The organism is Photobacterium panuliri (assembly GCF_059920555.1).
On the sequence record NZ_CP197192.1, the window covers coordinates 2,301,079 to 2,358,749 of the forward strand.

General features: G+C 43.0%; 58 protein-coding genes and 4 pseudogenes (1 of these 62 running past the window's edge). 17 read left to right on the top strand and 45 right to left on the bottom strand.

Annotation, left to right across the window (positions count from 1 at the left end; translation table 11 throughout):
• Both ACSF8X_RS10665 and ACSF8X_RS10670 read left to right on the top strand, forming a co-directional pair.
• On the top strand, window positions 1–264 hold the 3' portion of the coding sequence (locus ACSF8X_RS10665) for a hypothetical protein (protein WP_047879214.1). Its footprint begins 666 nt before the window's first position; only the last 264 of its 930 coding nucleotides appear in the window; the start codon falls outside the window, past its left edge; it ends in the stop codon at window positions 262–264.
• Between the two features lie 128 nt (window positions 265–392).
• Window positions 393–1,313, top strand: coding sequence for a hypothetical protein (locus tag ACSF8X_RS10670; RefSeq protein WP_500849902.1), 921 nt, complete (start codon window positions 393–395; stop codon window positions 1,311–1,313).
• Window positions 1,314–1,396: 83 nt separating this feature from the next.
• Here the strand turns inward: ACSF8X_RS10670 and yddG are convergent, their stop codons facing one another.
• Window positions 1,397–2,296 (bottom strand): aromatic amino acid DMT transporter YddG, encoded by a 900-nt coding sequence (yddG, locus tag ACSF8X_RS10675; protein ID WP_047879212.1) that lies wholly within the window; start codon window positions 2,294–2,296, stop codon window positions 1,397–1,399.
• 187 nt (window positions 2,297–2,483) lie between these two features.
• On the opposite strand from yddG, the gene ACSF8X_RS10680 reads away from it, so the two are divergent.
• From ACSF8X_RS10680 to ACSF8X_RS10700, 5 genes are all read left to right on the top strand, one after another.
• Window positions 2,484–3,401, top strand: a complete 918-nt coding sequence (locus ACSF8X_RS10680; RefSeq protein ID WP_500849903.1) for a hypothetical protein — start codon at window positions 2,484–2,486, stop codon at window positions 3,399–3,401.
• Between the two features lie 266 nt (window positions 3,402–3,667).
• Window positions 3,668–4,654, top strand: coding sequence for a permease (locus ACSF8X_RS10685; RefSeq protein ID WP_500849904.1), 987 nt, complete (start codon window positions 3,668–3,670; stop codon window positions 4,652–4,654).
• A gap of 11 nt (window positions 4,655–4,665) precedes the next feature.
• Window positions 4,666–4,902, top strand: a complete 237-nt coding sequence (locus ACSF8X_RS10690) for a thioredoxin family protein (protein ID WP_500849905.1) — start codon at window positions 4,666–4,668, stop codon at window positions 4,900–4,902.
• A gap of 118 nt (window positions 4,903–5,020) precedes the next feature.
• Window positions 5,021–5,554: a sigma-70 family RNA polymerase sigma factor gene (locus ACSF8X_RS10695; RefSeq protein ID WP_047879208.1), complete on the top strand. Its 534-nt coding sequence runs from the start codon at window positions 5,021–5,023 to the stop codon at window positions 5,552–5,554.
• Entirely contained in the window at window positions 5,520–6,503 is a 984-nt protein-coding gene (locus ACSF8X_RS10700) for a diacylglycerol/lipid kinase family protein (RefSeq protein WP_500849906.1), read from the top strand. The genes ACSF8X_RS10695 and ACSF8X_RS10700 overlap by 35 nt, the downstream gene beginning before the upstream one ends.
• A gap of 132 nt (window positions 6,504–6,635) precedes the next feature.
• Here the strand turns inward: ACSF8X_RS10700 and ACSF8X_RS10705 are convergent, their stop codons facing one another.
• From ACSF8X_RS10705 to ACSF8X_RS10730, 6 genes are all read right to left on the bottom strand, one after another.
• Window positions 6,636–9,881, bottom strand: coding sequence for a M66 family metalloprotease (locus ACSF8X_RS10705; RefSeq protein WP_500849907.1), 3,246 nt, complete (start codon window positions 9,879–9,881; stop codon window positions 6,636–6,638).
• Window positions 9,882–10,187: 306 nt separating this feature from the next.
• Window positions 10,188–13,589 (bottom strand): Ig-like domain-containing protein, encoded by a 3,402-nt coding sequence (locus ACSF8X_RS10710; protein ID WP_500849908.1) that lies wholly within the window; start codon window positions 13,587–13,589, stop codon window positions 10,188–10,190.
• Window positions 13,590–14,519: 930 nt separating this feature from the next.
• The gene (locus ACSF8X_RS10715) at window positions 14,520–14,810 is read right to left on the bottom strand and encodes a hypothetical protein (protein WP_500849909.1); all 291 of its coding nucleotides are present in this window, start codon (window positions 14,808–14,810) and stop codon (window positions 14,520–14,522) included.
• 213 nt (window positions 14,811–15,023) lie between these two features.
• A complete protein-coding gene (locus tag ACSF8X_RS10720; RefSeq protein ID WP_500849910.1) occupies window positions 15,024–17,615 on the bottom strand; it encodes a beta-N-acetylhexosaminidase in 2,592 nt (863 codons plus the stop codon).
• A 244-nt stretch (window positions 17,616–17,859) separates the two neighbouring features.
• A complete protein-coding gene (locus tag ACSF8X_RS10725; protein ID WP_500849911.1) occupies window positions 17,860–18,366 on the bottom strand; it encodes a hypothetical protein in 507 nt (168 codons plus the stop codon).
• 64 nt (window positions 18,367–18,430) lie between these two features.
• Window positions 18,431–19,435 carry a hypothetical protein gene (locus ACSF8X_RS10730; RefSeq protein ID WP_500849912.1) on the bottom strand — a complete coding sequence of 335 codons (1,005 nt, stop codon included), beginning with the start codon at window positions 19,433–19,435 and terminating at the stop codon, window positions 18,431–18,433.
• Window positions 19,436–19,651: 216 nt separating this feature from the next.
• On the opposite strand from ACSF8X_RS10730, the gene ACSF8X_RS10735 reads away from it, so the two are divergent.
• Window positions 19,652–20,242, top strand: a complete 591-nt coding sequence (locus ACSF8X_RS10735) for a hypothetical protein (RefSeq protein WP_047879201.1) — start codon at window positions 19,652–19,654, stop codon at window positions 20,240–20,242.
• Window positions 20,243–20,343: 101 nt separating this feature from the next.
• On the opposite strand, the gene ACSF8X_RS10740 is transcribed toward ACSF8X_RS10735, so the two are convergent.
• Together ACSF8X_RS10740 and ACSF8X_RS10745 are read right to left on the bottom strand one after the other, a co-directional pair.
• The gene (locus ACSF8X_RS10740; RefSeq protein ID WP_047879200.1) at window positions 20,344–20,760 is read right to left on the bottom strand and encodes a hypothetical protein; all 417 of its coding nucleotides are present in this window, start codon (window positions 20,758–20,760) and stop codon (window positions 20,344–20,346) included.
• Between the two features lie 48 nt (window positions 20,761–20,808).
• Window positions 20,809–21,336, bottom strand: a complete 528-nt coding sequence (locus ACSF8X_RS10745) for a phosphoribosyltransferase (protein ID WP_500849913.1) — start codon at window positions 21,334–21,336, stop codon at window positions 20,809–20,811.
• Between the two features lie 523 nt (window positions 21,337–21,859).
• Here ACSF8X_RS10745 and ACSF8X_RS10750 point away from each other — a divergent pair.
• Window positions 21,860–22,141: a hypothetical protein gene (locus ACSF8X_RS10750; protein ID WP_500849914.1), complete on the top strand. Its 282-nt coding sequence runs from the start codon at window positions 21,860–21,862 to the stop codon at window positions 22,139–22,141.
• Between the two features lie 107 nt (window positions 22,142–22,248).
• On the opposite strand, the gene ACSF8X_RS10755 is transcribed toward ACSF8X_RS10750, so the two are convergent.
• The 18 genes from ACSF8X_RS10755 to ACSF8X_RS10840 form a co-directional block, all read right to left on the bottom strand.
• The gene (locus tag ACSF8X_RS10755) at window positions 22,249–23,493 is read right to left on the bottom strand and encodes an AAA family ATPase (protein WP_500849915.1); all 1,245 of its coding nucleotides are present in this window, start codon (window positions 23,491–23,493) and stop codon (window positions 22,249–22,251) included.
• Window positions 23,490–24,131: an RNA ligase family protein gene (locus ACSF8X_RS10760; RefSeq protein ID WP_500849916.1), complete on the bottom strand. Its 642-nt coding sequence runs from the start codon at window positions 24,129–24,131 to the stop codon at window positions 23,490–23,492. The genes ACSF8X_RS10755 and ACSF8X_RS10760 overlap by 4 nt, the downstream gene beginning before the upstream one ends.
• Window positions 24,132–24,311: 180 nt before the next feature.
• Window positions 24,312–24,794: a hypothetical protein gene (locus tag ACSF8X_RS10765; RefSeq protein WP_500849917.1), complete on the bottom strand. Its 483-nt coding sequence runs from the start codon at window positions 24,792–24,794 to the stop codon at window positions 24,312–24,314.
• Window positions 24,795–24,911: 117 nt separating this feature from the next.
• Window positions 24,912–25,367 carry a GNAT family N-acetyltransferase gene (locus ACSF8X_RS10770; protein ID WP_500849918.1) on the bottom strand — a complete coding sequence of 152 codons (456 nt, stop codon included), beginning with the start codon at window positions 25,365–25,367 and terminating at the stop codon, window positions 24,912–24,914.
• A 101-nt stretch (window positions 25,368–25,468) separates the two neighbouring features.
• On the bottom strand, window positions 25,469–25,756 hold the full coding sequence (locus ACSF8X_RS10775) for a hypothetical protein (protein ID WP_500849919.1): 288 nt from the start codon (window positions 25,754–25,756) through the stop codon (window positions 25,469–25,471).
• A 31-nt stretch (window positions 25,757–25,787) separates the two neighbouring features.
• Window positions 25,788–26,684 (bottom strand): helix-turn-helix transcriptional regulator, encoded by an 897-nt coding sequence (locus tag ACSF8X_RS10780; protein WP_500849920.1) that lies wholly within the window; start codon window positions 26,682–26,684, stop codon window positions 25,788–25,790.
• Window positions 26,685–26,794: 110 nt separating this feature from the next.
• On the bottom strand, window positions 26,795–29,887 hold the full coding sequence (locus ACSF8X_RS10785) for an efflux RND transporter permease subunit (protein ID WP_500849921.1): 3,093 nt from the start codon (window positions 29,885–29,887) through the stop codon (window positions 26,795–26,797).
• Window positions 29,884–31,026 carry an efflux RND transporter periplasmic adaptor subunit gene (locus ACSF8X_RS10790; RefSeq protein WP_500849922.1) on the bottom strand — a complete coding sequence of 381 codons (1,143 nt, stop codon included), beginning with the start codon at window positions 31,024–31,026 and terminating at the stop codon, window positions 29,884–29,886. Before ACSF8X_RS10790 ends, ACSF8X_RS10785 begins: the two co-directional genes overlap by 4 nt.
• The gene (locus tag ACSF8X_RS10795) at window positions 31,016–31,903 is read right to left on the bottom strand and encodes an ABC transporter six-transmembrane domain-containing protein (RefSeq protein ID WP_500849923.1); all 888 of its coding nucleotides are present in this window, start codon (window positions 31,901–31,903) and stop codon (window positions 31,016–31,018) included. Before ACSF8X_RS10795 ends, ACSF8X_RS10790 begins: the two co-directional genes overlap by 11 nt.
• A gap of 200 nt (window positions 31,904–32,103) precedes the next feature.
• Window positions 32,104–32,634, bottom strand: coding sequence for a GNAT family N-acetyltransferase (locus tag ACSF8X_RS10800; protein WP_500849924.1), 531 nt, complete (start codon window positions 32,632–32,634; stop codon window positions 32,104–32,106).
• Between the two features lie 100 nt (window positions 32,635–32,734).
• A complete protein-coding gene (locus tag ACSF8X_RS10805; RefSeq protein WP_500849925.1) occupies window positions 32,735–33,079 on the bottom strand; it encodes a hypothetical protein in 345 nt (114 codons plus the stop codon).
• Between the two features lie 110 nt (window positions 33,080–33,189).
• Window positions 33,190–33,543: a hypothetical protein gene (locus ACSF8X_RS10810; protein WP_047879188.1), complete on the bottom strand. Its 354-nt coding sequence runs from the start codon at window positions 33,541–33,543 to the stop codon at window positions 33,190–33,192.
• Window positions 33,544–33,586: 43 nt separating this feature from the next.
• Window positions 33,587–34,141 carry a riboflavin biosynthesis intermediates N-glycosidase gene (gene ybiA / locus ACSF8X_RS10815; protein WP_500849926.1) on the bottom strand — a complete coding sequence of 185 codons (555 nt, stop codon included), beginning with the start codon at window positions 34,139–34,141 and terminating at the stop codon, window positions 33,587–33,589.
• 452 nt (window positions 34,142–34,593) lie between these two features.
• Window positions 34,594–35,082, bottom strand: a complete 489-nt coding sequence (locus ACSF8X_RS10820; RefSeq protein WP_047879187.1) for a GNAT family N-acetyltransferase — start codon at window positions 35,080–35,082, stop codon at window positions 34,594–34,596.
• A gap of 698 nt (window positions 35,083–35,780) precedes the next feature.
• Window positions 35,781–36,299 (bottom strand): DUF4303 domain-containing protein, encoded by a 519-nt coding sequence (locus tag ACSF8X_RS10825; protein WP_500849927.1) that lies wholly within the window; start codon window positions 36,297–36,299, stop codon window positions 35,781–35,783.
• A gap of 44 nt (window positions 36,300–36,343) precedes the next feature.
• Complete coding sequence (locus ACSF8X_RS10830) at window positions 36,344–36,739, bottom strand: OsmC family protein (RefSeq protein WP_047879184.1); 396 nt, start codon at window positions 36,737–36,739, stop codon at window positions 36,344–36,346.
• A 104-nt stretch (window positions 36,740–36,843) separates the two neighbouring features.
• Window positions 36,844–37,932: a calcium/sodium antiporter gene (locus ACSF8X_RS10835; protein ID WP_500849928.1), complete on the bottom strand. Its 1,089-nt coding sequence runs from the start codon at window positions 37,930–37,932 to the stop codon at window positions 36,844–36,846.
• 246 nt (window positions 37,933–38,178) lie between these two features.
• A complete protein-coding gene (locus ACSF8X_RS10840) occupies window positions 38,179–38,655 on the bottom strand; it encodes a hypothetical protein (protein ID WP_500849929.1) in 477 nt (158 codons plus the stop codon).
• Between the two features lie 213 nt (window positions 38,656–38,868).
• Between ACSF8X_RS10840 and ACSF8X_RS10845 the strand changes: the two are divergent.
• Window positions 38,869–38,992, top strand: a pseudogene (locus ACSF8X_RS10845) (transposase); the annotation flags it as partial.
• Between the two features lie 51 nt (window positions 38,993–39,043).
• On the opposite strand, the gene ACSF8X_RS10850 reads toward ACSF8X_RS10845, so the two are convergent.
• Window positions 39,044–39,352: a hypothetical protein gene (locus ACSF8X_RS10850; protein ID WP_500851199.1), complete on the bottom strand. Its 309-nt coding sequence runs from the start codon at window positions 39,350–39,352 to the stop codon at window positions 39,044–39,046.
• A gap of 156 nt (window positions 39,353–39,508) precedes the next feature.
• Entirely contained in the window at window positions 39,509–39,925 is a 417-nt protein-coding gene (locus ACSF8X_RS10855) for a hypothetical protein (protein WP_500849930.1), read from the bottom strand.
• A 120-nt stretch (window positions 39,926–40,045) separates the two neighbouring features.
• On the opposite strand from ACSF8X_RS10855, the gene ACSF8X_RS10860 reads away from it, so the two are divergent.
• Window positions 40,046–40,201, top strand: coding sequence for a hypothetical protein (locus ACSF8X_RS10860; RefSeq protein ID WP_500849931.1), 156 nt, complete (start codon window positions 40,046–40,048; stop codon window positions 40,199–40,201).
• A gap of 224 nt (window positions 40,202–40,425) precedes the next feature.
• Here ACSF8X_RS10860 and ACSF8X_RS10865 read toward each other — a convergent pair whose 3' ends face one another.
• The 3 genes from ACSF8X_RS10865 to ACSF8X_RS10875 form a co-directional block, all read right to left on the bottom strand.
• Window positions 40,426–40,860, bottom strand: a complete 435-nt coding sequence (locus tag ACSF8X_RS10865) for a hypothetical protein (protein WP_500849932.1) — start codon at window positions 40,858–40,860, stop codon at window positions 40,426–40,428.
• A gap of 258 nt (window positions 40,861–41,118) precedes the next feature.
• Window positions 41,119–42,084, bottom strand: coding sequence for a transposase (locus tag ACSF8X_RS10870; RefSeq protein ID WP_500849933.1), 966 nt, complete (start codon window positions 42,082–42,084; stop codon window positions 41,119–41,121).
• Between the two features lie 132 nt (window positions 42,085–42,216).
• The gene (locus ACSF8X_RS10875; protein ID WP_500849934.1) at window positions 42,217–42,600 is read right to left on the bottom strand and encodes a DUF7674 family protein; all 384 of its coding nucleotides are present in this window, start codon (window positions 42,598–42,600) and stop codon (window positions 42,217–42,219) included.
• A 98-nt stretch (window positions 42,601–42,698) separates the two neighbouring features.
• Here ACSF8X_RS10875 and ACSF8X_RS10880 point away from each other — a divergent pair, with 98 nt between their 5' ends.
• Window positions 42,699–43,271 (top strand): IS110 family RNA-guided transposase, encoded by a 573-nt coding sequence (locus ACSF8X_RS10880; RefSeq protein ID WP_500849935.1) that lies wholly within the window; start codon window positions 42,699–42,701, stop codon window positions 43,269–43,271.
• A 68-nt stretch (window positions 43,272–43,339) separates the two neighbouring features.
• On the opposite strand, the gene ACSF8X_RS10885 is transcribed toward ACSF8X_RS10880, so the two are convergent.
• From ACSF8X_RS10885 to ACSF8X_RS10905, 5 genes and pseudogenes are all read right to left on the bottom strand, one after another.
• Complete coding sequence (locus ACSF8X_RS10885; protein WP_500849936.1) at window positions 43,340–43,852, bottom strand: hypothetical protein; 513 nt, start codon at window positions 43,850–43,852, stop codon at window positions 43,340–43,342.
• A gap of 266 nt (window positions 43,853–44,118) precedes the next feature.
• Window positions 44,119–44,472: a hypothetical protein gene (locus ACSF8X_RS10890; RefSeq protein WP_500849937.1), complete on the bottom strand. Its 354-nt coding sequence runs from the start codon at window positions 44,470–44,472 to the stop codon at window positions 44,119–44,121.
• Between the two features lie 451 nt (window positions 44,473–44,923).
• Window positions 44,924–45,289: a T6SS amidase immunity protein Tai4 family protein gene (locus ACSF8X_RS10895; RefSeq protein WP_500849938.1), complete on the bottom strand. Its 366-nt coding sequence runs from the start codon at window positions 45,287–45,289 to the stop codon at window positions 44,924–44,926.
• Window positions 45,271–45,723 (bottom strand): annotated as a pseudogene (locus ACSF8X_RS10900) (type VI secretion system amidase effector protein Tae4). Before ACSF8X_RS10900 ends, ACSF8X_RS10895 begins: the two are co-directional and overlap by 19 nt.
• 383 nt (window positions 45,724–46,106) lie before the next feature.
• Window positions 46,107–46,865 carry a transposase gene (locus ACSF8X_RS10905; protein WP_500851200.1) on the bottom strand — a complete coding sequence of 253 codons (759 nt, stop codon included), beginning with the start codon at window positions 46,863–46,865 and terminating at the stop codon, window positions 46,107–46,109.
• Window positions 46,866–46,911: 46 nt separating this feature from the next.
• On the opposite strand from ACSF8X_RS10905, the pseudogene ACSF8X_RS10910 reads away from it, so the two are divergent.
• Window positions 46,912–47,385: pseudogene (locus tag ACSF8X_RS10910) on the top strand (transposase); the annotation flags it as partial.
• Window positions 47,386–47,415: 30 nt separating this feature from the next.
• On the opposite strand, the gene ACSF8X_RS10915 reads toward ACSF8X_RS10910, so the two are convergent.
• Window positions 47,416–48,285, bottom strand: a complete 870-nt coding sequence (locus tag ACSF8X_RS10915; protein ID WP_500849939.1) for a hypothetical protein — start codon at window positions 48,283–48,285, stop codon at window positions 47,416–47,418.
• 105 nt (window positions 48,286–48,390) lie between these two features.
• Here ACSF8X_RS10915 and ACSF8X_RS10920 point away from each other — a divergent pair, with 105 nt between their 5' ends.
• Together ACSF8X_RS10920 and ACSF8X_RS10925 are read left to right on the top strand one after the other, a co-directional pair.
• Entirely contained in the window at window positions 48,391–48,951 is a 561-nt protein-coding gene (locus tag ACSF8X_RS10920; protein WP_500849940.1) for an IS110 family RNA-guided transposase, read from the top strand.
• A gap of 259 nt (window positions 48,952–49,210) precedes the next feature.
• The gene (locus ACSF8X_RS10925) at window positions 49,211–50,167 is read left to right on the top strand and encodes an IS110 family RNA-guided transposase (protein WP_500849941.1); all 957 of its coding nucleotides are present in this window, start codon (window positions 49,211–49,213) and stop codon (window positions 50,165–50,167) included.
• Window positions 50,168–50,202: 35 nt separating this feature from the next.
• On the opposite strand, the gene ACSF8X_RS10930 is transcribed toward ACSF8X_RS10925, so the two are convergent.
• From ACSF8X_RS10930 to ACSF8X_RS10945, 4 genes are all read right to left on the bottom strand, one after another.
• Window positions 50,203–50,898, bottom strand: coding sequence for a hypothetical protein (locus tag ACSF8X_RS10930; RefSeq protein WP_500849942.1), 696 nt, complete (start codon window positions 50,896–50,898; stop codon window positions 50,203–50,205).
• A 177-nt stretch (window positions 50,899–51,075) separates the two neighbouring features.
• Entirely contained in the window at window positions 51,076–51,588 is a 513-nt protein-coding gene (locus ACSF8X_RS10935; protein WP_500849943.1) for an ankyrin repeat domain-containing protein, read from the bottom strand.
• Between the two features lie 292 nt (window positions 51,589–51,880).
• On the bottom strand, window positions 51,881–52,720 hold the full coding sequence (locus tag ACSF8X_RS10940) for a hypothetical protein (protein WP_500849944.1): 840 nt from the start codon (window positions 52,718–52,720) through the stop codon (window positions 51,881–51,883).
• Between the two features lie 291 nt (window positions 52,721–53,011).
• Window positions 53,012–53,230, bottom strand: a complete 219-nt coding sequence (locus ACSF8X_RS10945) for a hypothetical protein (RefSeq protein ID WP_500849945.1) — start codon at window positions 53,228–53,230, stop codon at window positions 53,012–53,014.
• 107 nt (window positions 53,231–53,337) lie between these two features.
• Here ACSF8X_RS10945 and ACSF8X_RS10950 point away from each other — a divergent pair.
• Window positions 53,338–53,784, top strand: a pseudogene (locus tag ACSF8X_RS10950) (IS110 family RNA-guided transposase); the annotation flags it as partial.
• Window positions 53,785–53,816: 32 nt separating this feature from the next.
• Here the strand turns inward: ACSF8X_RS10950 and ACSF8X_RS10955 are convergent.
• The 3 genes from ACSF8X_RS10955 to ACSF8X_RS10965 form a co-directional block, all read right to left on the bottom strand.
• A complete protein-coding gene (locus ACSF8X_RS10955; protein ID WP_084722244.1) occupies window positions 53,817–54,143 on the bottom strand; it encodes a hypothetical protein in 327 nt (108 codons plus the stop codon).
• A 1-nt stretch (window position 54,144) separates the two neighbouring features.
• Entirely contained in the window at window positions 54,145–54,645 is a 501-nt protein-coding gene (locus tag ACSF8X_RS10960; protein ID WP_047879254.1) for a hypothetical protein, read from the bottom strand.
• Window positions 54,646–55,047: 402 nt separating this feature from the next.
• On the bottom strand, window positions 55,048–56,037 hold the full coding sequence (locus tag ACSF8X_RS10965; RefSeq protein WP_500849946.1) for a transposase: 990 nt from the start codon (window positions 56,035–56,037) through the stop codon (window positions 55,048–55,050).
• A 260-nt stretch (window positions 56,038–56,297) separates the two neighbouring features.
• On the opposite strand from ACSF8X_RS10965, the gene ACSF8X_RS10970 reads away from it, so the two are divergent.
• Complete coding sequence (locus ACSF8X_RS10970) at window positions 56,298–57,341, top strand: IS110 family RNA-guided transposase (RefSeq protein WP_500849947.1); 1,044 nt, start codon at window positions 56,298–56,300, stop codon at window positions 57,339–57,341.
• Window positions 57,342–57,671 lie beyond the last annotated feature (330 nt).

The following is a 57,671-nucleotide window of genomic DNA, read 5'->3' on the forward strand; positions in this document are numbered from 1 at the left end:
CCACGCTATCAAGCCCTGCGCGAGCTTTATGACCCGATCCATTATCATCAAAATCGACAAGCCTCAAAAATCGTCCATGATGATTATCTCATCGCGCTCGGAGGGATGGTTCATGGAATGGCCAACCTTGTTCGCTATGATATTACCTCCGTCAAACTCGTCGATAGCATTAACCAGATCAATAGCGCCGAATTTGACTCTGCTTATCTCTGCGATCGCGAGCGTCTAAAAAAAATCACCGCGATAAATCTTGACGGAATATGATTTATCACCACAAATATTTATTCCCATCGGGATATCAAATCTCCATGGGAATAAATTCAGTTAATTTTCAACACCATTGTTAATATTTTTGTTAACATAAGACATTCTTCATTCGCATTGGAAAGACAATGAATATACGAACACTGTCAGGAGCTTTCTGTGTCCTCCTATCCACGTTTACATCTGGAATATCAGCTCAACCACAGACAGAGGGTGCTTATACACTCAAGGATATTTATGGTGGCTTTCTCCTGAATAAAGAAGTCGCTGCCACACTCATGCTCTGCAAAGCGAATGATAATGAAAAATGTTATTATGTCACCCTCAACCACTCTGCATTACTGGATGTCGTAAGTGGTATAGATATAACTAACATCAAGGGCAATAACAAAAATTTTGTTGCTAGTAGTTATCTTCAAAACAAAAGCTATACGCTCTCAAAAGATAACGACTCTGCATTGAAGATCGCCGTGATTGAACAAAGCCTCGATAGTTTGAAAATCGAGGTGTCGGCAAAATTAGCGGCATCTAAAAAGGATACCAACGATACCGTTAACTACATTCAACTTTCGCCCAATATCATCACCCTTCCCCAAAAAGATCTTCATCATTTAAAGTCTCTTCTTGGGATATCATTAAATGGTGGTGAAAATAAGTACCAGGAGCTCAGTGACTGCGATTTTGCCAGCAAACTATATGATGAAGTTCAACCTCTCATGCATACGGCTGGTTTCATTGCCACATTCAGTGTCGGACCAGGTACCTATTATGATTGGCGAAAGAAAACGTTCAAACCGAAATACAAAGCTCTTAGAGGCATTTATGATCCGATTAACTATCAACATAATCGAACAATTTCACGATTAGTCTATAACGATTACCTTGTTGCATTAGGTACGTTGGTAAGCGGATTAGAAAATAAGGCCAAATACGACATTAATTCAACATACGATATAGAGGCAACAATCAAAAAAGCCGAAAAGAAATACACGTCAGTATGCAATAGCAACAAAGAGCTGACGCTGTCTAAATTTGATGACATCTACTAGGAACGGCAGCATCAACGCACAGAATTCCAAGCATGCTGCCCAGCCTAAAAGAGATGCCACTTCGATAGTGGCATCATTACCATTTAATCTTGGCGAGCCTTCTTCTCACGCGTCAACCACCAACAGACCAGCGAGGCAAAAGTCACCATCGTCACCCCCTGCCAAAACTGTGCGGTAAGCGTAATATCCAAAATAAACGCCGAAAAAAAGGTAGAAAGCAACGGTGTAAAATACGACAACGTTGCCAGTAACATCATGTTGCCGCCAATGATCCCTATATTCCACAATGCGTAACCACTGCCGATCACAACACCTGCCAACAAGCAGTCCTTAACCGCCTGCGAAGTAAAGACCAAAGCCGACTCGCTGCTAATGCCATACTTGACCCAAAGAGCTATCGCCGTTGCGATAAAAAACCAGGTAATCGCGTTCTTACCGTCGGCCAATCTCTTAGTAATATTGCAATAGAAAGCCCAAATAAATGCCCCGACAAACGCCATGATGTAGCTGGCCGGATTATCCGCGACATTTACTGCCATTTGCGTCAGCGACAAGCCCCCATCACCGCTCACTGTCCATGCTACGCCAAAAAACGATAAGGCAATCGCCGGATAGACCAACTTACTGACAGGCTTGCTGCTTGTAACCACTGCCATTAAAACCGTCAATGATGGCCACAGGTAGTTTATCAACCCCATTTCCACCGCCTGAGTCCGACTATTTGCCATCCCCAGAGCCAAGGAAAGGCATATCTCATAACTCACGAACAAACCGCCACCAACCAACAAGTAGCGTAAAGGAAACACTTTTGGTCGTGGCACACCAACAAAAATCACCAAGAATACCGCACTGATACTGTAAATCATGGCGGCCCCACCAATTGGCCCCAATTGCTCAGCAACACTTCTCACCAACCCGACAATAGCGCTCCACAGCAAAATTGCCATCGCCCCTGCGATCGTAAATTTATAAGTACCAACCAATTGTTAACCTTTCCAAACTGGGAAATAAAAAGGCCGGCATTATATCCGACAACAAGGTACCTTGATAAGTGAACTGCACACTCGGCCAAATTGCACGTCAACATAACCTATTGGCATAAAGTGTATTTTTTCAATTGGATTACTGACAAATTTGTTTAAAATAGCCTTTTTTACAAGTGGAAAAACAATGAATCTTCGATCCTTACTAGGAACTGTCTGTGTTCTGTCCGCATTTTCATCTCTAGCGCATGCTCAACCCATCGATAACACGACCTATAAACTAAAAGATATCTATGGGGGATTTCTCCTTAATAAGGAAACTGCTGCTACTTTCCAGCTATGTAAAGAAAATGACAATGACCAGTGCTTGTTCATGACCCTAAACCACTCAGCATTTCGTGACATCGCAAGTGGAATAGACATCGCTAACATCAAAAACAATAATCCGAACTTTACCGGAAGTCTTTACGATCAAAAGAATCGCTTTACCCTTTCAAAAGACAGTGATTCTCGGCTTCATCTTTTCATTCTTGAGCAAGATTCAAATCACATGAAAGTGATGCTATCGGCACAGCTGGCAGCACCAAAAACAGATGATGCCAAAGCTGTAAATTATATTAAAATATCAAGTACTACCATTGACTTGACCCAAAAAGACCTAGACAAAATAAAGTCTCTGGTCGGTATCTCATTAGACGGCAAGCTCAAAAAATTCCGAAATCTTAGCGATTGCGAGGTGGCCGGAAAGATGTATTATGAAATCCAACCACTTATTTATGCAGTTGGTGTCACATACAAATATAACGTCACTGAAAGGGCATTCAATAATTGGAAGCAGAGCCAATTCACCCCATCTTATACAGCTCTACGAGATACTTACGATCCGATTAACTATAACCATAGTGACCGTAAAATTTCCAAGCATCTCTATGATAACTACCTCGTCACACTATATCATTTAGTCAAAGAGCTAGAGAGCGATGTTAAATCCAATTATGTAATGGACAGAAAGTACGCAGATAAAATGGAACTAGCTGAAACCAAATATACGTCAGCATGTGGTTATATTAAAGGTCCATCGTTAACGAGTTTGACAGAATACTAACGACATTAAGATAACGACTCTCAATGTATCCCAAATACATTGAGAGTCGTTCAAAGCCTATCTTGCACTGACTCCTCCCCTCCATACGACAAACAACCCGCAGGCTCAGCCTCCTGCGGGATTTTTCTTCTGCAACAAGCATTACGCCCATCATCCCCACCAAGGCTAACTTTCGCCATGTAGCCATAAAACTCAAAAAAAAATGCATCTTTTCCGCCGCTGTTACGTGTTAGGTAACAGTCACCATTTTTATAGCGAAAAGCACCATGCTCGATAGTTTCACCCACCTTGCCGATTGGCTGGTATACAAACAGCTCGGACTTTCTCCCGACTCCCCGTTAGGGACTGGCCTTCATTTTTTTATTGAAGATACCACCAAAATACTGGTACTACTTGCCGTATTAATTTACTTCATAGCCTTTATACGTGCGGCACTCAATGTCGAGCGAGTTCGATCATTCCTGCAAGGTAAGCACAGGGGAACTGGCTACTTCCTCGGTTCGTTATTCGGTGCAATTACCCCATTCTGTTCTTGCAGCTCAATCCCGCTTTTCATGGGATTTATCTCAGCCAGAATCCCGGTAGGGATCACCATGGCCTTCCTGATCACCTCACCGCTCATCAATGAAGTTGTCGTGATCATGCTCGGCAGTATTCTCGGCATTAAATTTACCCTCATGTATATTGCCATCGGCATCACACTAGGCATGTGCGCAGGCTTGCTGGTTGATTTAGTTCAGGGGCACCGCTGGCTGCAGCCCTTCTTGGCCAAAATCTACCAAACCGATAACGGATCGAGCATCAACCCATCCCAAGACTCAAATACCCATTCGCTAACATGGTCTGAACGGCATCAATTTGCCAAATCTGAAATGCAGACTATTTTCAAGCGGATCTGGAAATGGGTCATCATCGGTGTGGGGATCGGGGCATTTATCCACGGCTATATTCCTGCACAATGGTTTAACGAACATTTATCGGCAGGCCAATGGTGGACCGTCCCCATTGCATCGCTAATCGCAATCCCGATGTATACCAATGCCACAGGGATCGTCCCTGTAATGGCTAGCCTAATTGCCAAAGGAGTCCCCCTTGGGACAACACTGGCATTTTGCATGAGTGCCGTCGCCGTCAGCTTACCGGAATTCATGATGCTCAAACAGGTCATGCGCTACCGCTTGTTGGCCCTTGTCATCGGCTATTTATTTGTCGCCATCTCTATTACCGGCTGGCTATTCAATTACTTTTATTAGGAGTATCTCCCATGAAATCTATCAAAATCTATGGTTCTGGCTGCCATAACTGCAACGAAACAATGAAGCACTTTGAAGATACGGCGAAGGCTTTAGGGCTAGAGGTTGCCATTGAAAAAGTTACTGATCTCGAACAAATCATGCTGGCTGGGATCATGAGCACGCCAGGGGTTGCTATCGATGGCGAAGTCAAGCATACCGGTTCGGTCCCAACGCCAGATCGGGTAACTGAACTACTGCAAAGTTAACAAACCAGCCTAACGGCAACATTTGTGATATATAACCCTAAGAAAGAGCCCTCTTGGGGTTATATTTTAATTTCAGAACAAGACATAACGAAGCACCTCAAGAACGGATACAGCTACCATGAAATGCTTGCTCAATGCCTGGCAACTGCACGAAAAGCAAATCGCCCGCTGGCTACTCAAACGCACCGGCGATCCACAAGTCGTCGAAGACATCATGCAAGATGTCTTCATCAAGGCCATGCGCAACAATAAGCAATTCTGCCATCTGGATGACAGTAAATCCTGGTTATTCAAAATGGTCAAAAACCATTATATCGATACGCTGCGAAAACAAGTGGAATCCGAAAGTATCGACGAAACCATCGCTGACGACTCACTGCATAGTGAACCCATTGTCCAGATGCAAAAATGCCTACCGCGGGTGATGCTCAAACTCGGAGCAAGCGAAAGAGACATCATCGAAAAATGCGATCTACAAGGCATGCCACAGGCAGAATATGCCCATCAGCAACAACTCTCACTGCCTGCTGTGAAATCGCGCTTGCAACGAGCCCGAAAAACACTCAAGAGCCATCTTGTCACCCACTGCCATGTCCGGCAAGATAGTGGTTACGTAAGTGAATTCAAAAGCAAATATAATCAAAGTGAATAAAGCGGTAAGCAGTCCATGGTGCTTTATCATCAACCCCCATGCCGGCGGCGGCAAAGCCGCGCGTCAATGGCCTGACTTGTATCAACGGCTGAAATCGCATTCAGTGACGTTCGAGCACGCAATAACAACATCATCCTCTCAAGCAAGGGCATTAGCCTGTTCGCGAGCAAATGCGGGGATTCGTAACTTTATCGCAGTCGGTGGCGATGGCACTGTAAATGATATCTTGCAAGGGGTATTTCAAAGCAAACTTCCGCTCAATAACTTCACCCTAAGTGTTGTACCCTGGGGAACGGGAAATGACTGGGCAAGGTTTCATCATATTCCCCACTCCCCCAATAAATGGCTTCGCTTTTTCCTCAATGCCAGCCAAGCCCCCCACGATGTCGGCATTGCTCAATATGGTAAAGAGTATGCTTCGCACCACGCATTTCTCAATATTGCGGGCACTGGGCTAGATAGCCATATTATTCAACAAATGGGGGCCGCCGGAGGCAAATCCCTTCGCTATTATCTCACCTTATTCAAATCACTCTATCGTTATACTGCGAATACAATGACCCTAACGTTAGCACCGCTAACAGGCGGGGATGGCCATGCAGCCAGCAAGATCACCAAGCGCCATAAGGCCCTCATTACCATGGTTTGTATCGGACAATATGGAGGGTCGGGTATGAGGTTTGCCCCAATGGCAAATAGCCATGACGGTTTACTGGATGTGCTTTCGATTACGGACATCCCCTTTTGGCACAGGATTATCAGCACGCCCTATTTGTTGAACGGGAAAATCAACCAACACCCCGCAGCCTTCTATCAACAAACACCCAGTGTCGCAGTCAGTGATAGCACCAACGAATATTTTCAGTGTGATGGAGAAATCATCGACAAACTTCCCGTCAGATTTTGCCTCTACCCGCAGCAAATCAACACTCTTATTTCATCGCGTTAGCCAACTAACCACCGATCACGTAACCGCATTCAAACAGCATCCAATAATTGCGCAGGAGTCCGAAATAAAAAAAAGCGGTGTCTTCACACCGCTTTTGGTCTTTCTCGTTGTATGTTCTAGCAGCCCATCGGCTTACAGCTTAGTCCACGCATCTTGCCAGTAAGCACTGGTACCCGGCGCATAGGCGGCACTCGCACACCAGCCTGAGTTTGGCCATGGCTTACACTGGTACAGGTGGTTATCCGTCCCCTTTACGATATCGCCTTCTTGATAGGCCGTACCCGCTTGGTAGGCTGGGTATTCGCCCGGTGGTGGCGGGGTGATTTCAGGCTTGGGTGCTGAACACCCGTTGTCCGCCACTTTCTTCCATACACCCCACTCACCGGTAGTGCCCGGCTCTTCGCCTTGCGTCCACCAGCCTGCTAGCCATACTGCACCATTGTGCGACACGTGATCACCCGCGACATAAATGGCCTGCGCCGACCACATGTTCTCACACCCTTCCACGGTCACAGTACGTTCTGCTGTCACTGTCTGGCCTGCACTGTCTGTCACCTGATACACCAGCACATATGTGCCTGAATTGTTGACATCCACATTGCCAGAGACCAACACCACAGCCGACAAATCCCCGTCTTCTGCATCGTGAGCAGACACACCGTTCATCGCATCAAACGCGGTGCCCAGATCCACCGTGACATCCTCAATACCCGCCAATACCGGCTTTTCACTGAACACTTCGACGGTACGGATTACCACGGTTTCACTTTGCGCACTGTCGTAAGCCTTGTAGGTCAAGGTGTAGACACCGGCTTTCTGGTTATCGACCTGTCCTTCGACCACTAACGACGCGGTCACATCGCCATCAAAGTCATCCTGTGCGGTTACACCCGCCAGCGGATCAAACGCCTCGCCTTGGGCAATCAGTACATCGTCAATGCCCTGAATCGTCGGTGCTTCACCCGCTTGTGTGGTGATCACCGTAGCAGACAGTGATTGCTTCGGCGCATCCAACGCTGCCATATCGAGCACTTCACCCTCACACATCACCTCTGCTTCATAAGGCTGTAGTGCGGTTTCAACGTTAATGTGGAAACGGTTCATCATGCCATCAGTCAAACGGCGGTTGTACAAGTTGTATGTCAACGTCCCCGCTTCTCGGGTTTTCACCGACAACTGGCACGATGACGGCGAAAACGCGTCGTTATATACCGAACCGTATGCACCATGCAGTGCTGGGTAGATGTAGCTCGGCAAGGTGTTTTCCGGATCGTAGTAGCCGACAAGCGTAGTGACTGGCACGCCTTGCTTGGTCGGTATCAGTGCGATGGTCTTGTCCAGCACATCGCTCTCCACTTCCACCCATGCACCGTTGGTAAACTGGTACGCAAATTTTTCGTTTGTCTTCAGCGCGCGCGTTGTTCCGTTCACATGTACGTAAGCCGTCCAGCCGGCCCATGATTGGAACTGGGCCACTTTGCCTTCAAACGCCGCATCATCCAGCAAGTACAAATCACGCGCCCAATCGCCATTACCCAAGCTAAAACGGATCGCATCAAACTGGCTGTAAATCGTATGCAGTTCAGTGCTTTCCGGGCCGAAGAGATGCAGCGAGTTATTATCGGCAATCTGCTTAATTTCAAAGGCCAGATCATCGGCTACTCGATTTTCCCACGGCTCCATTTGCTGCGAGTCTGAGTTCCACTTACTGAAACCGGTTGGTGAGGCCAAATCAAAGTTCGCTTTCTGGGTCATGAAATCCTGAAATACGCTTAACTCATACGGTACGTGCAAGGTATAAGCATTATGCTTCGGATACATCGGCCAACCGCCCGACATGGTACCGGTACCAAACCCATGCCCCGCAAACGGCTCTGCACACTGACCTTCGTAACACATCGGCGTGTTCGTAATAGCCTTGGTAAAGTTCGGCAGGAAGTTATTGTGTTTTTCATCCCAACCCCACGCGGAGTTACGCTCGGTTGAGCGGTTATGGACCGCCCCCAAGAAACCGCCCAAGTAATGCGAACCCGCGCCGAGTTCATGGCCGATTTCATGGCTGAATTCATTGCCCGTGGAGTTAGCAACAGACGCGACGCCCGCATACGAACCCAACATACCGTGTACGATGTTGCCATCAGTATACTTACCGACAGACATATTCACCGTCACCTGCGCAGCATGGTACGGGTTGTTGATATTCCATGCGGCATGAGGGCGTACTGACGATGAGTTCACCCCATAGTTCGCGCTGTTGATACCTGCAGATACCAACTCACGGGCCACCCAGTAATGAGAGTCACTGCCATAACCATCCGCTTTACTTGGATCGTAGTCCTGTAGCAGACGGCCATTAGGCAGCATCACTTCAGCAAAGTAGATCGGCTCATACGGGTTGACAGTCAACTTACTGATTTGCAAATTCTGGAAATACTGGCGTTGCAACTCGCGATCATGAACAAAGGCAAACTGCTCACGTGGTGGTGTCAGCAAACCGATATCGACCGCATTCAATACAAAATGAGTACTTGCCCCGATTTTCACGGCATTCAATACCCCTTCCTGCCCGTCTTCGGTCGCAAACGTCAGGGTCAAACCTGGCTGTACCGCTTCTGCTGGCAAAATCGTGGTGTACGCTTTATCGCTGTACGCAACGTTTTTAATATCAATGTCCGATTGAGCGAACCACTTACCATTCTGGTTTTTATAGGTAAATTCATTCCCTGCACTGATCGTATCGGTACCGGTTGAATAGGTGATAAACGAGTTATAGCCTGCATAAGAGGTAAACGTCACACGCTTACCGTGAAACGCTTCCCCTTCCGGCAAAATAAAGTTCTGCGCCCAGCTACCATCCGCCGTTTCTACTTGAATGGTATCGTGTTCAGTCAGTAGCTGTGCAAATGCAGCCTGACCTTGCGCATCGGCAATACTGCCCAGCGGGCCATTCCCTGTCACTCTGTGATCAAACTGGGTAGGTTTTTCAATGGTAATATTCAGATCATCAAGCTGACCCGCCACTTTTGGCAGTTGGCTTGGCAGTGACATCACGCTCTGATGCACAACCTCACCCTGGCTGTTTTTCGCCGTAAGCGTAATTGGGGTCGTCAGTGAAAAAGCCTCATCCTGCGGCTCAAAAATCACCAGGGTTTTACGTAGCGCAACCAAATGCGGTTGGCGATCATCCTGCACCTGATGCACAGTCGGCATGATGATACTCTGCGCCATGTTCACACTACCCAGCAGGCGGCCTTGTGTATCAGACGGCAAAGCTTTCTGGCTGAAATAGTGAATGTCTGTTGCAGACGATGAAGTGGCAAATGCTGATCCTGCCGCGAGCAAGGCTGGGATCAAGCAAGCAATGTATGTCTTTTTCATTATTATCCAAATTGCTATTAGCGATATTTATCAGGAATATAAGTGAGGTCAACACAATTCGTGAGAGGTATGCATTTTTCCTTGAACTAACCCCACAAAAATAAAAGGAACGGGGTACGAAAAATGGAAATCAGACCTGGATCGCGTCTGTATTTTGCCCATACGCTGATGCCTGCATGCCCCTAATACGCACAACAACTCATTGTTCAAGCGAATAAAAAAGACAAAAAAAGAACCCCGCACTTGGCGGGGTTCTTCTCTTGTCTTAGCCAATGATCAGTAAAGACGTATTGGCCTGTCTTATCCTTATTGAGGATCTAGACCTAGTTTCTGTAGAACCAGTTTAAAGTTCTCACGACGCTCTTTCACGTTGTGAACATCACCGGTTGAACACGTCAGGTCTGGACAACCACGGTTAACGATACCAGAAACGTCATCGATGAACTGAGAGCCTTTCAGACCGCTATCAACGTACTTCTTGATTTCGTTGTAGTAGTTCCAATCCGCGTACTGACCACCTTCATCGTTGTAAGCCTGTACTGATGTTACCCAGTAGAACAGACCTGCAATCCACTTAATTTCTTTGTTCTCTTCAGAGCTACAGATCAAACCTGGGTTTGAACAGAAATCAAGTTCTGCGTACAGCGGGTTCGCTGGTGGCGCTTCAACCGTTACACCGTCAATGGTCTTACCGATGGTTTCTGGGTCAACGTGTGAACGACCTAGGTAGTGGTTCAGCGTACCGAAGTTCTGACGACCTGTAGTCTGGATTACACCACGGCCCCACCAGCCACAACCTTCAACACTTTCCTGGCTGCTGCCGTCCCAAATAAAGCTACCGGCTTTCTGGCCTTCATAAACTTTACAGTCTTCGCGTTCCCAAACCTGCTTAGACGTATCTACGGTTTCATTTGGACCGCCATTACAGTGACCGTTGTTGGTCCAACGACCTACCGCACCGTTCACTAGCAGGCCACGCTCTTCCAGTACTGCATTTGGTGCTGCGAATACAGGAGCCGGTGCGCCGTACCATTTCGCGTGCGTCAGTGCGCTCACTTCCATCTTGTTGTCACGAGGACAAGAGTAAGCGTGATCCAAACCAGACACTGGGTTTACACCGTAGTCTGCGTACTTCTGACCTAGCTGACCACAGCTTGCCGTCATCGGGTAATCCGCTGGCGCGCCGTATTTCACTTCAGACCAGTTGTTCTCGTCACACGCGTTGTAACGGATTGTTTCCTGCATACTTTGTGCAAGGAACGCAGCAATCGCGACTTTTGCGTATTTGATGTTTGTTTCATCATCCACGCCTTCGTTCATCAACCAGAACTTGTTGCCTGCAACACCGATGTTGTGCATTGCATTCAAGCCGTCCAGGAAGTCATTCCACTTGTATACTGTTGACGGAACCCACTGTGACTGTGGTGTTTCGTATAGGAACGCTTCGTTATCCATCGCATTCTCAGCCGCTGCTAGCTGCTGGTTCAGCGCTTCAATGCTAGTCAGAGAGCCTTTCTCTAGCTCTTCACCTACGTAGTAAAGAGGCACTTTCGCGTTCTGGTAACCGTCGATCTTGTTCGTTAGTTCAGAAGAATCTGTATCGAACATAATCGCGAATACGTTGCTGTAAGCCGCTTTACGTAGCTGAGGCTTACCTGCCGCGTCACCCATGAAGTAGCCAGACGTTTGTGCTGTTGGCATGTTTGCCAGCATTGCTGGTGACTTCACGTAGTCAGTGACTTGCTTCACGTACTCTAGGGCGTTGTGCCACTGCTCGCTGTTCAGCGCTTCAGTTGTACCTGACTTAGTGAACACAACGAAGTCCGCTTTGTTCGCTGCATCGGCTTTGTACAGTTCAAAGCTATCTAGTAGGTCTGCTGTAAATACTGACGCTTCATCCCATACCGACTGACGGCCAGAATGTGTATCGTAAGCAAACTCACCGATGCTTAGAGACCAACCGAACGTCGCTTCTGGTGCTAGCGTAGTGATGATCAGGTTGTGTGCTTGTGCCCAGCCTTTCACATCATTGCTCAGTGCATTGATAGCATCTAGGTCAATCTTGCTGCCCGTGCTTTCAACGGCGCTTGTTAGCGCTTCTTTCACTGATACAGCGCCCAGTGCTGCGCCTTTATCGTTGGTAGCCAGATCAAGCACATCGCTGTTGATAATGATTGATGCTGTACCTGCTTGCTCAGCCTGCTGGATGATAGACACAAACGCACGCGTTAGCTTGTCTACGTTCGCCAGCGCATCGCTGTTGATCGTATCGATAGTCAGTGTCGCAGGAGCCGTTGTAGATGGGCTTGCAACAACAAACGTGTTTGGCCAACCTGCCACTTCCAGACGGATTGGATCCATCGGGTTTTGTAGAGACAATAGTGGTGCCGTACCTGGTTCAGAGCCATCACAGTTCAGGTGAAGTGCCCATGATGCATCGCTGCCTGGTACAGACTGTGTCCAGTAAATCGCAGAGTATGCAATATTGTTGTGAACCATAATGTCACCGCCAGTCGCGTGGTCACCACGGGTCCAGTCTGGGTAAACATTGAACTCTTCACATAGCGCACCTGGTGGAGTCACTGGTGGCTCAACCGGCGGCTCTACCACGTCTTGCTCAACGGTGATTTTCACACGCGCTGATGACGTTAGGTTCTGCGCATCGGTCGCGATAGCGTTCAGTGTGATGTCGCCAGTCTTAGTTGGCTGCCAGTCACACGCGAACTTATCAGTCGTCGCTGCATCAAACGTACAGATCTGCTGGTTGTCTGCTTGAACAACGACTTTCTTCAAATCGTTATCCACGTCTGTTGCATTAACAGAAATAGACACCGTGTCTTTTTCGCTAACGGTTGTGCCGTTAGCTGGTGTGATGAATTTCACGACTGGTGCAGTGAAGTCTTCTGTCACTTCTTCTTTTACGGTTACAGATACAGATTGCTGCTCAAGCTTCTGGCCGTTCTTGTCCAGTACAATCACGTTGATTGTCGCACTACCCGCTTCCACTGGTGTCCAGTTTTGCGTGTAAGTGGTTTGGTTCTGGTTAACAACTTTTACAGATAGCTTCTGGTTGTTTGCCCAGAATTCCACTTTTGCTGCCAATTCGCCATCAACGCTTGCATTGATCGCAACCACGTCGTTCGCGTTCACTACCTGACCAGCAACTGGAGACAGTACAGACAGCTCAGTTGGCTCTGGATCCGGGTTTGGACCAGGACCTGGGCCCGGTTCGTCTGAACATTCGGTCAGTTCCCAGAACCAAGAGCTTGCGCTTGGCGTTTCCCAAACACCAGGGTTGTTCTTCGCGATGAAACACTGATCGTTGTAAGACACAACATCGCCATTGCTCACCTGCGTTTGACCTGGGATGAATGGGATCACATCGCCTAGATCAGGATTTGGATTTGGACCAGGCTCTGGTTCTGGCTCAGGATCTGGATTAGGTTCAGGCTCAGGACCTGGGCCTGGTTCACCGGAACACTCTGCCACAGTCCAGAACCATGAACTTGCGTTTGGCGTTTCCCATACACCAGGATTGTTTTGAGCAATAAAACACTCACCGTTGTAAGAAACCATCTCGCCATTCTGAACTTTTGTTTCACCAGGAACAAAAGTAACAACACCAGATGCGTTCGCATCTGCAGCATGCAAATAACCACTAAACATCACACCAGCAAGTGCGATTGTTATTTTATTTAATTTAATCAAGGTTTAGCTCTTCTATTATTTATTTATCTTTTCAGATAAATTAATTCGTTATTAAAGACGCGTGCAATAGTTGGCATTTATGATTCATGTCATCCTTTGCAAAATCATGCTCTGCAGTTCAGCGTGACGGATTCGATAGCAGGAACAATGGTTCAACAACTTTTAATTTCATCGATTGTCTATCAATCCACACAAATTGACTTCACATATCATTGATAAACCATTCGCCACTGTTTTTTGTTACTGACGGGTATTCCCCTCAGTAATAGCTGTCAAACCATTTCATGTAGCCCACTATCCTAGGCAATGCCAAAGCAACACTGCTCCGTTTTTACTCGCAAATCATCCATATCTGGAATCTAAGCTCTCACAAAGAGATCGCAAACATTGACTCGATGTAAGAAAAACAAGATGTCAACACCTATGACCTCCTGATTTTTCTGTATTTAACTATGAAACATCTAAAATCGTATGAGTCTTATCTCATTTTTGTGGCATTGATTCAGTTTTTTCCCAGCCGAAGCGTGTATGAGGGCTTTTTCACATGAATTTCAGGTTATTTTTTCAGCAAATGCCTTATTTGTATGACATAAAATGCCTATTTTTCTCAACAATGAACCGTGCTTGCCGTGAAATAAAAACGAAAAAAAGGGGGAAAGATACCCCTTGAGCATCAACAGAGAGGATGTTAAATGAGAAGCACTGAAGGTTAGAAAATCAGCGTAAAATAATAGCCAAATCAGATTCACCAGCCGACTTTTTATTTAAAAAAAATCACAACAAATCCAAATCAAACAAAAAAAACAAACGTCAAGCTAGAAGCAAAATTAAGATTATGGTGTTTTTTAATTAACTATATTTACAGATGGAAAATATTATTTTCCGCAAAGTTGCAGTAATGAAAACATCCCTTGCGGAAAACTCACACCCCTATTTTCTAGCACTATTCCGCAGTATTTTTATAGCCTCAATCACGAACGTGGCTATGCCACCAGCAACATGGGAATTAGAATAATCCTTTAGCGGAGCACTGAAGTTCGACTGGAATTTATCAATCGCCTCTTGCGGTGAGTCGGCATAAATCACATCACCTTCGACCTCAAAGCCTATAGCAATAAGCTGCCGTTTTTCGTCAATGAAAGTGTCGCCATCCATATCCAGATACGTAAACTCTCTTCGATTCGAATCTGGTTTGTAGAAAAATTGATATTTGGGCATCATGCATTCCCTCTTAATCGTTGAATATTCAAGTATTCATACCTCGTTATCATTTTCAACGTCCGTGCTCACATATTACAACAAGGGATATAGCGAATTCAGTCATATCCGAATGAAACGGCGATCTTCGGCTCACCTTGTTCCCGTTACTCCGTACGGAACTTTGAAATAAAAAAGACCCGGCCTGAGCCGGGTCTAACTAGCCAACTTACGTTGTTATTTTACTGTTGCTATACGGCTTGTACGTTCACCAGAAACCGTTCTAACGAGCACATTGCCAGAAACCGCCGGTGGATTAGCACCATCAAATACTTGCCAATTAGCGCCATTGTCATCTGAATATTCAATAGCCAAACCCGGGAATGGAGAGTTGGCATTCAAGATACCCTGCTCTACTTTTGCCCCCGGGACAGGTAGATTAAAATCAATACCATCGGCTTCTAACTCATCAAACAGACGCTGCCCCAACAAGTTTGCAAAACGGTTATAATCGGCATCTCGCGTTGCCTGATCAAGCGGTTTGCTTTGGGCATCATTCGCTTCCCATTCTGCTGTATGCCATGCTCGCTCTGCCATCGCAATAATACGAGGGAACACCATACCTTCAAACTGCTCACTGGTACGAACGGTTTCCGCCCACAATGAACTTTGCAGACCCGCTACGTTTTCAGGACGTTCTAACTTCTTCACACCTGCAGAGGCTACCACTTCCTCTTTCGTTATTGGTGCACCAGCACGAGTAAAGTCGGCATTTGCAAATACGTCATCAGGCATATAGCCAAACGTCTTGCGGGTATCTGTATAACGTGGCGCCCAGTAATAACCACGCTCATTAGGATCTGGCTCATATGGGTGGTCAAAGTAGAAATGAGTGGCATGGTTATAAATGACTTTAAAGCCATTGTTAGCAAGGTTATAGGCCCGATCACCAACCCCCCACTCCCAGATATTTTGCCAAGCGTTACCTCGAACCATCGCATTTGCCATTGCTGCACGTGGGTACACCTTACCGTTATGCATCAAACCATCTTCCCAACCGCCGAGATTGAGGCCATGATTTGCCGTAATTGCCGCTACGCGCTCAACGAAGTACTGGCTGAGTTGATCAGGAGAGGTGATCCCTTTGTCGTTGTTGGCGAAGAAAGTTTGGCAAGCAGGCGAATTCTTCCATGCCCCCGCCACTTCATCACCACCGAAATGGAATGTTTTAAGAGGCTGGATCCCTTGGTGCAGAGCTGCGAGTTCACCAGTCACTTTATCAACAAAGCTAAAGGTAGACTCCATGCAGATATTCATGGCGTTATCTTTAAACATTTGAACAGAAAGATAATCAGACTTGTCTTCGAAGTCGGTCAGCAAGAATTCTGCCGCTGCTTCAGGCTGATTCTCAGCCATTAAACGATGGTAACGAGCCTCCATTGCCTTAACGGCAGCATGGGCGTGACCCGGCATATCCAACTCAGGAATCACTTCAATATTGCGCGCTTTGGCATAGGCCAAAATTTCGCGGTAATCAGCCGCCGTATAATAACCATTAGACTCAGGTGTCCCATCTGGACCGGCTCCCAAGAAAGGCAACAGGCAACGGCGCTCTTCAGGATCATAACAACGATGCGAACCGATCTCTGTTAGCTCAGGTAATGACGCTATCTCAATACGCCAACCTTCATCATCCGCCAAACGTAAGTGAAGCTTATTGAGCTTAAAGCGAGCCATCTGGTCAAGGAGGCGAAGAACCGTTTCCTTGTCGCGGAAGTTACGTGATGAATCAAGAGAAAAACCACGATAGTCAAAACGCGGAGCATCTGTAATCTGCACAGCAGGAACCACGCCATTATCCACTAACTGAAGCAGTGACTGGGCAGCATAGAAAGCGCCTGCCGCATCAGCTGCTGCAATCTTGATATTCCCCTGCGCCGGATCGACATTCAGCTTATAAGCCTCGCTCCATAAAGAGCGACTATTGAGGTTAACCTGCCCCCAGCCCATTTTGATCACTTTCGCCGCCGTCGGTGACCATGGTGCTGCCGTAATACCTAGCTGCTCTGCAAGATAGGCCGCTTCTTGTTCATAACCCGCGTCGTAAACCACCACCCAATCTGAATCCAGCGTAACGCTACCATTACCAACGCTCATCTCAGCAGGAGCAGGAACCACACCCACTACGTTCTCAAGATGAGACAAGTTGGCATTACGCTCAAAGCGCTGCTCTGCGGTAAATGGATCGTAGGCATCACGCAGGCTTGGAGCATCGTAACGCTTCCACTGCTTAGCATTTGTAAAGTCCGACACAAATGCCAATTCATCTTGCGGCTTAACAGGTACCTTTCCATTTACTCGGTTACTGGTGTTTTGAATCAAGGCCGTGACGGTTGCACCTTCATGGTCAGAGACAAAGTACCAGTTAGGCATGATATCGGTTCTGGCTGCCTGCCAGTCCGAACCATCAAACTCAAAATCTAAACTCTGTCCTGCAGGAAGTCCTTTGAAAGCGGCTGTCGGTTCAAGTTTGAAAATGTCGCCGTTGATATGAGTGATCACAAACTGATCACTATATACTGTTGGGATTTTACGGATATGGCTAAACCAAATTGCCCACCCAGATGCAGGCAGAGCCGTCGCGCCTTGGTTATTCAACGAGATTTTCGCTCGGAAAGTGCGCCACTCATCCTGCGTGTTATCAACCACGGTGTACGACAACGCAACGCTGTCGCCATACTGATTAAGAGACTGCTGCGACAATGCAAAAACCGGTGAAGAGCACAATGCGCTTACAGCAAGCGCAATGGCAGATGCTTTCCATTTCATGTGTTTTTCCTTTATTTTGTAAACCGAAATAAAAATAAAGAAAAAGATATTTTGTGCGAGTTTTTTCGCCTACGTACAGGGTGTCAGTTAATAATATTGGAAGGGAATACACCAAAAAAGAGAATGATATTCTTAATAGTTACAGGCTATTTTTTATACTCTCACAGTTTTATTTTGATACTAAAATAAAAGAGTCAATACAGAGTTCAGCTCGTGATTCTACTTATTGACTCTATTGATAATATCATTCAGTTGGACATAAATAAGAACCAACTAATGGCACTTTCACCGCTTCCCCTGATAATGTTCCATTCAGCTCCAGCGCAAGTGGTCTGTTTGGAATAGAGGTATCAAATTCAGCATACATCGCATTTTCCACTTGATAATGAAAAACAGGATCGCTCTCATCGCCCCAAATCTCTTGATAATAGCTAAATTGCAACCCATTCAACTTACCAAGAGGATCATCATTACGCAGGGCATAACGCGTTTGAATCGTTATCGTATCTGCTGTTTCGGTGACAGAATACGACAGAACTTCAAGGTGTCCTTCATAGCACTCAAACAACAGTTCAGAGAAGTCATATTCGGTATAGCGCTCGCTCAAATTAAGCGGGCGAAAATGAAGATATGGGCGGCAACGTGTGGCACCACGGTAGAGCAAAAGCACATGGTAACCCTCTCTTTCCAAAAGCTCATAGTCGTGCTTTGGCAAGATCAAGGTTTGATCGAAATGAATCAAATCCAGCATAGTGTCATACATTACATTATCTCTATTGTTTCAGTAGCCGCCTTACTGGGAGACTAACGGCACTTTATTGATTATTCAGTTGATAAATAAGCGCCATTTTATCAGGTGAAAACGCCACTGGCGATTGCTCACCTTGCAACCAAAGCCGATCGCCGATTTTGAGCTGACGCCACAAAGGCTCTGGCACGTGGCACAGCACTCTTTCTCGCTGCAACTCACCTGCCGAACGCAACCACACCCGCCCTCTACAGCTCCCCTTACCAGACCCATAGTAGGATGAGCCTAAATCAGATACTTGTTCGATTTGTGTCGCTGGCACTGAAAAGAAATAATGCACGGGAGCAATAGGAAGCAAAGCCAGCATATAAACAAAAAACATCATTAGCAGGCTACCTACGCCAATACAAGGCAGTATGTCCTTGGCCGTCATATTTAATACATGCCGTATACGAAAAGTAATCAACAAAGCGGAAAAAATAGAGAACACCACTATATGTTTATTATATAAGTAGTAATCATATGTTGGGCTGAGCAATAAATTAGATGAATCGAACCAGAACAAGCTCACCATGCTAAAAACAACAAAGAGCAGTAACAATTTTAACCGAATATCGATGGTCTCTGGCAAGTAACGTTTGAAAAGGCGGCTGACACTATAGTTTCCTAACGGCTTCAGAACCCTAGTCAGTTCACTTTTCGAGCAGGTACCTAAATCTGCTATTACTTTTGATTTGCTCCAAATATACTTGCGTTGAGCTTTATGCACTACCTGTAAATTTATACTAAACGTATCCCTCCCCAGTTGGGTAATATGAAAAGCCATAAAATTATCGTTATCATCACCTTTATACAATGTCAGCTCTGAGCAACCCTGACCATCATAAAGCCCCCAATTAAAATCTTCGACAAACTGCATTGACTCTCTGAATGTTAGCCCTTGATGACAGCCGATGGTTTCAGAGTCATCCTCAAGCCATTTCACGGTGATCTTAGAAGGCTTAGATTCTAAACTCATATCAATTGGATGAATGATAACCTTTCTTTTTGAACCTCGATGTAATCGTCGCAAAAAATATCCTTTGTATAAATGACTAGAAATTATTCAACTGTCTCTAGATCCGACATTCTAAGATAGCTTCAGTATAAAGGTTTATTCTGTTGAAAAATAATGTACTATTCGCAAACTCAGTTTTTACTCCAACACATTACTTCAGCCTTGTTCGACATAGCTATACAGCAATATGTCACACACCATGAAGCAGAACCTAACCAGAGAAACTCATAGATGCATAAAGCGACAATAATACGAAATATATTAATAGCACTGATAATATCAGGCTTGTTTGGCTGTTCTAGTACACACAGTGACAATATAAAAGGCAAACGGCTATTGATCATTGCAGGTGATGGACTGAACTCTACATATGACAACAATCCTGCCGCGAATGGATTTATGCACGAGGCAGGAAAAACATTTGCTACCCAGCTTGGTAAGCAATTAGAAAAAATAGGCTTTGATTCGTATCTATTTGTCAGCACTAATGAATCAACATTTAACGAGCAATATCAGAATGTTATAAACAACCTGCTCGCTAATGATGGTAAAATTGATGGTATAGCTCAAATTGCTGTTATTCATACTAAAAATGACCAACGCAATGACATTGCTATTCATGCCACCTACTTTACGACTGAATCCATGATGGAAAACTGCAACTTTCGGATGTCGAGTACCTGTCATGATGTATCAAGGATAAGCGACGCTAATAAGAAAACATATTCCGTCATTGATGGTAAAACGCAACGCTTTAACGAAACACCCATTGGGGACATGGTGACGGATATGGCCTTACTCATCTACCATGCCGAACGCTGAAGCTCATCTTTAGCTAAGCCTCGACAAGGCATTATCTATTAGACAACACCGCGCATAACCTCTGTCTCTTTGCAGCCTTTAACCGAAGGCTGCTATATCCATTAAATGGACTTATCAAATACCTTATTTAAGGCCGATTTATTCTTTCCCAAATATGATCGATATTCATACGATGCATCAATAATAGTCGCCACTTTGCCAATACAAGCAATGTAGGTAAGCTGGTTATCTTCAACTAAAAAAGCCATCTCATGGTGGCCATTAGAATCCCGGTCAAACCATACTTCATTCCCATCAATTATAAATTCATAACCTTTCTTTTCAGGAACAGGATCCGTATAAACACCGCCTGAATATTTACCAGAAAACACACCTAATTGGTATTGCATAAATCCCCTATGAGCATTAACAGCATCTTCAACTGTCAACTCACAATGTTCCGAGTTAGATTCATAAGCCGAAACACTTCCTGTGAAAATAAATATCACCAATAAATTCAACCACTTTTTTACTCTCACCACTATCCTCCAAGATATCAGCACTTGATAAATAACTATTTAACGGTTCTATTTTACCAATGTCGAAACAAATGGAATATTTTGATATTTATTATTCCAAGATAAGCCATAGCCGATTAACATATCATCATTTTCCATTTCGTAGGCATAATACTGCATCACTGGTATTTCAACTCGACTAGGTTTGACAAATAATGTCGCAATAGAAACGGATTTGGCATCAAACTCAGACGCTACAAAAAGTGCTACTCGCTTCATTGTGCCACCCGTCTCAATTGCATCATCGACAAGGATGACATGCTTACCCTTAATGTTAATATCTTGATGATAGATAATAGGTGAATTATTCTCGCTTACCCCCGGTGTATGATGACAAGCAATATAATCCATATTGACATCAAATTTCAATTCACGAACAAGATCTGCCGTAAACAGGATTCCACCAGGAACAACTGATATAATAACAACTTCATCATCAAAAAATGTCTTATTCAGTTTCTCGGCAACGATCTCTACACCACGTTTAATCTGCTCTTGACTGAGCACAACCTTTCCAAAATGATTAACTTTTTCCATTAATTACTCCAAATTATCTCCATAAAAACAAATAATATACGCCAGTTACTCTTCACAGAGAGCAATCTATTGTTTTCTTACTCATCGAGTTTTCAATTAATATTTTGTTTTGATTATGTCTTTAAACTAACATCGATAACCAAAAGAAAAAATTATTTTCTTTGCTACGCCACACACTGCATTCATTCATCATTATTAAAGTGGCGTTCAATAACTCTAGGTTTACAAAATACTCGCAATTTTTCCAGAGATACGGCTTATTTATGGATTCATACCGATTTTTCTTTGTCATTTTGTGAGGTAGAGTCAGATTCGATTGACGCCCACTCAGAAATCATCTATCCAAGACAAATATCACACATACCATAACCCCTCCTTGATCGGTGGGTTGAATAGATAATCAGCGTATCTTTTTGATTTAGCTACTATTCAATCTCTTAATGATAAATTACTCTTTTTCGGTCTGGTATTGTAATCCATAAAACCTATAATGCTCGCTTGAACTTCTTTAGGAGCTTATCTTGTGAGCAAAAAGCCAGACAGAATCACGGCCATGCAGCAAATTATTGATGCGGTTAAACAAGACTTCCCGCTATATCAAGCTGATACTTTTGTATGTGGCCCAGACAATAGTTGCATCGGTTGCCCCAAGAAGCTAATGGAAATGGTAGATTCCGAACTGACCTACTGGGAGCACCAAATTAATCGCGGATTGCCGCCAACTTTCGATGAATTGGCGAGGTTCGGAAAAATGTGCAAAAACATCCGTAGAGCGCTTGTTCGCAACAACCGAATTGCATCTTAACTCTTAGAAAATCTATCTCCTCCTCATAACGAGTAAAACTCACATCCCTGTTCTACTCGTTATGGGGGGATGCAATATACATCCCTCCCATTAAATACCATGACCCACTATGAAGACAAATCCATCATAATCCTCCCTTTTTCACCAACGACTATATATTCATGCGCCTCATGAACTAACGGGAATTGATAAGTGTAAATTTGTTTTTGTAACACATCAACGGGGACAGGAAAGGAACGAGTTGCATTATTTGCCAATAACTTTTTCTCGCTATTTAAGATAACCACCAGCGTAATCAATGCGTTATAATCACGACCAAAATCGGCGATGATCTTTCTGAAATCTTCTCGCACATTGGTTGCATCCCAAACTACATTTTGTTTATTTCGCAAACATACCTTCAGTCGTTCTTTGGCTAAGCTCATTACCTGCCCTGCAGATTTCTGATTGCTGCGATTACCATTCACCTCTGCTCGAATCTCATCAAGGGAGATAACCACATAATCAAGCAAGTGCCGCGAAACATACGTTGATTTACCACTCCCACTCGGCCCGCATAAAAGCACTAAATGGGCATAGTTGTCTTTATGGCTAAAGCTACGAGCAATGGCTTCTTCCTCTTGCACAATCGTATCATTTTGCATTTGCGCTATAGCTTGAACTTGAATATAGCGACGTGCCTTCTCGGATTCTGTATCTAACAACGCTTCAAGCGACTTAGGGAAATACATTTCACCCCACACGCCATATTCCTGTGCAAACATCTGAAACTCATCGAGATATTGCAGTTGCAAGCTCTTATCCGGGCAAATTCGTCCTTTCATGTCAGCAACTTCAAGCCAAAAAAGCAACTCGGTATCTACCCGCCGGGACAAAGAAAGGTACTCTCCCCTCGATGCATTTTTAATAACCAGTCGTTTGGGCATATGATGCTCACCGACCAAACCGAGTACCGTCCACACAACCGAGAATGGCAATGGTAAATCCATGAACTTAAACGCTAGATAGGAGCGCCCCGCTTCTTCATGTCTTGGACTGACAATCCGCATAGTTCCATTAATTTCGGCTTCTTTTGTCTGCCTCGGCTTGGCAATGTCATGCAGCAAAGCCGCAAGGATCAATGCCTGACGACGCTCACCCCGAATATGTGATGCGTCACCCCGCAATACCGTATATAGCGCATCTAGCACCATACCGGTATGTATATAAACATTGCCTTCAGCATGCCATTGCGGATCTTGTGGCGTATCTTGCAATTCATTAAGCATCTCAAAAGACGCTCCAAGCATAGTCACACATTCATCAATACACGGTTCGCCATCGCGCGCTAGATCAGCTAACCATTTATTCATTTCGATGCCCCCTCTATATCGCATAATCCATTCGGCACAATGACTTTATGCATCCAGTGCGTTTCTGTCTGAACATGGTTCTTTCGCACCCACTTCGCGACTGACATGCGAAAATCATCGAAATAGAAACTGTCTTCGAGACGAACGACGTAGCCTTCTACATGCTTGGTATCAAGCTGAAACTGCCGGATTACCTCTTCATCCCAAATACCACGATAGATGACAGGAGGTGAAGTAATACCGAGTAGATCAAACCAGGTCAAAGTATCGGCCCAACTCAGGCATTGGTTGTTGTCATCCCAAATAGAAAAACCATAAAAATAGCTTTTTAATGCCGAATAACAGATTGAGTGCCGTGCATACAGATTTTCACCACAAACCCGCCAACCAATGGGTATGTCATAACCTATCATTGCATGGAAGCATTTCAGCCAATCACGCGAAGGGTGATTAATGCTGTCTAATGATCGCGCATGTACGAAATCACGATAAAGGGTGGAATTTTCACCATCCATTTTTTCAGTGACTACAACTCGCCGCCCAACAAACATGTTGGTATCAATGCAGCGAATATCATCACTGGTTGCCCCAGGGGACCAAGGCAGATGTGGTGTGCGAGGATACTTATATCTAATCATTATATTATGAACCTAAACAAATTTAATACAGCATAAAACCTCCCAAAAACATGGGTGATTATGCATGAACTATGTGCTTACGATTCAGGTATTACATAATGATAAGCAGAAGCTTTAACTCTCTGTCCTTAGATAAAGTGAGATAAAAAAATAATGATACACCATTGATAAGAGTATTGTCTATTGTGGACAACCATCAGTATCCGGAAATGAAATGACACGACGACCTCTAGAAACAAGGTGCTCAACGCCACCATTCAAATAATAACGATCATCTAGAACATAATAAATATACATATTGAAGTCATTTTTTGTCGCTGAGTATGACATCATAAAGACCGTATTATTATAGACATAGTCATATTTATATGCGTTGTTTCTTTTGACCCATCCATCAGGAGAGATCGGACATTGTCCTTCACTGACACATTGCAATTGTATCTTTTCTGCTTCACTCCAAAGATACTCTATGGCTGATTGATTTAAATCATTAAGATGATTCCCCCCGATAGCAGATATGATTAAGACATATAATGATGGTATCAAAGAAGACAAATAAAATGGCTTACCTTTGATTCTGTAATAGATCCCTTTGATGACATTTGAAACTAAAAACACTATAGAAAAAAGTAAGAACCAACCAATTACGCCTAATGACATCATATAAGAGGCACCTGTTGATGGCTCGTAAGCAATATATAATATTATAATTGTACATAATGATAGCTTTATTAGAGTATTCATATTATTAATTAACGCCCCCCCCCTACTCCTACACTGTTAACTAAGCTCAAATTGCGACCTTTTCTTTTCCATCATAAGCAATTGCATACCATTATGTCTGGTATTTTGGAAAATTTTGTAACCTAATTTTTCATAAATATGTAACCCACGCAAATTAGATTCAAACACATCCAACCAAACTCTGGAACAATCTAAATGCTGAAAACAATATTGCTCCATCGCTTTTATTGCTAGCTGCCCTAATCCATATCCCGTTGCAGAAATGACAATCCGCCTAAACTCCACGACTTGATCATTTTCCTGATGCAATATCATAAACCCTGATAACTTATCATCATAAAATATAGATAAATAAATAACTTCATCACTTTCAATTAGTTCTCTGTGTTTCTTCAGTGAATACGGTATAACAAAGCCTATTGCCTCTTCAGTCCTCTCCATTGCAAAGAATAAACTTGCTTCTTCTACTTTTGATTTTCTAAGTTCAATCACTTAACATCACTCTCTATAGTAACAGGTTTGAATTTTACAACTATTTTTAACTCTATCCAGTGATACCTTTTTTTATTTAAATTTTTGCGACGTAAATGCTCTTAGACTTGAAACCACATAATTAAAATTATCATCAATTGAACGACACACAGTATCAGCAAAAAATGACTTGTTTTAGCGTAACTTCCACGAGTTAGGGACCCGGTAACCAATGCAGGAGCAACAACCCAAAGAGACATAACAGCAAACATCGCTATACCAAATAATGCTTCTGAGCGATTTTGATTATCCGCCTCTGTCAAATAGTATCCGAGCATATATCCTTGCAGTAATAAATTGACTACTAGCGCAATAATCGCAAATATGTTGAATATATTTAAGTATTTCATTGCATACCCCCTTAAAATATCACGAAGGCAATCAAACAACAGGCAATTGGAATGACAAAACTACGCCTCCAGCTGATGTCATTTCAATGTCGCGAACCATTTCTACCAAATAGCCCTGTTGATCAATCTTTAGTACCTGCTGCTTTGCGATAGCAAACAATGCATCCAGTGCGGCGCTGTAAGCAATATCTGATTTTAGATACACTTCGGCGCACAGGTAATTTCCTTCAGGGATGGTGAAATCGTAAAGCGCCTTACCAACCTGCCAGTCGCCAATGCATGTTTCAATCGCCTGCCACTGCCTATCTAAATGATGAATTGGAGTTGCACTTAGCAGACGCGTGGATTTTTTACCATAGCGTTTAAACACTGCATCCCAATCTGGCTCATCAAGAAGGATTTTTTTTACCCCTCTTTGGGGATACCAAATCAGTTCAGTTGGCATTTCCCCTGCCAGTTTATCTTCGATTGTTTGCTGTATGCCGGGATGGGCAAGTTTAGTGATAAAATCCCCAGTTTCACGAGGGGTAGATGCATGCCCCATTTTTCGAATTTGCTTTGCTGTTAACCCTAACTCTCGCTTTAACGCCTTTCCCAAAGCTTGAGATGACGAGAAGCCACAGTATTGAGCAATATCTATTACATACCACTCACCATCACTGAGCAGCAAGTTCACCGCTACTTGCAAACGTAAGCGACTAAGATAATGCCCAGGGGTTTCATTAAACAACTCACTAAACTGGCGATGAAAATGATAAGGCGAAATTGCACTGTCGGTCGCGATTTGCTCCCATGATTTATGCTCTGCGAGATCTTCATGCATAACTTGCAACGCATTAACAAAACGTTTTCGTAAATGTTCCGGCAATGGCTCAAGCAGAGCCAGTTCCGGAACTAACTTAAATGCAGTTTTCTCGACTTCAGGCATAGGCGCAGACATCTCAAAGGGACAATAAAATCACTATCCCCTGCCAGCTGAATAAAATCAATATACCCAATCCCCAATCTATTACCCCCGCCTACTTTACTCCTCGTGATTTAACAGGCAGGATTCCGAGCGAGTACATCGTCAACTAACTTTGGCGCTTTCTGACTTGTCATACCAAGTAATACCGGAATTAACAGCAGCGTTACCGTGGTGGCAAACAACTCCCCAAACACCAGTGATACAGCAGCAGGCTTTAAATACTGTGCCTGCTCGGCTGTTTCGCTCAGCAAGGGTAACAGGCCACATACCGTAGTGATGGTCGTCAGGAATATTGCCCGCAGGCGACTTGTTCCCGCCGTCACCAATGCCTGTTTCAACGGCATACCACTGCGGTACTCCGTATTAAAACGCGTTATCAGCACTAGGGAGTCATTGATTACAATACCTGTCATCGCCATCATGCCAAACATGGACAACAAGCTTATCGGTAACCCCATCAAATAGTGGCCAAAAATTGCGCCAGCAAAACCAAACGGGATCACTGCCATAATAATAAACGGTTGCCAATACGACTTAAGCGGAACCGCTAGCAAGATGTAAATCAGCAACATGGTCAAAATCATTGCCGAACCAAAAACATCAGACACCTCGCCAATTTCTTCAAATTCGCCACCAGCTTTAATCTGTACGCCCGGATACTCAAGATGCAAACGCTCAATTTCTGGCTCAAGTTGCGCCATTGTCTGCTCTGGAGCCTGAATATCACGGTTTTGCTTCCAGTAAAGATTCACGACTTGTGCGCGGTCGCGGCGATGAAGCACTTGAGGCTCCTGCTCGTGTCTAAATTCTGCAATATCTCCTAACAGCACACTTTTTCCATCAGCCAATAGCACTATGGTTTGCTCAAGTTGAGCGAGAGTTTTTCGCTCAGACCTTGGGTATTGCAACAGTACTTTTGTTTCTTGTCCCTGCTCAAGCAGACGGTAGACTTCACGTTCACCAAACGCCTCGCCCGCAAGCTGCGCCAACCGCACTTGCGTCAGCCCCAATTGCTGACCATATTCATTGAGCACTAGCCGTACCTGTGGTTGCCCGCTCTTACCGTTATCGTAAACGTCTGCCACCCCGGGCAAAGCGGCCAGTTTTTGTGCCAATTGACGGCTGACTCGCTTGGCCTGTGCGCGATCACTGGACGAAACAGATATATAGGTTTCACCAGCTGGCGCTTCGGCAGCGCTAAACTGCACGGAGTAAGCGCCTTCAATCACACCGGTTTCTTTTCGCCAGTTATCTGTTAGCAAATTACCCGGCAGAATACCCAAGGCTTCACTGGTTAATTCAGCGGTGACTTCCACTTCCCCATAACCGTCAGACCACGCAAGCAAGTTAACCACGGGAGACTGCGTTAATGGATAGTCTTGCATCAAAGTTTCTTCAACCTTTTCCATGGCGTGTTCAATTTGAGCCAGCGCTTTGCTTTGCAAAGGCAGTGGCGCACCGTCTTCTAACTCAACTTTGGCGGAAATATAGCGCCCTGGTATTTCAGGGAAAATTGCACTGCGAATCGTTCCCGTCGCCCACATCCCATAAGCCAGAACAATCATGGCGACAAAACCCAGTAACGAGGCCAGTTTATAATCCAGTACTTTTTCCAATGTCGGTTTATAAACACGGATATTAAGCCACTCGAGCCCCCCTTGAGCAGCTGATTGAACGCGCGCAAATAGGCCGTTGCTCGGTTTATTTACCGCCAATTGAGCAAGATGCGAAGGCAAAATAAATTTACTTTCGATTAATGAGAAAACCAGTGCAAAAATGACTACGGCAGAAAAGCCCGCTAATATTTTGGCAAAGTCGTTATTTATCCATAACATGGGAGAAAAGGCGGCTATCGTAGTCAACACACCAAATACCGTCGCGACCGAAACAGAATGCACACCGAGCCATGCTGCTGTGCGTCCATCACTTTGTTTATCACGCTGCTCATAAATCGCTTCACCGACCACCACGGCATCATCAACCAAAATGCCCAGTACCAGAATAAAACCAAACAGTGTGATGTCATTAATGCTGTAATTGGTCAGTTGCATTGCACCCAATGTGCCAGCAATGGCGACAGGAATACCAACTGAAACCCAGAACGCCAGTTTCACATCAAGAAAAATGCCTAGCAACACCACCACAATTAAGAGCCCCTGCCACGCATTGTCTCCCAGTCTAAATAATTGCTCTTCAATGTAAGGTGCCATATCTGCCATGGTATTTAACTCGATATCTGCTGGCAGTATCCTTCTCTGCTCTGCAAGCGTTTCTTCAATGGCATCACTTACCTTGAGTAAGTTGTCTGTTTGACTGGTACTGATCAGCAAAGCAATTGCATTGATGCCATTATTACGAACAATTGACCCGCTACGCTCATACCCTCGGCTCAATGTCGCAATATCACCCAGATACACAGTTCCCGACGGACGAGAAACAATCGCTAGTCGACTCAGTTTCTGCAGGTCATCGGCGTAGCCATCTCCACGAATAACCATTCGACCTTTGTCACTGATCAGCTCCCCAGTACGTGATTCTAACGACATCTCGCCAATCATGTTTGCGACATCTTCTAGACTTAAGCCCAGCTCTTTCAACTCTGCTGGGTTAGGCTCAATAATCAACTGGGGTTTACGGCTACCCCAGTTGGAGACGTTCGAAATTCTAGGGTTGTTTCTGAGTGCTTGTTCAACTTGTCGCGCAACGGGTTGCAATTCTTCATCACTACGAGGCCCTGATACCACCACAAACGCGGCAAGATTGGTAAATTCATTTCTGACCACTTTTGGCTTTTCCGCTTGAGCAGGAAAACCGTTAATTGCATTGACACGGTTACGGACATCATCCAACAACTTATTGAGATCTGTGCTGCTGGTTTTACGAACCACAACTCTCGACATACCGGCACTTGACTGACTTGTTACCTGCTTGATGCCAGCAATACCACTGATTGACTCTTCTATTCGTTGCGTGACGCTTTCATCAATTTGCTTGGCTGTACCGCCCGGATACGCGACAGTGATCACCACTGACGAGGGGGCTATTTGCGGAAACGATTCCACCCGCAACTGACCAAAGGCCATTACCCCACTGGCAATGATGGCTAACATCAATAAGTTGGCACCAACCGAATTGTTGATAAACCATTTCGTCAACCAGCTCATTGGTCCACCTCCTGTTTTGCTACCAATACATCAACTGGCTGCGGAGAAACCTGCTTACCAGGCAACATTGAAAGCAACGGATATATCACGACCTGACGAGGTTGCTTACTGTTTTGCTCAAAGCGCGCATAAACCTGATCTTGGGTTTGCCCCACTAACGCAACCCACTCTTTTTGTAGCCGACTTTGTTCATCGAGTGTCCAGACATAGCCATCACGAGTGATTGCGCTCATTGGTAATGTCACTATCTCTGGCTGCTGCCCCAAACTGACGATCACCTTTACCTGCTGGTTAGGCAGTAAGCGGGGTTCTCTTTGGTAAGGCTCAGGAACAGATAACACTACTTGTCGCTGACGCGTGACTGGATCTGCCTGTGGTGCCACATAGCGCACTTGTGCTGGCCACTCGCTGCCATCACGATTTACGACATTAATCTCAGGGTAAATAAGTGCCGACTGAACCTGAGACCAATTCAACTCAGAAACAGGCAATTCAACGTCTAAAGAGTCACTGGCGGCCAGTTCAAATGCCACCTGCCCTGCTTCCAACCACTCACCGGGGCTGATATGACGACGCATAATCACCGCGTCAAATGGTGCAACAATTCGTGCTTCCGCTAATAATTTTGCCGCACTGGCGTAAGCCTGCTTCGCATGAGTTAATTCTGCTTTTGCTGCCGTGACTTGTGGCTCTCTACGAGCAAACGATGAACTCTTTTTCGCCGATAACATTTTCAGAGCAACCGTTTGTTCATGCCGGACTTGTTGCAGGTTTAGTTCGGCCTGTTTGACACTACTATTTGCCAACGCCAGTTCAGATTCCAGCGCACTGGTATCAAGTTTTGCCAACAGCGTACCTTTTTTCACCAACACGCCGGGCTCAACATCCAGGTTAAGCCAAGAGAGTTGTGCGCTGCTTGATGCTTTCAGTTGAATCGGCCAACGTGCAGTAGTAATAGCCAGTAATGTCAGCCGAGAATCATGACTGGCGGGGGTAACCTCTAACACAGATACTGGCGCGGTGTGCTTAGGCTGCTCTTGTAAAGGCACTGGCTGAGGAGCAAGCACATCAACGGCCACTAATGCCGCGAAAATTGCCCCACAACCGGCTAATATTGCGATGATTTTTTTAAATTTCATACGTTTTCTCCTCGGCAACTTGATGAGCGGGGCTTTGATTTAAACGTTGGCTAATTTCTGTCAGTCGCGACAACGTTTGCAAGGTAATAGGCAGCATCACAGCTGTTTCAACAAACTCCAGCGAATAGGTAACAATTGAAAATACCTTACCGACAGTAGGATCATGCAGGCTGCCTACCATCCATAAATTGGTTAGAACTGCGGCAAATAAAATGATGAAGATCAGCCCAAATACCAACGCTTCGGTGTCTGATAATTTAATTTCACAGCGTTTGAGTTGCTCAAAGTGGGTACGAATTGCGGCAAAAGCGTGACCACTAAGCACACGTACCTGCTCTTCGAGTTGGTCGTTGAGTGCGCCATTCAGACGGGTAAATGATTGGTGAAACAATGCATAAATCAGCAGCATGCCAAAGCCCGCAGCTAATACACACAATGCCAGTTTGATATGAAATGTCGCCAAAATGATCACGGTCGCCACCAACTGAACAGTTGCGGTGATCAACGATGGTAAGTCTTCCTCAAGAAAGTCCACCAGCTCGCGTGACATACTCAAGCGAGCATCTTTAACCGACACCGATGCATCTCGTAAATTACGCTCAACCAAATTGGCTAATGTGACTCTGATATCGCCATATACACGGGTGTCATAGAATCGGCGTCCAACTCCGATGACCACCAGCATCAATAAGATCACGGCAAATACCAGCAGTGGTTGCATGTTCTGCTTGAGTACGCCATCAATGGCAAAGCCAATAAACAGCGGTAGCAGAATAATGAATACATTTTCAACCAGCACCATAAGCCAGGTGAATATAACTCTAACGGGATTTAACCGTATTACAGAACGAAGTGTGATGGGTTGATTGATGAGCATTATTGACCCCATATTTGAATATGGAGTCAGTATCGCTAATTGTTGGCAGGAAAAAGTGTCCCTATTTGCTGTTTTGAGCTGTGCGTTAAGTGCTCAAGCCAGTGGCTTTATCATGAACAACTGACACATACGTAATGCGTCGATCACACTACCCAGCCAGTTCTTGCCCATACTGTAAGTCATTATTCATCATTGTGCATCTAGCTAACCCATAAACGCATAGCACAACGATACTCTTTGGGTAGGCCCATTTCAGATTCTTGAGCTAATAATAGAACAAGACGTTCATTCAGTTGACTCTTATCTATTGTTACGAACCCTAGCTTTTCGTAAAATGGAGCATTCCACGGAACATTAGAAAAAGTAGTTAAAGTAATACTCTTATGCTTTTTCTTGGCTAGTTCAATAACAACGTTTATTAACTGAAATCCGATCCCTCGTTTTTGATATGTATAATCGACCGCAAACTCTGAAACATGAATCGCCGATTCTTCGTTTATGTTGCTTATACATATAAAGCCAACAACTTTATTTTCAATCTCGGCAACAAAAAGTTCATTTGAACGAATCTTTTTTTCATAAAACCCGTAACTATGCAATGGTATTTCTTGAGGCAAAGAGCATAAAAAATCCATGGGCATCGATGAGAAAGCATTTCCAGCACGTTGTTCAACCTGCTTTATATTTGAAATATCTTCAAATTCAGCCCTACGGACAACTATCGTATTCATCTGTAGATTAACTCCGTTCTCTATAGTCTTCATACTAAAACAGATGCTAAGTAAGTGGTCTAAATATTTTCGATTCTAACTTATTCATAAACCCATCCTATTATGTTCGAATTGCTATAAATCCTTTGATATAAATATAAACGGTCATAGTTAGATAGAGGCATCCAACTAATCTCATTCCAATATCAGCATTAAATGTATGGTCAAAAAAAACGGACAAAGCAAACAAAAAAGATACTATTATCATAACAATTAAAAGTGATAATGCTATTTTTCTTCTAGACATTTTGTTGACTTTTGTTTTACTGGTCTGCAACTCAAAACCAAATAAAACATTAATTATGCATATTAGAATAACTGCATCAGGACCTTGAGGATCATATACAATCCCAAAAGAGAGAATGAAGACTACAAAAAACCAAACATTTAGTATAAACATTTTCATTTCAAGGCCTTCATAATCACTTGCTATAATATCGCATAATTCATCTCGTCTACCGAATAACCAAGACTATTAAACCACCCCACAACTTCACATTGACATTAATGCTTTAATTAATGCTTAAAAGTTAAATTCAATCCATTGAATTTAATTAAAATTAGCTTCAAAAATATACAAACCCCAATAAAACAACCAGAAAATAAACCTTCCGTTGGCATAAGACCTGAAAAGTGCATTAGTGTAGATGTTAATATTACACTTGAAAAACCTAATTGATATGGTAATAAACTTTCAAAATCTTTATAACGTTTTTGTGCTATTTGAATACCTTCATCATCTAATAACAAATTTTCCCCACATGATGAACAAATAACTTTATTAAACTTTTCTAACGTTATAACTTGTTTGATTTTTAACTCTCTATGATTATTACATTTTGGACAATCATACCAAAGTTCAGATTTCATATAACACTCCTTGTATTATTATTTAAAATTTCACTATTTCATTCTAATTATGATGCTTAATCATATCTCTCACCTCCATGAGAGCAAACCCTAAAAGATTAAGACCTTTCCATGTATTTGGCATTTCTGATGCTGGATTATCTTGAGCTAAACCAATGCCCCATATTTTATCTACTGGACTAGCTTCAACTAAGATTCGATTACCAGTATTTAGCAAAAATGCCTTTAGTTCTGAGTTTTGAGTGAACTTTGCTAAATTAGCATTGACTACAATCTCGAATCGCTTCTCATTCCATACTTTTTCTTCGAAACCTATTACTTCTCGACCAACAGCTTTAGCTTCTCTCGGATTACTAGCACAAAGAACTTTTTCACATGCTTTCTTATCACCAAACAACTTAGCCTTGTGATACATCATGTAATGCTCAGCCGAGATAAATTCATTGCCATCTTCTTCAAACTTCGAATCATACCACTGGCTAAAACAGCTCTTTGTTATCTGGCTGCCTTTTTCTTGGTGCCCCCAGAAAAAGATATATTCCACCTTATTTCCGTGGTTCACAAAATCGATAAGGTCATCTCTTGTTCTAATCTTCAATTTTCCTCCAATATTTATTCTATCGCGTCTCTAACATATGATATGGACTTTCTTTATCTTCCATACTCTGTCACCCCTTATGAATCTGGGTAAGAATACATTAGAGGCGCTATATCACTCTTCTTATAACATTGATATTGCTAGACATAGGCCAGTATCTATTGTAAAAACCCTAAAAGCAAGATATTGATCCACAAACAATATCAAGCTCTAAGCTTTTTGCAACATTTGCAAATTTTCTACTCATTGAAGCTGTGAGACTTCCCATTATAATATATCAAGTGGATTTATCCCAATCCCCGACAGCCCTGATGGTAATTACTTCTTTATATCTGTTATAAAGGTGGCTGATGGTTTAATAATTTATTAATATCATGAATTTAAAGATGATATGATTTTTTATTATTTTGATTTTCTAATTACAACTTCATTATGCAGTCACATACACCAGTTCAACTTGTGTATGAAAACACATGATTTTCATGCAACTCTCCCTCAAGCTCAAAATTTAATTTTCCAACAAGTTTGAAACCTAGGTTTCGATAAAAATCGATAGCTTTGCGGTTCTTGACCCAAGTGGACAACCAAAATGATGCCCCATGTTGAACTTTAATTTTATCAAGCAATTGTCTACCAACACCCCGCCCATGAAAATGCTCAGAAACATATAATGTTGTGACTTCATATCCATAATCTTCATTATTAAATGAAGAATCGAAATCAACAGTGATAAAGCCAACAAGATGCTCTTCTTGTATGTAAACCCATATTTGGCAGGTAGGGTTGTTTAAAAGCTGCTGGAAGTGGTGTTCTGTAAAGGTCGACAGTGCATAATGCGAAATCTTTGCACGCACCCCTTGGGCTGCATATGTATGCAGCCAAACCTGTAGTGACAAAGCTGCTAAATCAAGGCAATCACTTAGCCTTGCTTTCCTAATCATCTAAACACCTCCATGTTGTACATAACGAATGGCATGGACTCAGCCACACTTGATGACTCTGAGTAAGAATACGTTAGGAAGCTGGCACTCGCATCCATATCACCACTTCCGCTTGACGCAATTTACGCCTATTCAGGACAGTACTTATTGAACATTACATAGCAAGTAACGAAAAATGCTAAAAACAGTGTAATTTGCCACAAGCCGTCACCATAAAAAGACATTTGATTTTCTGACCAATATCTCATGGCTATGTTAAATAGCTCACCATTAAGACCGATAACCAATATCGCAGCCAGATAGTATTTAATGAACTCGAACAGAAGAGTTTTGGTGTTAGACAAGTAGGTTTTCAGCATTTTAGCGCCAGATATAGTGAAATTTTCCCTCAGAATAACAAAACCGAACCTGCTCAAAAATCACAATAACACCCTATTGCGACCAATATCCATATTGAGTCATAACGAATGACATGGACTCCCCCCTCATCCAAACTCTGCCACACTTGGTGAGTCTAAGTAAGAAAAGGTTCGGGGGCCACCATATTAATTTCTATCTATAACATTGATCTTACTAAACACTTCTTCAGTATCTACGGCTAGGATAGCAAAGCTAATCACTCGTGCTTCTACGCGCTTTGCCAAAATCAAATCGGCTGAACGACAAACCATAACTGTCTCAGTTATTCTCCATACTCATTAAAAAACATCGTGATGCTCGAAAACCCAGGTTCTAAAATCATGTGTTTTTGTTACACCATTTAGCACCCCTGAATCAATTATTTGACGATAAGCCTCCTCACCGGCACTTTGAAACAATGCACTAAAATCCCGTTGAGCTAAATTCCACTCCGAATCAGTTAAGCTACCCATATACTCTTTATATTTATTGAGTATCTCCAGCATAAACTGCCATTTCTCTTGCCAAATATTACAATCATAATTTAGATCAAAGTATTGCCATTCTTGGTTATTCCAACGAATTTCTTCCCCCATGATATCTTCCATTGATTCGCCAAGCTTAGAATAGGAATCTATGGTTGATTGAAAAGACTCCTCAGAGCAAGCACCTACGTGAAAATAACCTTCCTCGGCAAGTATCTCGACCGCAAAGCCAAAGAATTTTTCGTCAGAATGATTCCTGAAAAAGTTTTCAATGCTTGGAATGGCAGCACTTACTAACGCATTTACCAATTCATCCTTTTTAACTTGATCCATTATATTTTTTACTCCTATAACGCATAACAAATCACATCGACACCCTATATGATTTCAACCGTACAGCGGATATCTATTTGAGGCTGCAACATTAAGCAGACATGGCAATGTTTTGAAATCGCTTCTTCGGCTGCTGCAAGTACATCGGATTCAGTGAATCCCTTACCTTTGACCACAAAGTGAAGGTTGGCGGATTGATATAATCGCGGCTCACCCTCTGTCAGCGTATGGGTTACATTGTTTTCCAGGCTCTGTAACTCAGCACCTTTTTCTTGAAGAAGCAAAACGACATCCGTAGCACTACACGCTCCCAATGCATACAGCAACGCCTCCGTGGGGCATGGCGCGACACGATTGTCAGCATCAATATCCACGCTAAAACCGTCTTTTGTTGTTGCTTTAAAATGGCACTTATCAATCCACTTAACGTTAATACTCATGATTTCTCACCCTACACTGCACCTTATTCGTTACTTCCTTACCTACACGGACATCCGCTTGCACTATTCGTCCTCAAAAAACGACACAATGATCATCAATGGATCTAACTGTTCGCCTTTTTATGCTTTTTATCCCACCAGTCCCTCAATAAGGAAACAACAACAACAGCCAGCGTGATCGGGAAAATAACGTTCCAGGCCACAAACAATAATGGATCTAACCAGCTAGCCGCCTTGACACTGCCAATCAAAAAAGCGCTATATAAGAGATATAATCCAAAAAACAGAGTGCCCTCTAAACGGCTGAGCACCGCCCCCGTAAACATAAGCGGCAAGCACAAAAACGCCACAGCCAGCATGATGGGTAAATCCTGTTCAACCAGCTGTACATCCCCTGTTAGCCCTTGCCCACTAAACAAGCCGGAGATACCAAGCACGGCCAACAAGTTAAATGTATTACTCCCAACAACATTGCCCACCGCAATATCTCGCTGGCCTTTAACGCTGGCCACTATAGATGTCACAACCTCTGGCAGAGAGGTACCCACAGCTAAAATAGTTAACCCAATCACGGCTTCGCTTGCGCCAAGTTGTCTGGCAATATTCACCGCACTCTCTACCAGTAAGTTGGCGCCGAGAACCAGAAAAGTGAAACCAACAATAAGCCACAATATATTTTGCCATGTTGGAAATCGCCCCGTCGTTATCGAGGCTAATTCGTCGGCGCTAGTATCATTCTCCCGAGCTTCTGCTTGCCTCCCTTGGACAAATAGAAAAACGGTATAAACAAGCAGCAGAATAACCAAAATCCCACAATCCCATACGCTCAGCAGCCCGTCCGTCGCCATGTAAAAAACCAGCCCCGTGACAAGCACCATAATAGGTACATCCTGGCGTATTAACTGTTTTGATATGCTCAACGGTGTTATTACCGCTGCCAAGCCAAGAATAAACAACACATTGAAAATGTTACTACCCACGACGTTTGCAATTGCCAGCTCGGTTTTGTTAGATAGCGCCGAGTTAATACTGACAGCCAATTCTGGGGCACTTGTACCGAATGCAACAACAGTCAACCCAATCACCAAACTGGGGATCCCGAAATTAGTTGCTAGCCGAGATGCTCCTTTGACCAGTCCATCTGCCCCTGAAATCAACAGGACAAAGCCTAATATCAACAGAAGATAATCCATTTAAACCTCATCAACATTGGCATCAAATAAAAATAGGCCCGACTTCTCTCGCCCACCGTATCTCCCCGTTAAGCTCAGTAAGCATAACGGTGACATTTGGGCTCAATCTTACATCAACATATGAAAAACCAATGTTCTATCAGCCACAAAAAATGATTCGTGGCTTAAACATTTAGCTAGATCTGACTGGTTTAATTGTGAAATGATCCGTCAAGCAGATAACGGTAAGAGCGGCATGGCTATGGCTTATACCAACGTCTTCCATACATTAACCAAAGCAAACATCATCAGTGTCATTACAATAGAAAATAAACTGGTCATTAAGCCATCACGCACTAATTCTCTATGCACTTCTGTTATTGTTTTTACCGGATACTCCCTTTCATAAGTAATACGTTCCTCATAAGACCACGTCATACGTATATAACGGTAAAACACATACCCTAACCCGATGTAACCAAGCACAGTCACAAACCCTATACCTGATGCTGGCCAAGTCATGAAAGAAACGACGCCCCCAATGTAATAGATAAGCTGAAGCCTATAGCTTGCCGCTTTTTGCCCCCACTTCAATATACGCGCTTCTTTAGCGTTCTTTATAGTACGCTTTGTATAAAAGAGACGATGCCGAGCTTCATAGCTTAATTGAGCATAATCTGAAAGCTTTCTATAGCCATCTGTCTGTTTTTTCTTGTTTCTAGTTCGTCTCTTATTGATGTTCATCCGGCGTTATCCACAGGCAAGATCTCGATCAACAGACAATATCACGAACTGTGGTGGCACTCATTACTGAGCGCGAGAATTAACCAAGATTGACCATACCGCCAAGATCATGGAGTTCAAATATGTAACGCCTTTTATAACGAGGGCAAAGGTTTGAATAACTTGTTTATGACGAAAATCGTCTTCTGCAACGCGTTCCTGGCATCGGAAAAAGCCGCTGCACTTATTGGTGTTGCCCCCATCAATCGAGAAAGTGGACGCTATAAAGGAAAGCGAGTCATTCAGGGGGGGCGATCACAAGTACGCAACGCTCTACATGGCCATGATTTCTACGATACTTTTCCTGCACAAACCGAGCGATGGAAAAGCTGTCAGCTTAAGTGCCTTGTTAAGGCTGAACTCGCCTAAGTCCCCACCAATATCTTAATGCAAAAGGGACCAGAAATATCAAAAATATCAATTGCCCAGATGCGACAAAATTAACACTATTTTCAGGACTAAATATATTTACAATTATGTAGGACACAAAGCTTAAAATTAGCGTAATTATTATTTCAGATAATACCGCACTCTGCATTGGATCGATTTCTGGTTCTTTACCCTGTTTGAGCTGCTTCAAAGTCTCACTTGCAATACTTATATACTTCCATGTAAGTGCAATTAATATCGGCAGTATTAGGAAAATGACTAATTTCAAAATTGATCCTTAAAGAATGACATGGACTCACCCTCATCCAGACTCTGCCACACTTGGTGAGTCTGAGTAAGAAAACGTTCGGAGGCCGCCATGTCACTTCTATCTATGGCATTGATTTAGCCAAACATTCCTTCAGCAAAAGTATGGGTGTCTTGTTTATTTTAAAACGAAAATGGCCAACCCTTTAACTCGTGTATAACGGTCGCCTGAGCTTATAACACCAAAACCATTGGAATTGGCATTTGTGCTAACCACACTAAATGTAGTAACCGCTCCACTCCGCTCTCTAATTTCGGTCAGAAGAATCCCGTTAGCTCCGACTTTTGAAGCTTCACTTTTCAGTCGTAAAAGAGCCTCATCCACTAGTTCACCATCACTTTTAAAGTCATGTCCCGCACTTGCTGAAATTATCGCAATTTCTTCATATGATTTAGGAGCCTTGCGATATAGAAGTACATTTTCTACAGTTGTTTGCTGCCGTGTATTTCCAACAATAATTGATGAGCTATCAACAATCGTACACCCTGAAAACAAAAGTAATGTCAGTACTGCTACACAAACTCTATTAACCATTTCTAATCCTAATAAACCTATATAACTTGCATTGCGCCATAACGAATGACATGGACTCCCCCCTCATCCAGACTCTTCCACACTTGGTGAGTCTGAGTAAGAAAACGTTCGGAGGCTGCCATGTTACTTTCTATCTATGGCATTGATTTAGCCAAACATTCCTTCAGTATCCACGGCGAGAATGCCAATGGCAACACCCTGATACACAAAACAATATCTCGATCAAAAGTACTCACGTTCTTTGCCAACGTGTCGCTTGTCATTCTCTTTAATTAGTACCGGCTCAGGTTAACCGATGTATGGCTAGGGAAGCGCCCGTCTGGCCCTGCATGAAACTAGCAGGCAGCGGTGAAACCGCAGTAAGAGACCCTCAATATGTGTTTGTCGTAAGCGACGATAATCGACAGAGCGAAGTAGACAACTTTGTTGTTCGGTTATATTGGCTGCTGCGCAACCAAGGGGAAAGATTTACCCCTTGATACCCCGAAGACAAATATGTGTTATGTGTTTTGTAGGCACATGTCATTCCAAGATTCCACTAGTGCCGAGTAGCTCCAGTTTACCTCTTCCGTTTTCTTCATAAGCAATGAAATGTCAGAAACATCATACATTTCTATCATGTCATTGGGGAAACTAACATTTAACCTGTCATCTTTCACAAACCAAGTTAAATACTCTCGCTCACCGATTAAATCATATAGGTAATTGCTTAGACAGCAATGAACAACAAAGAAATTTTGAATTTTGCTTTCAGTGATATCTAAGAGTTTTGATAGTTCTTTATCATCGAATACGGTCGAATTTGAGGCTGTGTCAAACTCTATTTTTATAAGATTAGTATCCCAAATTTCTATTGCATTTTTTTGCGCATAATTGTTGATTATATTTGAGACATTGAAATAGTCAGTAATCATAGATTTATACTGCTCAACCATGATTATCTCCTTAAACGTTCAATAAAAACACATAACGAATGACATGGACTCCCCCTCATCCAAACTCTGCCACACTTGGTGAGTCTGAGTAAGAAAACGTTCGGAGGCCCCCATGTCACTTTCTATTTATGGCATTGATTTAGCCAAACATTCCTTCAGTATCCACGGCGAGGATACCAATGACAACTCCCTGATCCGCAAAACAATATCTCGAGCAAAGGTATAGATATCTTCTTTATGATGAAGTTTGTAAGTTTATCAGGCCACGCTCAACAGCCGCCTACATGCACTCAGCCCTTGGGGGCGCCGCTGACCGATATGATGGTGGTACTCGCGAAGCAAATGCTCTTTGCCTATCGCGCCAGAAAAGTTGTGTTCCAAATGACGAGTTAATTCCAGCCAGTTCTCTTCGCTCAAACCTAAACGTAAAACAACATTGCGAGCTTTTGCTGAGATATATCCTTTCTTGCCATCACGGATGGCACGCCCCGTTTCATCGACAAGCAACAAATAATCGGAAAATACAAAAGGCAACCCCTTGGGCATGTTATCGCGAGGATTGCCGACAAAGGGCAATAACATTGTCGGTTGATATCCCGTTTTTGCTGCATTTGTACGTTTTTTAATGCTGGTATGCTCTGAGGTCTCTGGCGTTTTCGCTATTCCTGCTCGAACGGGATTCAAATCAACGTAAGCCATACAAGCAGCCAAGGCCGCTTCATCCAATAAAGCTTGAGATTTAAACCGCCCTTCCCAAAAACGTCCTGTACAACCATCTTCTTGATTGGCTTGACGAGCTATTGGTTCATTAAGCAACCGCATAAACCAGCTCATATCGTATAGCCGCTCACGCCATTCTTCTGTGAGCCGTTCAACGACCCGCAATTGTGCCTTGTCCATCTGGCTTCGGAGCCCTTCATCCAACCAGGTACGTGAAAGATAATGCCCTTTACACAACTGATGCCAACGAGTGAGCACTTCTTCCTGCGACCAATTCTGAGCTTGTTCAGCATCCACATGCAAAACAACATGCGTGTGGTTACTCATAACGGCATACGCACAAATATCAATCGCAAATACCTTGGCAAGAAACAATAGCCGTTGCTCCACCCAAGCACGTCGATGCTCGAAACATTTCCCCGTTAACGGATCTTTTCCGCAAAGAAAGGTTCTTCTCACACAACGCGATACGCAATGGTAATACGGCGTATCGGTTAGGCTCACTTGTGTTTTCCTTGCCTTGGGCATGATTGCCAGCTCCCTTTTTCATCCATGTAAAAAGAAGCCTAGAACACAAGGCAGGAAAGTACAAAAGTATGGGCAAAAGTATGGGTGTCTTGTTTATTCTCTATTCTACTAAAAATTCTCAGCCATATAGTTATCTGCGAACTCTGTCGCTAAAGGTCCAAGTAGAGTCCAGAAGTGAGATAACTCAAAGTCAGTTTTTGTAGATGCAATGTTTATGAGATTTTCCACGAAACATGTGCACGCAGCATTTGAAACCTCTTTATCCCCCACTTTGATTGCAAGATCTATGAAACCAAACAAATCTTCGCTTTTTTCATACTCACCTAACAAGAACCTTTCTACGACAAGTGAGCTAAAGATTGAGAATAACGAGTGAACTGAAATAGCTCCTTTTTCATCTATCCAATAGTCAGCTTCTTTTATAAAATGCTCACGACAATCTGGATATATATCAACGAATGCTGGCAATACTTCTGAAGGTGATATTTTCATTTTTTCCTCGAAGAAACATAACGAATGACATGGACTCCCCCTCATCCAGACTCTGCCACACTTGGTGAGTCTGAGTAAGAAAACGTTCGGAGGCCACCATGTCACCTTCTATTTATGGCATTGATTTAGCCAAACATTCCTTCAGTATCCACGTCGAGGATAGCAAAGGCAACACCCTGATTCACAAAACAATATCTCGAGCAAAAGTACTTACATTCTTTACCAACTTGCCGCCTGCCACTGTCGGAATGGAAGCCTGTGGTAGTTCCCATTACTGGGCGCGGGAATTAACCAAGCTCGGCCATACTGCCATGGTCATGGCCTCCAAATATGTGCCGCCTTTCATGACGGGTGCCAAGAATGACCTCAATGATGCGGTTGCCATTTGTGTGGCTGTCACCCGTCCTTCAACGCGCTTCGTTAAAATCAAATCCGCCGAGCAACAATCTATATTGATGCTCCACCGGGCCCGCGAAAACTGGGGGCATGAACGCACCACACTCCTTAACCAGATCCGGGCCGTCTCGGCAGAGTTCGGGATCATCGCCCCCAAAGGCTGCCATGCACTGCAAAAAAAAGTATGGGTGTCTTGTTTATTCCCTTTAGCATCGGAAGTAAAAGATGCTCAGTCATTTGTTGCGCTTAACTCCTATATGGTCGCAAGCATTTAACACCCGGCTTCAGCTGCTCCAAATGCGAAGCGGAGTTTGTGTTACTATTTGAGCGCAGCGAGTTAACACTAAAAACGCGCAGTTTTTTGGGGTAAACTGGAAGCACTTGTTATGTAACGACTAATTGCCCACTTACCTGACGAAAATAGCACCAATACAAAGAAGAACATAGGCATTACAATGAAAGCTCCATTAAGCCTAAAGTGAACAGGAACTACCTCTTTATCCTTCAGATAATACTCCGACCAAAATGTGTAATTATCAGCATCATATCTAAGAAAATAGAGCTCGTCATTACTAGATAACGACGCATATTCATTATTTGTCAATTTATAATTTGTAGCCTTAGGTAAGGTAATTAATAGGTCTTGGTACTTTTCTTTATCTAAAACATATTTATGCCATCTTATTATTTCTGGTTTTCCATTTATTTCGATTGCAATAGGAAAATTATCTCTAACCTCTTTCTTGCCATCATAATTTTCTGCTGAAATTAAATAGGGCGCAGTAACAAAAGAAACAATATACAGCAGAGTGAATATAAAAAATTTAAACAATACAAACGCTAGTTTTCTTAACATTACTCATCCTTGAGTTTATTAAACATATCAACCACAAGTGACATAACGAATGACATGCCCCCCCCTCATCCAGACTCTGCCACACTTGGTGAGTCTGAGTAAGAAAACGTTCGGAGGCCGCCATGTCACTTTCTATCTATGGCATTGATTTAGCGAAACATTCCTTCAGCATCCACGGTTAGGATGCCAATGGCAGTACAAAAGTATGGGTTTCTTGTTTATTGATTGCTTTGTTACGTTTTTGGCTCTCTTATTGATAACAATTATTAACCGGTAATCAAGCCATAAATAACACTAAACATGGAAACTGAGAACAATATAGCCCAAAGTCTTGTTACCGCATGTTTTATATGTAGTTTCGGGTTTGATGCCGTATACCATAAACAACGCACACAAAATACAGCATACATGGAAAAAATAATAGCAAATATCTTGTTATGAATCATCATAAGCAATTGGCTTGGCTCTTGGAAGCTAAATATTATTGCCACGCTTAAAAAACTAACACCAAGGATACTTATAAATCCGAACATATTAATTATCAAAATAGCTTGCCATATTTCTATATGACCATTCCACGCTCTATTTATAAACGACTCTTCCTGCGTTATAACTTGCATAGTTTACTCTGTGAAAAGAAGATTATGTAAGTATTACATTTTCATCTATATCTTGGCGTTTTGCATTGAATATGTACTTAATAAATAATTATTTGCGACATAGAATTATCAATACATTGAAAATCATGCCTAACAGATTGATTAATTTGTTAACTCCCTCGATTTGTTTAAATTTTGAAACATAACGAATGACATGGATTCCCCCTCATCCAAACTCTGCCACACTTGGTGATTCTTAGTAAGAAAACGTTCGGAGGCCTTTATGTCACGTTCTATCTATAGTACAAAACTATGGGTGTCTTGTTTATTTTAGATGTAGGAAAAACGAAATAAGTCGCCATCATTGCGTGTGTAAGAAAAATGGTTGTGATCTTAAATTCGATGATTCGAGATGGCGTCATGTGGAACGAAAACATAGCCAGAAATTAACTATTGACGCCATAGTCGTTTGTTATAACTCTGATTTTGCCTTAGTTAATAGCTTATGAACTTCTTCTGAGTTAGCGAAGTCTAAACAATATGCCAATTCTATTGAACTACCACTTTTTGATTTATAAGAGTCAATACTCTCATTGCTCAATAATTCACTGAGCTCAAAAAATGCATCCAAAGGCAAATTAGAAAACTCTCTGTAGCCTTGCATTGCCGTTACCGCATCTTTGGCCACATCGGAGCCCTTGTAATAAGTCGCAATACAAGAAGAAAGCGCATATTTTTTAAATAACTGCTCATCACTTTGAGTGCTCAATGGACTTGCGCTTAATCCCACGCTAAAAGTTGCAACAAATATAGTGCTGACTAATCTTCTAGTTTCCATAAGTACGCCTTCTTTGCTTGTGGGAAGTAACAACTATCCGTACATCTTGAGCCAGTCCAAATACTTGCATGCCCTGATGCATCTAGCCAAGTATCCACATCAACGACCAATATGCCTTTGTAGGCAGCCAACTTATTCGCATTGGGATTTTCAATTACAACCTCAGGATCACCAAACTTTTGATGCAAGAAGCTGATCAAATCCCTGACTCTGTAGATCTACCAATTTCCCTGTCCACCAGATACAGTTTTATTTTTAATGTAAGGAACCTTAAAACCAGCATAATTAAGTGCATATGACATCCGAATTGCACATGCATTTTCAAAACGCCCCTGCTCTGGTGTTAGCACATTGATATTGTGATTCACTCTACCACCAATTATTGTACCAACGTCCGATACATCTCGGTTAACCTTTGCAAAAGCCACTTTCATTTTTAGTAAGCTAGGACGTGCTGCCACTGAAAAACCTCCCCGTCAATTGTTTGAACGAAAAGGTCTCACAAAATAAGCAACCATACTAACAACAAGTTAATTGTTCTTGAGGCTCTTCAAGATCAAAGGTGTAACAATGAAACTGACAAAAGAGTTATAACGAATGACATGGACTCCCCCTCATCCAGACTCTGCCACACTTGGTAAGTCTGAGTAAGAAAACGTTCGGAGGCCACCATGTCACTTTCTATTTATGGCATTGATTTAGCCAAATATTCCTTCAGTATCCACGGCAAGGATGCCAATGGCAACACCCTGATCCACAAAACAATATCTCGAGCAAAGGTATAGATATATTGTTTATGATAAAGTTTGTAAGTTTATCAGGCCACGCTCAACAACCGCCTACATGCACTCAGCCCTTGGGTACGCCGCTGACCGATATGATGGTGGTACTCGCGAAGCAAATGCTCTTTGCCTATCGCGCCAGAAAAGTTGTGCTCCAAATGACGAGTTAATTCCAGCCAGTTCTCTTCGCTCAAACCTAAACGTAAAACAACATTGCGAGCTTTTGCTGAGATATATCCTTTCTTGCCATCACGGATGGCACGCCCCGTTTCATCGACAAGCAACAAATAATCGGAAAATACAAAAGGCAACCCCTTGGGCATGTTATCGCGAGGATTGCCGACAAAGGGCAATAACATTGTCGGTTGATATCCCGTTTTTGCTGCATTTGTACGTTTTTTAATGCTGGTATGCTCTGAGGTCTCTGGCGTTTTCGCTATTCCTGCTCGAACGGGATTCAAATCAACGTAAGCCATACAAGCAGCCAAGGCCGCTTCATCCAATAAAGCTTGAGATTTAAACCGCCCTTCCCAAAAACGTCCTGTACAACCATCTTCTTGATTGGCTTGACGAGCTATTGGTTCATTAAGCAACCGCATAAACCAGCTCATATCGTATAGCCGCTCACGCCATTCTTCTGTGAGCCGTTCAACGCCCCGCAACTGTGCCTTGTCCATCTGGCTTCGCAGCCCTTCATCCAACCAGGTACGTGAGAGATAATGCCCTTTACACAGCTGATGCCAACGAGTGATCACTTCTTCCTGCGACCAATTCTTAGCTTGTTCAGCATCCACATGCAAAACAACATGCGCCCAAAAGTATGGGTGTCTTGTTTATTCAAAACCTGTGCTCACGACCTTTAAAAATCAGATAGAAAAAACTGAACAAAAAATCCTATCTCTTATTGAATCATGCCCTGAGTATCAAAACAAAAATCGTCTTCTGCAGAGCGTTCCCGGCATCGGAAAAGTCGCAGCTGCATCCATCATTAGCAACGTTCCTGAGCTTGGGTTTATTACCAACAAACAAGCCGCTGCACTCATTGGCGTTGCCCCCATCAATCGAGAAAGTGGACGCTATAAAGGCAAGCGAGTCATTCAGGGGGGACGAGCACAAGTACGCACCGTGCTCTACATGGCTATGATGTCTGCGATGCAGTGTAACCCTGTTTTTAAAGCTACTTACCAGCGACTTTTAGATGCAGGAAAACCGAAAAAAGTCGCCATTATTGCGTGTGTAAGGAAAATGGTTGTGATCTTAAATTCGATGCTTCGAGATGGCGTCATGTGGAACGAAAACATAACCATAAATTAGCTATTGACGCCATAGTCGTTTGTTAGCAGTCTATTGATTCGTAGTGATTGAGTTTTTATGTTCAAGAACTTTTTCAATTGCAAATTTTGTCGCTTCTTCCTCTGACATAGCCATATTATGCGAAGAGTCGGCAAACAGAAAAGCTTGCTTAAACACTTCAAAGTCTTTTTCATCGTAGTTTTCCACCCAATCTAGTGAAAATAGCTTTGCTTCCGATTCACTCAAGTCCATTTTTGATGCTGAGTCTGCAAAGACATAAACTTCTTTGAAATACAAAAATTCCTCGTATGACTTAGTGTCTAACCAGTCATCTGCAAATTTCTTTGCTTCTATCTCACTCATATCCATGTAATTAGAAGCGTCGGCAAATTTATAGATGCGCTCATAATGATCTAAAGCTGTTAGAGGCTTAGGAGGAATCGGTTTCCCGCCTTGTTCATAGAAAGCAACGATTTTTTGAAGCATTGCATCTTTTGTATGCTTGTTTGGAACTAAATCAGCTGCAGCTATTGCATAACCCGCTGTTTGTTCGTTACTTAAAGCTGATTCAACAATAAGCTGCAATTGAGATGATTTTGTATAATCGTTATCAAAGCTACTTCCGGCGATAAGAGCATAGTTAAAATTATTCTTCTCCAATGCTTTTGCCACCACTTTCTCTAAAGCGCTATCCCTTCGGTAATCATTACCTATGGACTTCGCTGCTAAATACAAATGTTTTAGCACTATATCTTCATGAGGGTTTTGCAAATCTATTTTGACGCTTTCAACGTCTTTTTCGACTGTAGCTTTAATATCAATTGGCACCTCATCCAAAATATTGGGCTCAATTTTAAAATAGCTCAAAGCTGCAACAACGCATGCTACGATTGTTGCTATTTCTGCAATTTTCTTGATCAAATTTCCTCCTATGTGTGGTGACTGCTAACGAATGACATGGACTCCCCCTCATCAAGACTCTGCCACACTTGGTGAGTCTGAGTAAGAAAACGTTCGGAGGCCACCATGTCACTTTCTATTTATGGCATTGATTTAGCCAAACATTCCTTCAGTATCCACGGCAAGGATAGCAAAGGCAACACCCTGATCCACAAAACAATATCTCGAGCAAAAGTACTCACATTCTTTACCAACTTGCCGCCTGCTATTGTCGGAATGGAAGCCTGCGGCAGTTCCCATTACTGGGCGCGGGAATTAACCAAGCTCGGCCATACCGCCAAAATCATGGCCTCTAAATATGTGGCGCCTTTCAGGACGGGAGCCAAAAACGACCTCAATGATGCAGTTGCCATTGGTGTGGCTGTCACCCGTCCTTCAACGCGCTTCGTTAAAATCAAATCCGCCGAGCAACAATCCATATTGATGCTCCACCGGGCCCGCGATAACTGGGTTCACGAACGCACAGCACTCCTTAACCAGATCCGGGCTGTCATGGCTAAGTCGGGATCATCGCCCAAAAGTATGGTTGTCTTGTTTACTTCCCAGACAACCGGGGGAGTCCATGTAGCCCTGTTAAGGTGTGAGCAACGCAATACCGATGCTGCCGCATACCACCTTAAACACTAAACGCAACGCATAGCAAAAATGCCAAGCGTTGCGAATCACTCTTAAACAGATTGTATGGATAATAAGCTTGTCATTTGGGTAATGTGAGACCCAAGCTTTAGCTGCAACTAAAGCTTCTTATGCGGCAGTTCGTTTGAACGCTGGCTCCTCTATCGAGAGACCGATAACAAACATGAACGCCGCATAGGACTCCAAGCATCAACCTCGAATAGTCGACTGGGTCTCGAACCCGCATTTCGCAAGCAAGAGTTAGCTTATTATGAATACAAGCACACATCAAAACATTCATGTCGGTGTTGATACAGGTAAGTCACAACTAGACATTTTCATTCGCCCACTTGATATCTTTTTTACTGTTAACAACGACGAGAAAGGTATCAAAGAGGCCATCAAAACAATCAAACAATATGTCCCACAGCGCGTTGTAGTCGAAGCAACTGGACGTCTTGAAATGCCGTTCATCATTGCTTGTTCAGAAGCAAAACTTCCCTTTGTTATTGCTAACCCCATACATATAAAACGGTTCGCCGGAGCCATTGGTCAGCGAGCTAAAACAGACAAATTAGATGCTAGACTCATTGCTCACTATAGCGAGGCCATTCAACCTAATCTGACGCAACTGAAACCTGAAAATATGCGTTTAATGAGTGATTTAGTCGCTCGCCGTCATCAACTGCTGACCATGCAAACCATGGAGAAAAACCGATTACAATCACTTCCCAAACATCTTGTGAGCACCATCAAACCTGTGCTCACGACCTTTAAAAATCAGATAGAAAAAACTGAGCAAAAAATCCTATTTCTTATTGAATCATGCCCTGAGTATCAAAACAAAAATCGTCTTCTGCAGAGCGTTCCTGGCATCGGAAAAGTCGCAGCTGCATCCATCATTAGCAACGTTCCTGAGCTTGGGCTTATTACCAACAAACAAGCCGCTGCACTCATTGGCGTTGCCCCCATCAATCGAGAAAGTGGACGCTATAAAGGCAAGCGAGTCATTCAGGGGGGACGAGCACAAGTACGCACCGTGCTCTACATGGCTATGATGTCTGCGATGCAGTGTAACCCTGTTTTTAAAGCTACTTACCAGCGACTTTTAGATGCAGGAAAACCGAAAAAAGTCGCCATTATTGCGTGTGTAAGAAAGATGGTTGTGATCTTAAATTCGATGATTCGAGATGGCGTCATGTGGAACGAAAACATAGCCAGAAATTAGCTATTGACGCCATAGTCGTTTGTTAGCTCTAAAATTTACTGGATCGCTACTGAGTTTCTTAAATATGAATCTAGAAGGTTGTTACCTTTGAAGTGAACCAACTTAACTTTATTTAAAAAATCATTATATCCCTCAACATCTTCAGCACTTCGGGCGCTATCATGCATAAATGTCAGCATATTCACATATGCCTCTTGTTCTTCTAATGACAATTGAGGCATAAAACAATTGGTACGGTACAAAGTTAACACATTTTCCATTCTTTTTAGTGCCGCTAACTGATGAATTTTGGCGATAGTAGACTGGTCTAAAGTATTTATCATCGGCGATGAACCATTCATTTCTTGTTCTATTTTGTCAAGTTCATAAAATTCATTCACATTGTTCCAATCATAAACTGAGCAGCTATTAATTTTCGAGGTCACATAATTTGAAAACGAAGTATCATACTTCTGCCTCTGTTTAATTAACTGATAATCAATTCTTGATTGTTCTATACATCTGGCTACTTCCAAAAGATCACGATCAGGAGATATCATTCCGTTTTGATCCATTGATATAACGCGTTGCGCCTTAGCAAGTAACGATTGCTCAACTGCACTAAATAGGATACGACTTTTCTGGTTATTTCTAGCTTTCATAAAACCCATAGGGATAGCAATAAGGATCGCAAATGGGAGTACAACTAGATTAATCACAAAACCGATTAACTTCCCGACTATTGTTGCCACATTAAACCTCTTTTAAGCATGTTAGAACAGAACAACCAATAGTATACCATACTGTAACTTATACAAATATATTTTAGAGCTAACACCTGCGATAAGGTGTGCCCCACCCAAACCAACAAAGCACGCTTAACTCCGAGCCAAAACCGCCGAGTGTAACGCATCACCTTGATTGCCTTGTTATGCGATTAGTAGGCGATGGATATAATTAACTACTTCACTTGATGCTCCATGAATTCGCGCAAAGTCTAAACCATTTACTGAACCACCAAGATCCTCAGCAACTGCCTGTACGTCACAGCCTCTTTCAACCAACAACTTAATCATATTCAAGTCACCACGAGTACATGCCTTTAAAAAAGGTGTTTTATCCATATAACCATGGTGTTCAATATTGGCTCCATTTTTTAGCAAAAGTTTAACCACTTTAAGTGCTATTTCAGGATTGTGACCTACATAATCAATGACATTCAAAAGCGGAGTATCACCACATGCGCTCAATGTTTCTAAAGACGCCCCTTTAGATATGAAAAACTCAACATTCTCATACTGAACTCGCTCACAAGCTACATTTAGCAAATAATCTCCAACTGAATCAGGTTCTAATACTGACAAAGTTGCATCATATACTTCACGAACATCAGCAGGACTTAATTCTGCAAGAATTTCATTGTAACTATCAATTCGCTGCATTCATACCTCGCATAACGAATGACATGGACTCCCCCTCATCAAGACTCTGCCACACTTGGTGAGTCTGAGTAAGAAAACGTTCGGAGGCCACCATGTCACTTTCTATTTATGGCATTGATTTAGCCAAACATTCCTTCAGTATCCACGGCGAGGATAGCAAAGGCAACATCCTGATCCACAAAACAATATCTCGAGCAAAGTGTATCTTCTAATGTGAGAACTGCTTATATCACCGCCCACATTGGGCGATGATATAAACTAAGGTTAGTAAGAAAACACCCTATAATAGGTATTAAGAACGACGGTCAACTGCCATAATTTTAATTAGTTCTAAACCATGAATCTCTTTACCATCCATAGCTGTGTATCCTAAACTGAACTCCTCAGGAGCAAAAGGCTGACCTTTGTAGTTAATGATACCACTTACATTATAAGTGATTCTCTTGTAATCCATGTAGCGTTCAATAACCGTATCAGGGTTTACAGAGATAGTTGCTTTCAACACCAAGAAACCATCTATATAGGAAACCTCTTGGCTAGTTACCACATCACCTGAGCCATAAAGAGGATCTAAAGTCATAGAGAAATCACTCATCGCATGACTATTAGGGACTTTTTGTTTAACTTCTACAAAGATTTCATTAGTGAGTGGGTATGAGAAAGTATTTCCATCAGAGATCTCAATACTTCCATCTTCACCCTTATCACAGGTGAGCTGGTTGCACATATAGTTGATGTCGCTGAAATTCCAGTTAAGAACGTCAGAAATGTAAGTCTTAACTTCCAAACTTTCAAACTGATTGAAGCGATCATCATCTAAACATTCACCGTTATCACCACAAGGTGCTGTAGGTAAAGGTTTTGAAGGCTCAAGAGGAGTAAGCGGAATATCTGGATTAGCAGGAGTGCTTGGCTCCAATGGAATTAACGGTTGGTCAGGGTTAACTGGTTTTGAAGGCTCAAGAGGAGTAAGCGGAATATCTGGATTAGCAGGAGTGCTTGGCTCCAATGGAATTAACGGTTGGTCCGGGTTAATAGGCGGATTAGTTCCGCCTGAACCGCTATCACCACCAGAACCACCACAACCAACAAGAGCTAAAGAAACAAAAGAAGAAAGGATTATTTTTTTCATTATAGTTACATTATAGGATAATTAATATAAAAAGGTTCTATCCACTAACTTCTTATCAGTATATTAACTGATAAGAAAGTCAAAGATTAATACCTAAGTAAAGATTCCAACATTCAAATGAAGCCAGAATTTTTATTATACAAAACTAACCAATATACCAACAAACAAATTAATCAATACAATCAATCTAAAATTCTTATCAAGACTAAAACCTAATACCAATATATAAAAATATAACCATTATGTCATTTCTTCTCTAAATATTAATTTAGATAGTAAGCTGTCAGTTGCCTAAGCATGCTTATCATTGTGGTATTTCGATATTTCATCGAACTCTCTTTCTAGCCTTTTTAGTTGCTGTTGACGAGCTTTCTTCCTTTTTTCAACTTTACTTTTTTTACTTCTTTCTAGCCATGTATCCAACATTACTTGAACTTTTGGCGTAATCACGTTAGCAATAATAGCTAAGGGGATTGCTAGCAAAATACTAACCCCTAAATCGATACTCAATTTGAACTCCATACTTAAATTTACGTTTAACGAATGACATGGACTCCCCCTCATCCAGACTCTGCCACACTTGGTGAGTCTGAGTAAGAAAACGTTCGGAGGCCACCATGTCACTTTCTATCTATGGCATTGATTTAGCCAAACATTCCTTCAGTATCCACGGCGAGGATAGTAAAGGCAACACCCTGATCCACAAAACAATATCTCGAGCAAAAGTACTCACTTTCTTTGCCAATTTGCCACCTGCCATTGTCGGAATGGAAGCCTGCGGCAGTTCCCATTACTGGGCGCGGGAATTGACCAAACTCGGCCATACCGCCAAGATCATGGCCTCCAAGTATGTGGCGCCTTTCAGGACGGGTGCCAAAAACGACCTCAATGATGCAGTTACCATTTGTGTGGCTGTCACCCGTCCTTCAACGCGCTTCGTTAAAATCAAATCCGCCGAGCAACAATCCATATTGATACTCCACCGGGCCCACGATAACTGGGTTCACGAACGCACGGCACTCCTTAACCAGATCCGAGCTGTCATGGCTGAGTTCGGGATCGTCACCCAAAAGTATGGGTGTCTTGTTTATTCCGCCTAAAGTCCAGCAGCTTTCAGGTTAAACTCATTTTTCATTCGTAATGATGTAGATTTTACACATATCGCGTAATGTCCTTTTCGTTCTTTTATTTGTCTAAGTATCATACTACGAACTTCTTTTGCCAACCATTTAGCTGGGTTTGCACCAATGGGCATAGGCCTAGGTACTAAATCCATTACATCTGAACATTTCTTTGATTCAGACAACAACTTATATGTAAGATTAAACATCTCATCATTAACTGGCCACTCATTAGCTTGAGGGCCATAAATTTTAACTAGAAAAGTTCGTAAATCATTCTGCTCTGTAGTAGTTAGACTCATCTTATTTACTCATAATTGAATTGAAAACATTTTTATAGTTTGCTTCTAAACCATTGATGTTTATATGGTGAATTTGAGAACCATCTATAATAAAAATATTACCTTGACCATATTCGTTAGAGTAAGCACCCAAAACTGTCATCTGATCTAATTTTTTCACGTCTTTATTATCATTTTTAATTCCAAACGAACTTGACAATTCAGATGAAATTAAACTCAACCATTCGGGCAACTGCTTTCTTTTCTCAATGAAAAACAATGATTGAAAAAAATCCACATCAACATCAGTTAGATCAACCGGCTGATAATAATTTTTAGCATCTACTAATTCATGTGAAAAATACCAATCATCATACTTAAATATGAGCAAGTCACCAGAATGAACCAAAGATTTTGGTTCATCATAGTTTACATTGAGGCCTTTTGATAAATGTAGTTGATTATTACTAGCAAAGGCTACACAAGGTAACATCAAACAAATAATTAATATCAGTTTTTTCATGGTTAACATCATCAATAGTAAAGATAGTTAACCTTATTGAAATTAACTTCTTTACCCAACAAAAACATGAACTTTAAAACAATTAGTGGGATTGAAAGCAAGAAAGTATGTAACAATTAAGTTTGATATTTAAGTATTCCATGCCATAGTTTCAGTGCAAACTGACATTTACGAGTTAACGAATGACATGGACTCCCCCTCATCCAAACTCTGCCACACTTGGTGAGTCTGTGTAAGAAAACGTTCGGAGGCCACCATGTCACTTTCTATTTATGGCATTGATTTAGCCAAACATTCCTTCAGTATCCACGGCGAGGATGCCAATGGCAACACCCTGACCCACAAAACAATATCTCGAGCAAAAGTATAGATATATTGTTTATGATGATGTTTGTAAGTTTATCAGGCCACGCTCAACAACCGCCTACATGCACTCAGCCCTTGGGTACGCCGCTGACCGATATGATGGTGGTACTCGCGAAGCAAATGCTCTTTGCCTATCGCGCCAGAAAAGTTGTGCTCCAAATGACGAGTTAATTCCAGCCAGTTCTCTTCGCTCAAACCTAAACGTAAAACAACATTGCGAGCTTTTGCTGAGATATATCCTTTCTTGCCATCACGGATGGCACGCCCCGTTTCATCGACAAGCAACAAATAATCGGAAAATACAAAAGGCAACCCCTTGGGCATGTTATCGCGAGGATTGCCGACAAAGGGCAATAACATTGTCGGTTGATATCCCGTTTTTGCTGCATTTGTACGTTTTTTAATGCTGGTATGCTCTGAGGTCTCTGGCGTTTTCGCTATTCCTGCTCGAACGGGATTCAAATCAACGTAAGCCATACAAGCAGCCAAGGCCGCTTCATCCAATAAAGCTTGAGATTTAAACCGCCCTTCCCAAAAACGTCCTGTACAACCATCTTCTCGATTGGCTTGACGAGCTATTGGTTCATTAAGCAACCGCATAAACCAGCTCATATCGTATAGCCGCTCACGCCATTCTTCTGTGAGCCGTTCAACGCCCCGCAACTGTGCCTTGTCCATCTGGCTTCGCAGCCCTTCATCCAACCAGGTACGTGAGAGATAATGCCCTTTACACAGCTGATGCCAACGAGTGATCACTTCTTCCTGCGACCAATTCTTAGCTTGTTCAGCATCCACATGCAAAACAACATGCGTGTGGTTACTCATAACGGCATACGCACAAATATCAATCGCAAATACCTTGGCAAGAAACAATAACCGTTGCTCCACCCAAGCACGTCGATGCTCGAAACACTTCCCCGTTAACGGATCTTTTCCGCAAAGAAAGGTTCTTCTCACACAACGCGATACGCAATGGTAATACGGCGTATCGGTTAGGCTCACTTGTGTTTTCCTTGCCTTAGGCATGATTGCCTGCTCCCTTTTTCATCCATGTAAAAGGAAGCCTAGAACACAAGGCAGGAAAGTACAAAAGTATGGGTGTCTTGTTTATTCAACGCAATACTGATGCCGCCGCATATCACCTTAAACACTAAAACCAACGCATAGTAAAAATGCCACGCGTTGCGAATCACTCTTAAACAATTTGATACTCATTGAGCCCTCTCCGCCAGCATAGCCATCTCTGACTATGCTGGTAGGCGACAAACCAAACCGGAGAAGACTCTATGAGATTTTATAACCAACAGCATGACTTTTACTGTGGCATTGATCTTCATGCTCGCATTCTTTATGTCTGTATCCTCGATTCCACCGGCAATAAGGTACTGCATAAAAAAATTAACGCTGACCCAGATGAATTGCTCGATATCCTGCAGCCATACCAAGACCGAATAGTTGTTGGTGTTGAATGCATGCACTGCTGGTACTGGGTTAGCGATCTCTGTCTGGACTACGCGGTTGATTTTGTTCTTGGGCATGCGCTCTATATGAAAGCCATACACGGTGGAAAAACAAAAAACGACCGTATAGACGCTTATAAAATTGCCGCCTTGTTAAGGGGCGGTAATTTTCCCATCGCTTATGTCTATCCCAAAGCGATGCGTGCAACACGCGACTTACTTCGGCGCCGATCTAAAATCGTCAGACATGGTGCCGACCTCAAAGCCCATGTATCAAACACTTTTACCCAGTACAACCAACCATCACCTAACCTGCAACTTCGTTACCCTTATGCAAGAGATGAAGTTCGTCAACGCTTTGATCAAGCATCAGTCAATAGAAATATCGACTTAGATCTTAACATCATTGCCTTCTACACCAAGGAGCTTGCAAGCCTCGAACACTTTATCGAGATGAACGCGAAACAGCACAACGCACAGGATTACCACCTTTTACAGACCGTACCTGGTATCGGTCGCATTCTTGCGCTAACCATTCTGTATGAAATCGGCCATATCGAGCGTTTCCCAACCGTACAACAATTCGCCTCATATGCACGACTCGTGAAATGCAAGGCCCAGTCAGCAGGTAAAACCTATGGCACCAGCGGTAATAAAATCGGTAACGCACATCTTAAATGGGCATTCTCAGAAGCCGCTGTTCTTTATCTTCGAGGGAACGACAAAGCACGTCGGTATCTAAACAGCCTGCAGAAACGTATGAGTAAAGCAAAAGCACTCTCGGTACTGGCACATAAACTGGGTCGTTGCGTCTACTTCATGCTGAGGAACAAAACTGTGTTTGATGACCGACGATTTTTACCCGAATAAGTCGCACAATGGGATGAGCTGTTAGTCTAACTGGTGCTGATAGTTAGCACGCTGCTGAATCCATTCTACTAGGCATCTCAGCCTTCACTGGATCTGCTGTGCATTGGTTGTTCAAGCCCCTTTGCTTTGATTAGCCATCCCATTGTTGCGCATCAATACGAACAACAAAGTTGCTTACACCTGAGCCGAGCCTGAAACTAACTGGCGCGGAAGCAGCCATTCTCTTTGAATAGTGCCTGCTCGGGTTAACTGATGAATGTCTAGTGGCCCTGCGTAAAACTAGCAGGCAGCGGTGAGACCGCAGTAAGAGACCCTCAATATGTGTTTGTC

Bases quoted from the DNA above. Each gene is read 5' to 3' on its own strand.
- ACSF8X_RS10780 (WP_500849920.1), bottom strand. From the start codon at position 26,684: ATGCCTGAAGTCGAGAAAACTGCATTTAAGTTAGTTCCGGAACTGGCT.
- ACSF8X_RS10965 (WP_500849946.1), bottom strand. From the start codon at position 56,037: ATGCCTAAGGCAAGGAAAACACAAGTGAGCCTAACCGATACGCCGTAT.
- ACSF8X_RS10735 (WP_047879201.1), top strand. From the start codon at position 19,652: ATGCATAAAGCGACAATAATACGAAATATATTAATAGCACTGATAATA.
- ACSF8X_RS10765 (WP_500849917.1), bottom strand. From the start codon at position 24,794: ATGATGTCATTAGGCGTAATTGGTTGGTTCTTACTTTTTTCTATAGTG.
- ACSF8X_RS10890 (WP_500849937.1), bottom strand. From the start codon at position 44,472: ATGCAAGTTATAACGCAGGAAGAGTCGTTTATAAATAGAGCGTGGAAT.
- ACSF8X_RS10960 (WP_047879254.1), bottom strand. From the start codon at position 54,645: ATGAAAAAACTGATATTAATTATTTGTTTGATGTTACCTTGTGTAGCC.
- ACSF8X_RS10970 (WP_500849947.1), top strand. From the start codon at position 56,298: ATGAGATTTTATAACCAACAGCATGACTTTTACTGTGGCATTGATCTT.
- ACSF8X_RS10860 (WP_500849931.1), top strand. From the start codon at position 40,046: ATGTTACTTTCTATCTATGGCATTGATTTAGCCAAACATTCCTTCAGT.
- ACSF8X_RS10690 (WP_500849905.1), top strand. From the start codon at position 4,666: ATGAAATCTATCAAAATCTATGGTTCTGGCTGCCATAACTGCAACGAA.
- ACSF8X_RS10920 (WP_500849940.1), top strand. From the start codon at position 48,391: ATGTCACTTTCTATTTATGGCATTGATTTAGCCAAACATTCCTTCAGT.
- ACSF8X_RS10820 (WP_047879187.1), bottom strand. From the start codon at position 35,082: ATGATTAGGAAAGCAAGGCTAAGTGATTGCCTTGATTTAGCAGCTTTG.
- ACSF8X_RS10795 (WP_500849923.1), bottom strand. From the start codon at position 31,903: ATGCTCATCAATCAACCCATCACACTTCGTTCTGTAATACGGTTAAAT.
- ACSF8X_RS10775 (WP_500849919.1), bottom strand. From the start codon at position 25,756: ATGAAATACTTAAATATATTCAACATATTTGCGATTATTGCGCTAGTA.
- ACSF8X_RS10855 (WP_500849930.1), bottom strand. From the start codon at position 39,925: ATGGTTAATAGAGTTTGTGTAGCAGTACTGACATTACTTTTGTTTTCA.
- ACSF8X_RS10745 (WP_500849913.1), bottom strand. From the start codon at position 21,336: ATGGAAAAAGTTAATCATTTTGGAAAGGTTGTGCTCAGTCAAGAGCAG.
- ACSF8X_RS10875 (WP_500849934.1), bottom strand. From the start codon at position 42,600: ATGAAAATATCACCTTCAGAAGTATTGCCAGCATTCGTTGATATATAT.
- ACSF8X_RS10925 (WP_500849941.1), top strand. From the start codon at position 49,211: ATGAATACAAGCACACATCAAAACATTCATGTCGGTGTTGATACAGGT.
- ACSF8X_RS10800 (WP_500849924.1), bottom strand. From the start codon at position 32,634: ATGAATACGATAGTTGTCCGTAGGGCTGAATTTGAAGATATTTCAAAT.
- ACSF8X_RS10695 (WP_047879208.1), top strand. From the start codon at position 5,021: ATGAAATGCTTGCTCAATGCCTGGCAACTGCACGAAAAGCAAATCGCC.
- ACSF8X_RS10895 (WP_500849938.1), bottom strand. From the start codon at position 45,289: ATGGAAACTAGAAGATTAGTCAGCACTATATTTGTTGCAACTTTTAGC.
- ACSF8X_RS10865 (WP_500849932.1), bottom strand. From the start codon at position 40,860: ATGGTTGAGCAGTATAAATCTATGATTACTGACTATTTCAATGTCTCA.
- ACSF8X_RS10705 (WP_500849907.1), bottom strand. From the start codon at position 9,881: ATGAAAAAGACATACATTGCTTGCTTGATCCCAGCCTTGCTCGCGGCA.
- ACSF8X_RS10725 (WP_500849911.1), bottom strand. From the start codon at position 18,366: ATGCTGGATTTGATTCATTTCGATCAAACCTTGATCTTGCCAAAGCAC.
- ACSF8X_RS10825 (WP_500849927.1), bottom strand. From the start codon at position 36,299: ATGGATCAAGTTAAAAAGGATGAATTGGTAAATGCGTTAGTAAGTGCT.
- ACSF8X_RS10785 (WP_500849921.1), bottom strand. From the start codon at position 29,887: ATGAGCTGGTTGACGAAATGGTTTATCAACAATTCGGTTGGTGCCAAC.
- ACSF8X_RS10755 (WP_500849915.1), bottom strand. From the start codon at position 23,493: ATGAATAAATGGTTAGCTGATCTAGCGCGCGATGGCGAACCGTGTATT.
- ACSF8X_RS10680 (WP_500849903.1), top strand. From the start codon at position 2,484: ATGAATCTTCGATCCTTACTAGGAACTGTCTGTGTTCTGTCCGCATTT.
- ACSF8X_RS10760 (WP_500849916.1), bottom strand. From the start codon at position 24,131: ATGATTAGATATAAGTATCCTCGCACACCACATCTGCCTTGGTCCCCT.
- ACSF8X_RS10670 (WP_500849902.1), top strand. From the start codon at position 393: ATGAATATACGAACACTGTCAGGAGCTTTCTGTGTCCTCCTATCCACG.
- ACSF8X_RS10720 (WP_500849910.1), bottom strand. From the start codon at position 17,615: ATGAAATGGAAAGCATCTGCCATTGCGCTTGCTGTAAGCGCATTGTGC.
- ACSF8X_RS10940 (WP_500849944.1), bottom strand. From the start codon at position 52,720: ATGAAAAAAATAATCCTTTCTTCTTTTGTTTCTTTAGCTCTTGTTGGT.
- ACSF8X_RS10715 (WP_500849909.1), bottom strand. From the start codon at position 14,810: ATGATGCCCAAATATCAATTTTTCTACAAACCAGATTCGAATCGAAGA.
- ACSF8X_RS10880 (WP_500849935.1), top strand. From the start codon at position 42,699: ATGTCACCTTCTATTTATGGCATTGATTTAGCCAAACATTCCTTCAGT.
- ACSF8X_RS10885 (WP_500849936.1), bottom strand. From the start codon at position 43,852: ATGTTAAGAAAACTAGCGTTTGTATTGTTTAAATTTTTTATATTCACT.
- ACSF8X_RS10790 (WP_500849922.1), bottom strand. From the start codon at position 31,026: ATGAAATTTAAAAAAATCATCGCAATATTAGCCGGTTGTGGGGCAATT.
- ACSF8X_RS10935 (WP_500849943.1), bottom strand. From the start codon at position 51,588: ATGCAGCGAATTGATAGTTACAATGAAATTCTTGCAGAATTAAGTCCT.
- ACSF8X_RS10810 (WP_047879188.1), bottom strand. From the start codon at position 33,543: ATGAAATCTGAACTTTGGTATGATTGTCCAAAATGTAATAATCATAGA.
- ACSF8X_RS10955 (WP_084722244.1), bottom strand. From the start codon at position 54,143: ATGAGTCTAACTACTACAGAGCAGAATGATTTACGAACTTTTCTAGTT.
- ACSF8X_RS10805 (WP_500849925.1), bottom strand. From the start codon at position 33,079: ATGAAAATGTTTATACTAAATGTTTGGTTTTTTGTAGTCTTCATTCTC.
- ACSF8X_RS10835 (WP_500849928.1), bottom strand. From the start codon at position 37,932: ATGGATTATCTTCTGTTGATATTAGGCTTTGTCCTGTTGATTTCAGGG.
- ACSF8X_RS10840 (WP_500849929.1), bottom strand. From the start codon at position 38,655: ATGAACATCAATAAGAGACGAACTAGAAACAAGAAAAAACAGACAGAT.
- ACSF8X_RS10830 (WP_047879184.1), bottom strand. From the start codon at position 36,739: ATGAGTATTAACGTTAAGTGGATTGATAAGTGCCATTTTAAAGCAACA.
- ACSF8X_RS10685 (WP_500849904.1), top strand. From the start codon at position 3,668: ATGCTCGATAGTTTCACCCACCTTGCCGATTGGCTGGTATACAAACAG.